Raw genomic sequence first — 57671 nt, forward strand, 5'->3', positions numbered from 1 at the left:
AGTTACGCCGGTATCAACCAGAACTACGCCTGGGGTCAGGATGCCTGGCACGACTTTGAAGGCACATTGCAAGCGCTCAAGCCCGGCGTAGAAGCCAAGACCTCGCAAATGCCCAAACTGGGCGCGGGCCAGTACAATGCCGAGATCTCTTCCTTGATGGCGGCCCGTCCAGAAGTGATTCACTCCAGCTTCTGGGGTGGCGATCTGGAAGGCTTTGTGGTGCAGGCTCTGCCACGTGGTTTGTTCCGCAACACCCTGACCGTGCTGACTGCTGGCGAAACAGCAACGCACCGAGCCAACAACCAGATCCCCACAGGCACCATCATTGGCGCTCGCGGTCCACACGCTGCGTTTGCCCCTGACAATGAATTGAACCGGTGGTTGCGTGCCAGCTACCGCGAGCAGTTCAATGCGGACCCCAGCTACCCTTCCTACAAGATGACACAGACGTTGCTGGGTTTGAAAGCCGCTTATGAAAAAGCCCAGGCTGCCAACGACGGTAAAACACCGTCCACCGAACAAGTGATCAGTGCTTTCGAGCATCTGACCTTCGAGAGCCCATCGGGTGATGTCAGCATGTCCTTGGGCAAAGGCCACCAGGCTGTTCAAGGTACGACCTTGGGCGTGGTGAAAAACGACAAGGGCGTGATCAGCTACACCGATCTGCGTCACTTCAAACCTGAAGAAGTGACACCGCCCGAAGGCGTGAAATCCATCGACTGGATCAAGGGCGGCTTGAAGCACTGATACGGACAGGCGTCCTGACAAGGACGCTGCTCTGAACCTGAGGGCCTGCAAGACCTTGTTTTGTATGTCCGGTCTTTACCACGGGGACGCTCCCAGGGTAAAGGCCCCCTCGGGGGGAAGCAAGCCGAAGGCGTAGCCAGGGCGCATGTTTACCGCCGGGCTGTTCCCCAGGTAAAAGCTCCCCCGTTTGGGGGAGGCACACCCACGCTGCGGCGTGGTGGCATTTTTTATTCCATTTCCACAGAAACCGACTATGTCTCTTCTTTCTGCTGCCTTAATAGATGGCATCATGTACGCCGCCTGGCTGTTTCTGGTCGCGGTCGGACTCACGCTGATCTATGGTGTGATGAAGATCCTGAACATGGCCCACGGCAGCCTCTATACCATTGGCGCTTACACCGCTGTCACCATGGTGACGCAGTGGCTCTCTACCGATCACAGCCCGTACGGCAGCTATCTGATGCTGATCCTGGCCGCGGTCATTGCCGGTCTGGTGCTGGGTCTTGTCATTGAATACGGCCTGCTGCGCTTTTTCTACCAGGAAGAGCCGGTTGTCTCTTTGCTGATTACCTATGCGGTATTCCTGATCCTGGAAGATACCGTCAAACTGGTCTGGGGTGTCGATCCTTACGTGATCGCCGAGCCTTACGGTTTGCTGGGTAACGTCGAATTCGGTGATCTGTTCTACCCCACCTACAGCTTTGTGATTGTCGTGGCGGCCATTCTGGCTGGCTTGTGCCTGACCTTGTTCCTGAAGTATTCGCGTCAGGGCCGCATCTTGCTGGCCGTGATTCATGACCGTGAAGTCAGTCAGGCCATGGGCATCAATGTGCAACGCTACTTCCTGCTGACCTTTATTGCCGGTGCCACACTGGCTGCGCTGGGTGGCGCGCTGACGGCCCCCACAATTTCTGTGGCGCCCGGCATGGGGGTGGAGGTCATTGTGATGGCTTTCGCCGTGGTCGTGATTGGCGGTCTGGGCTCCTTGCCCGGCGCTGCGCTTGGCGCAGTGATTGTTGGCCTGGTGCGCTCTTTTGCTGTTCACTACTGGCCCGAAATCGAACTTTTCTCCATCTACGCGGTAATGGCCTTGGTGCTGGCCGTCCGTCCTAAAGGACTGTTTGCTGCTGCCGAGGCCCGAAAGATATGAACAAGACCAACATTACGCTTAAGCAGGGCATGATTGCCCTGACCATTACGGTGGCTGCCCTTATTGTGGGCTTTGGCCTGCCATCCTGGCAGTTTCTGATTACAGTGGCGCTGGCCAAGGGGTTGGTTGCCCTGGGCGTGGTGCTGTTGCTGCGCTCGGGCCTGGCCTCTTTCGGTCAGGGTCTGTACTACTGCATTGGCGCCTATGGCGTCGGCATGGCCATGAACTATCTGGACTGGCGCGAAACCGTCATCCTGCTGCCTTTTGCCGCCGCTTGTGCCGCGTTGCTTGCCTGGGTGCTGGGTTTTCTGCTGGCTCGCTACCGCGATATTTTCTTTGCCATGCTCAGTCTGGCGCTGTCCATGATTATGTACGGCCTGCTGGTGCGTAACCCCAGCCTGGGCGGCAGTGACGGTTTTAATGTTCATGCTCCCTCTTTTCTGTGGGGAACGTTCGCCGATACGTTGTCGCGTCCGGGTGTGTTTGTCCTGACCGTGGTGCTGGTCGGTGTGGTGCTGTGGGCCATGCAAGGCTTCTTGCGCAGCCGCGCCGGTCGTCTCGGCCCAGCGATCAAGGACAATGAAATCCGCGTTGAATACCTGGGGGCTTCGGCCTACCGCAATATTCACCTGAGCTACGTGCTGGCTGCCGCGCTGGCCGGTCTGGGCGGTGCCCTGTCCTCGCTGAGCATCGGTCACGTAGACCCTGAACTGGCGTTCTGGACCACCTCGGGCGAGTTCATCTTCATTGCTGTGCTGGGCGGTACTCGTAATGCTTACGCGCCTTTCCTGGGTGCCTTGAGCCTGGAACTGATCCGCACACTGGCCTACCAATATGCCCCTAACACCTGGCAGATTGTCATGGGTGTCAGCATGTTGGCCCTGATTGTGTTTTTGCCCGGTGGCCTGATCAGTATTTTGAACCGTCGCAATGCGGCTGCTACCTCCAACGATTCTTCTTCACCGACAGGGGCCCGCTCATGAGTCAGTCACCCTTGATTTCCGCTAAAGGTTTGTGCAAGCAGTTTGGCGCTGTCCACGCTGCACGCGATATGACCGTTGATATCCATGCGCAAACCATTACGGGCCTGATTGGCACCAATGGCGCAGGTAAAACCACCTTCGTGAACATGTTGACCGGCTACATGAAGCCGGACTCGGGCAATATCTTTTTTGCCGGTCGCGAGATTACGGGTTTGCTACCACGGGAAGTGACCCGCATGGGTATCGCCCGTTCTTTCCAGATTCCGCAGCTGTTTACCTCGCTGAACGCCCTGGAAAACGTGGAAATTGCCCTGGGCGTGGCCAAACAGTCCTTGTCCCAAGCCAGTGCAATTCTGGAGCGTTTCGGCCTGAGCGCTTTCGCCCAGTCCCAGGCAGGCACCTTGCCCGAAGGGATTCGCAAGTTGCTGGACATTGCGCTGGCCATGGTGGCCCAGCCTAAAGTGCTCTTGCTGGACGAGCCCACCAGTGGCGTTGCCAGTGACGAGAAATTTGAAGTGATGGACCGCGTCATGAAAGTGGTCCGTGATGCGGGCGTGACGGTTCTGTTTGTGGAGCACGATATGGAAATCGTGCGTCGCTACAGTGATCGCGTGCTGGCTTTCTACGACGGCACCATTTTGGCCAACGGCACTCCAGACGAAGTGCTGGCCCATGAGCAGGTTCGTGAATACATCATCGGCGAGCCGGTGGGACGCAATAAACAGGAGGCCGATCATGCTGCTTGATGTCAAAAATCTGGATGTACGTATTGGCCCGACCAGCATCTTGCGCCAGGTAAACCTGCAAGTGCGCCAAGGCCAGATCGTGGGTCTGGCCGGCCGTAATGGGGCAGGTAAAACCACGCTGATGCGTACGGTAATGGGCTTGCTGGCCGTGGAAAACGGCTCGATTCAGTTCGATGGGCAGGAGCTGGCCAAGATGCCCGCTTACCGTCGCACCAGCCTGGGCATGGGTTTTGCCCCGGAGGATCGCAAATTGATCCCTGAGCTGAGCGTGGAAGAGAACATCCGCCTGCCCGCCTGGGCACTGAAATCTCAGGATATCGAAGCGCGTCTGGACCGTGTCTGGCGCATCATCCCGGAATTGAAGGTATTTGGCCCGCGCCGTGCCTTGCAGTTGTCCGGAGGGCAACAAAAGCTGGTTGCCATTGGGCGCGCCTTGATGACTGCCGACAAGCTGCTGTTGCTGGACGAGCCTTTTGAAGGCGTCGCGCCTGCGCTGTCCAAGCGTATTGCGGAAGTGGTGGGCGAGCTGAGCAAAGAAGGCTTCAGTGCTTTGTTGTCGGGTGCCGACTTGCAGCACGCCGGCAATGTGATTGATTACACCTACCGGATGGACCGCGGCCGTATCGAAGTACCGCAGCCCGCCATACCATAAGGAGAAAGCCCATGTCGGCATTCGAGTTCAGAACCACCCCCGCTATTTACGTTGAAAGCGGAGCCGCTGCCCGGCTCGGCCAGATCCTGCGCAAGCGCTACTCGCAAGAGCGTGTTTGTCTGGTGACTGACCGATTCCTGCACGAAAGCGGTCTGCTGGACCCTGCACTGGCTGATCTGAAAGCCAACGGCTGGACCGTGCAAGTGATTGATGATGTGATTGCCGATCCGCCCGAGCATATTATCCTGCAGGCGACCGAGCGCGCCCGTCAGGCCAAGACGGAAATCGTGGTTGGTTTGGGGGGCGGCTCGTCGATGGACGTGGCCAAGCTGCTGGCTGTGTTGCTGGCGTCGGACCAGCCCCTGCAAGAGATGTATGGCATTGATAAGGTGCGCGGCTCACGCCTGCCCTTGGTGCAGATTCCGACCACAGCGGGAACAGGGTCGGAAGTGACGCCTATTTCCATCGTGACCACCGGCGAGACCACCAAATCCGGTGTGGTCGCTCCCGAGCTGTACGCCGACCTGGCCATTCTGGACTCGGAACTGACATTAGGTCTGCCTCCCCGTATTACGGCGGCGACCGGTATCGACGCCATGGTCCACGCCATCGAGGCCTACACCAGCCGTATCCTGAAAAACCCGCTCTCGGACAACCTGGCCAAACAAGCCCTGCGTCTGATTGGCGGCAAGCTGGTACACGTTTGTCGCAACGGCCAGGATGCCGCTGCACGTCAGGACATTCTGCTGGGCGCCACGCTGGCTGGTCAGGCTTTTGCGAACGCCCCCGTGGGTGCCGTACACGCATTGGCTTACCCGATCGGCGGTATTTTCCACGTGCCACATGGCTTGTCGAACTCGCTGGTTCTGCCGCACGTTCTGCGCTTTAACGCTCCGGCTGCAGCCCCGTTGTATGCCGAGCTGGCTGAAGTGCTGATTCCCGGCATCCAGGGTGATGAGGCCTCCAAGACCGAAGCCTTCATCAACTTCATGGAACAGATCGCCATTGATACCGGCATCGAGCGCCAACTGCGCGACGTGGGTATCAAGGAAAGCGACTTGCGTCGTATGGCCCAGGAAGCCATGAAACAAACCCGTCTGCTGGGCAACAACCCCCGCGACGTGACCGAAGACGACGCTTTCGCTATTTACAGCGCCGCGTTCTGATAGACCGCTTACAGCGGAAACCGTTTTGCCTGAGTCTGGTGCTGTGCCGGCTCAGGTTTTTTTTGTTCTAGGAAAAGCAAGCCTCAACGAGTAGGGCAGGAAGGGGTAGCCAAGCGGGTACTTGCTGTTCTTGCGAGTCTGCAGACTAAGGTAGGGTGTTGCTCACGTCGTCTGCTTTGCCTTTCTTTTTTTCTTTGGCCTCGGTGTCAGCCCGCTGTGCTGCTGCGTCAGCTGCGCGACGAGGACTAGGGCTGTTTTCTACTCAAGGCGGCGTCGTCCAGTGCCGTTGGGAATAGGGGCTGACCGGCTCAGGAGGAGGCTTTGGGTGGGCATTATTATTGTGCGGCCATTCTCAGCGCTGGTTTCAAGGAGGCGGCCAGCATTTGCCCATGATTCAGTTCGCTAAAGTTTTCGTAACTGACATTCAGCCCCGCATCCCGCAGATACGTGGCCAGATCCTGGGTAGACCAGTGTGCTGCGGCATTGCTCATGGAGGTATTTCTGCGCTGCCCGCCAACCAGGATGGCGATGTGCTTGTCCTTCGCCAGCGACGTATCAAAGGCCAGGGCAGTCTTGACCAGAATGCCATCGTGCCACCATAAGGAGGGATCCCCCGCGACGTAGCGATGGTATCGATCGGGACGGTTGAACAGGGTGTACAAGGTGAACAAGCCGCCGTACGAGTGGCCCCATAGCGTCTGGCGCGAGCGGTCAATCAGTTCGCGGTTTTCGACCATCGGCTTGATCTGCGTTTCGATATAGTCCAGAAAAACATCTGCGCCGCCACCCAAACGGCCCCGGACTTCCACCGTTTTGTTCGGGCCGTTGTCTGTGACGGGAGGCGTGTAGTCAAAAGAACGGGCAAGCACATCGTAGCGGGCATCGGTGTCATAGCCAATGGCAACCAGAACCGGGGCAGATAGGGCACTGATGGCTTTCAAGTCGTCCACCTCGATACTGGCCATGGCGGCATTGCCATCCAGCATGTAAATCACGGGATGACCGCGTGCAGGAGCAGGGCGGTTTGGCGTACCGATCTGGATTTTGTAGCGCCGCTGGCCGTCCTGCGAGTTCATGAACAGCGTCTCAAAGCGGTACAGGCTTTGTTGCTGGTCCACGATGGTAGGACCTACTGGCTCGTCCCAGGGGCGGGTGCTTTGCTGGGCGTGAGTATGAGCGGCAAGGGTGAGGGTCAAGCAGAGCGTGACGGCATTGAGCAGAAAGCGGGGCAGGAAAGTCATTATCAAGGTGTGAAACGGAAAAATTAATTGCTAATGATTATTATTACAACTCAGGAATTCAGAAAGAGTAAACCCATTTTGTTTTCCCGTCCCTTTTGATAAGCCCAACGCGGTTGACGGGCACGAGGGAGACATGAAGCCACTATATAATTGAGAATGTGTGTTATTCTCAATTATGCTGTTTCCCCTTGCCGTCGTGGCCTGCTCTGGTAAAGAGAAGGAGCTGCGGGTCTGGCTTGAGCATTTCCCCCTCTCGATTGCTATGATCAGATTTACGGTATCGGACTTTAACCGGCTCGGTAGTCCGATGGGTTTCCGCTATTGCTTGCCGGAGTACACCGGCCCGAAGCAGGACATGGAGCAGCTGTGCATTGCTCAGGGCAAGGTGCAGGACTATGAGCTTCGGCCAGGCATGAAGATGGTGCTGTCGGACATCATCACTCATCATCAATACGCAGCGACCTCACTGGCCGCCCCGCAGTTTTCAGCAATTGTCATTGTGCGGGGGCGGGCACACGCGCAGCTTGCCAAGCAGAGTTCGCTTAGCATGACGGCCCAACGGGGAGCCACAATTGCCCATGCTGATGCCTTGACCGTGACAGGAATTCACCCTGCCGGGCAGCGCCTGCGGGGCCTTAATATCACCATGAGCACCCCAGACAGTCTGGCTGATTCGCCGCTGGGCGAAGCCCTGGCTGGCGTCATGGCTTCAACGCAAATATGGTTGCAACCCTGGGCCGTACCCCCTCACTTGCTGACCGCTATCGATCAATTGATCGACAGCCCCTTGCAAGGAGCATTGCATCACCTGTTGCTGGAGGGGATCAGCCTGCAAGTGTTGGCCCACGCGCTGGATGGACTGGCTCGAAGCACAGAAAAAAATTCCCCTGTCTCGATCCGTGATCGGCAATTGCTCGAACGCGTTAAAGAATGTCTCTATCAGGCCCCCGGCGAGGATCACACTCTGGCTGAGCTGGCGCGGCTGGCCTGCATGAGCCCCAGCACCTTGCGCTTGAAGTTTCAGGCTGTCTATGGATGCTCGGTTTTTAGCTGGCTGCGTGAACGCAGGTTGGAACTGGCGCGTGAATATCTGATGCAAGGGGGGAGCGTGCAGCAGGCGGCGCACTCTGTCGGATACCGCCATGCCACCAACTTTGCGACGGCATTTCGCGAGCGCTACGGCATATCGCCTAGCGAGTTGAGCCAAGCTTGATAGATGTGCTGGCCGATGCGATCCGGCGGCGGTGGCGAGCTGGGCGCCAGTACAGCCAGGAAGGGTGTTTGGCATAGCGTTTTTGCGTTTATGAATACATCACTACCAAATATGTAGATGATAATTATTCGCATCTAAAACCTATGCCGAGATTGACCTTCATGTCTGCTGTTTTTTCCAGCTCTGCCTGCTTGCGTGTCCGTCTACTGACGTCCCTTTCCCGGTCAGCCCTGTGGTTGGCGACGGCCGCCAGCCCCGTCTGGGCGCAAGGCAGTGCGCCTGAACCCTCGCCGGTGGAGTTATCCGTAATTACCATTCAAGGCAGTCGGGACCCGGGTGTGACAGAAACCAGCGGGTCCTACACCGCCAAGGCCATGAGCACGGCCACTGGTTTGTCACTGTCCATTCGGGAAACGCCACAGTCGGTCAGCGTGGTCAGCCGTCAGATGATGGATGACAGGGGTATGCAAACGACGGCAGATGCGCTGCAAAGCGCGCCGGGTGCTTCGGTGACGCGCAGCGACACCAACCGCTATTCGTTCTCGTCCCGTGGCTTTGCCATAGATAACTACCAATTCGACGGCTGGACCCAGCCTGTTCTGTCTCCGTGGGCGTTCGGAGAGAGTAATCTGGATTTGGTGGTATTTGACCGGGTGGAGGTGGTGCGCGGTGCCACCGGTTTGATGACAGGCGCGGGTAACCCTTCTGCAGCGGTCAACTATGTGCGCAAACGGCCTTTACGGGACTTGGCGTTCTCGGCCGGGGTGCAGACCGGTAGTTGGGATTTCGCACGAGGCTACGCAGACGTTTCTGCACCGATTAGCCAGGATGGTCGTGTGCGCGGGCGTCTCGTGGGCGCTTATGGCAAGGGTAATAGCTACACGGATTGGCAGGATACGCAGACGCGTACGCTGTATGGCGTGATGACGGCTGATCTGATCCCGGGGATGGAGCTGAGCGGCGGGGTGGCCTATCAGTCCAGCGCCAATAATGGCTTTGGCAGCGGTTTCCCGCTGTTTTATAGCGACGGCTCGCGTACGGACTTCAAGCGCTCGGTTTCTAACAACAGTGATTGGTCACGTATCGAGAACGACACACTCACTGGCTTTGTGGATGTCAGCCACCAGTTTGCCAATCACTTGAAACTGCGCCTGAGCTATAACCAGTCGCATACGGATGCGTCCATGAAACAGATTTTCCGCGGGGGCTATCCGGACCGGGACACGGGTCTCGGGATGTCCAACTCCTATTCGTTTTATAAGGGGGAAGTGCGTCGCCAGGCTTTCAATGCTGCTTTGTCGGGGCCTGTGGAGCTGTTTGGCAAAGAGCACGAGTTTTCGGTGGGGTGGACGACATCTCGGGATCGAGTCTCCTTTCCCCAGTATCGTGCCATGGCGCCGTTGCCGGATGCGGGCAGCTTTTATCAGCCCGGGCTTGTGTCCGAGCCGGTCTGGTCCGCCAATCCTTCCCAGGCGGATGATACGGATAACCGACAATCGGGAGCTTATGCCGTGGCCCGTCTGAGCCTGCGGGATAGTCTGCGCTTGATGGTGGGCGGGCGGTTGAGCAATTGGGAAACGGACCAGACCTACTTTGGTGCTAAACGTCAGTATCGTCATCGGAATGAATTGATTCCTTATGCTGGCCTGACTTATGACTTTGATGACAGCTATACGGCCTACGCCAGCTATACAGCGATTTTCAAACCGCAAAATGCACGCGATGAGCAAGGTGAGATTCTTGCGCCGATCACGGGTACAAATTACGAACTCGGGCTGAAAGCGGCCTGGCTGGACGGACGGTTAAATGCTGCGGTGTCTGTCTTTCAGACGCGACAGGACAACCTGGCTCAGGCTACTGGCAAGCAGGTGATGGGCGCGCCGCCCAACACCCCTGCTTATCGCCCGGTCTCGGGTGCCAAGGTGGAGGGGATTGAACTGGAACTGGGCGGTGAAGTGATGCCCGGTTGGAACGTGGCCAGCAGCCTGACTACGTTTACCGCCAAGGATGCACAGGGCAAGCCTATTAACACAAACAAGCCGCGTACCTTGTTCAAGCTCTTTACCACGTACCGCATGCAGGGAGATTGGCAAGGACTGACAGTGGGCGGTGGCATCGATTGGCAAAACCGCATGTACCAGGATGCGACCGCGCCGGGGCGCAACGTGGTCAAGGTAGAGCAGGGCAGCTATGCCATCGTCAACGTGATGGCCCGCTATGACTTTAACAAGCGTATGTCTGCCACCTTGAACGTGAACAACCTGTTTGACAAGAAGTACTACTCGCAGATCGGTTTTTATAATCAGGGCTGGTATGGCGCGCCTCAGAACGTAATGCTGTCCCTGAAGGCGCAATATTGAGACTGGGCCAAGGGCGGGCTCGCCCTTCTGTGAAGCCCGCTTGTGCCGATGCTAGGGACCGATAATGGGTTTTCTATCGAGTGGGCAAGGTTTTAGTGGGCCTTTGTGCTGGATGAATTGTGTTGTGAATGTGTCGGCACAAACCGGCTTGCCATACAAATAACCTTGTACTTCGGGGCATTCATTACTTCTCAGGAACTGAAGTTGCTCCTCGGTTTCCACGCCTTCTGCAATGACATCCAGACCAAAGTTTTTAGCCAAGTAGATAATCGCCTTGACCAGGGCGGCGTTTCCGGTATCTTCGTGGACATTGCGGATAAAAGAGCGGTCAATTTTCAGTCGGCTGACTGGGTAGGTTTTGAGCAGGCTCAATGATGCATAGCCCGTCCCGTAGTCGTCGAAGGCCAGGCCAATGCCGAGGTCACGTAAACTGTGGAGCAGGTTCTTGGTCACCATGTCGTTGCGGAACAAGGATGTTTCCACAATCTCCAGTTCCAGACAGTGCGCTGGCAGGCCTGTTTCAGCCAGGATGGTGCTGATCGTGGAGCGCAGACGATTGGTTCGTAGCTGTGCCTCGAACAGGTTCACGCCAATCCGAAAAGTGGGGATGGTCGCGTGCCAGTGCGCGGCCTGACGGCATGCCGTGCGTATTATCCACGCCCCTATGGCAGGGGCAGACTGCTTTTCGTTGAGCACATCAATAAAAGAGACCGGGGATAACGAGCCTCGTGTTGGATGATTCCATCGGAGCAGCGCCTCCGCGCCGGTCAGCAATCCGCTGCGGGTAGAGACCTGGGGTTGGTAGAAAAGCTCAAACTCCCCGTGTTCAAAAGCCAGGCGTAGCTCCCGCTCGAACGATCTGCGTGCGACCGCCACTTCACGCAAGAGTGAAGAGAACATCACGTAGTGTCGTTTCCCGGAGGATTTGGCTTTGTACAGCGCCAGATCGGCAGCGTTCAGAACCTCCTCGGCGCTGGTGCCGTGCATCAGCGTCAGCGCCACTCCCATGCTGGCACTGGTTTCAATAACCTGGCCAGCAAAGTTGCAGGGTGTCGCCAAGGTATTGAGCAGCGTTTGAGCCGCGATGCGGGCGGCCTGCTCCTGATTGCCGGGTAGCAAGGCCACAAACTCGTCGCCGCCCAGTCGAGCAAGCATGATCGCGTCAGGAAAGGCGGACTTCATTTGCTGTGCAATATGTTTGAGCACGGCATCGCCGGCGGAATGTCCGAAGGTGTCGTTAATCTCCTTGAAGTCATCCAGATCGATCAGCAAGATGGTGGCGGGCGCTTCTTCGGCAAGTGTCTGGGCAAGGCGTGCCTGCCACATTCCCCGGTTGGCAAGCCCTGTCAGGGCATCGAGCGAAGCCAGCTGGAACAGTCTTTCTTCATGGTGCCGCCGCGCCGTGGTGTCTCGAACAATGGCGCCGATATGGCGTGAGCCGGCCTCAGTCCAGGTCGATAGGGAGAACTCTGCCGGGAATTCGGTGCCATCCTTGCGCAAAGCGGACAGTTCGATCCTGCGGTCAGGCAGTTTCATCTGTTCGCCCTGCTGGAGTCGGACAAGTTCGTGCTCGTAAACCTTGCGCCAGTTGTCAGGCACAATGATCGAGCCGGGTTGCCCCAGAATTTCTTCCGCTACATAGCCAAAGATCTTTTCGGCAGAATGATTCCATAAGGTAATGCGGCCATGCTCATCCGAGCCGATGATGGCATCGGGAGAGGCGGTCGCGATATTTTCAAATCGGGCTTTGCTGACTGATGGAGTCTGTTCCAGACGACGGGCTTGCATACGTTCCATGATCAGGCTGGCCAGATCGGACAGATTGGCTCGCTCGTCATCGCTAAAGGCTTGTCGTGGCTTGGTATCAATCAGGCACACGGTGCCTAATCGTTCTCCTGTTGGGGCCAGCAGCGGCTTTCCGGCATAAAAGCGAACGAAGGGCGGGCCCGTAACTAAAGGGTTCGAAGCAAAGCGTGGATCTTGCAGGGCATCGGGGATCAGTAGAATGTCATTGGACAGGATGGCATGTGCGCACAAGGAATCAGCGCGACTGATCTCGTTCAGGTCCGTACCCACGCGCGCCTTGAAAAACTGTCGATCTTTATCGATCAGTGTGATCAGAACGATGGGAACCTTGAATAGCCTGGCCGCCAGGTTGGCGAGTCGGTCAAACTCCTCGGTGGGAGGGGCATCGAGTAGTTTGTACTCCGCCAGGGCGCGTAGGCGACGATCTTCTTCGACAGATACCGGGTAGGAGGGGGCGCTCATGGTTGTCCAGTGCTCCATAGGGTCGGCTGTAAAAACCATCAGTAATGGGGCCCATCTCGATAAAGTGACGCTGGCGGACGATGATGATTTCCGTTTGTTCCACGTCATGACAGCTTAGCGGTATTTATACCTCGGGGCGGGGCACGTTGCCTTATTGAGACGCTAGCGGTGATGCGCCTCAGACAGGGACGAGCCGGGTTTGGTACGGATGTTCTTGGGAGGAGAGGGAAATGGCAGGACGAAAAAAAGCCCAAACCGAAGTTTGGGCTTTTTGAATTTGGAGCGGGAGACGAGTCTCGAACTCGCGACCTCAACCTTGGCAAGGTTGCGCTCTACCAACTGAGCTACTCCCGCATTTTTACTGCATTACCGACTTGTGACCAGCATTACTGGAGGCGCAAGCCGGAATCGAACCGACCTAGACGGATTTGCAATCCGCTGCATAACCACTCTGCCATTGCGCCGTGGTCGATTAAAAAGGGAAGCCTAGGCTTCCCTTAGGAATCTGGAGCGGGAGACGAGTCTCGAACTCGCGACCTCAACCTTGGCAAGGTTGCGCTCTACCAACTGAGCTACTCCCGCATTTTGCTGTGCAGATTGAATCTGTTTTCAGCGTTTTACTTATTAGCTGGTGCTGATTAAGTAAAGAAAGCTAGTTTAAAGTGGCTGTTTTTGTTTGTCAAGTTTTTTTGATAATTTGCACACGCTTTCATCAAAACTGCTGAACAAACTTTACTGCCTGCAAACTGCTTTTTGCTGCCAAACGGACGCTGCGTCAAGCAAGAACGTAACTGTAGTCTGCAAGACGTATCCCTGTCAAGAGATTCTGTAATTTTTTCCGGAAAATTGTCTGTCCGAGCTATGCTTATTGCTTTCTTGGATCGTGGGACTGGGTCGTGGACAGGCAGCATAATGTTGATTTGAGCGCTTTTAACACCTTGGGTCTGGATAGCTGTGCACGTGATCTGGTGGTGTACGAACAGCTTGGCCAGCTACCGGGGTTGCAGGCTGCGGTGGAGCAGGGCGAACGTGTTTTCGTCCTCGGCGGGGGCAGCAATGTCGTGCTGGCCGAGCAACTCGATGCCTTGGTGATCAAAGTGCAAAGCAAAGGAATTCGCTTGCTGGCCCAGCATGACGATGGCTTTATAGTGGAAGCGCAGGCAGGCGAATGCTGGCATGACTTTGTGCAGTACTGTTTGCAACAGGGTTGGCCCGGTTTGGAAAATCTGGCGCTGATCCCCGGCACAGTGGGCGCCGCTCCGGTTCAGAATATCGGTGCTTATGGTCTGGAGTTGGAGCAACGAGTTCACAGTGTGCTGGCCTGGAGTTTTAAAGAGGGCCGATTGCTGGAACTGTCAGCACCAGAATGTGGTTTCGCTTATAGAGACAGCCGTTTCAAACGCGATCCTGCCGGTAGTTGGTTGATTGTGGCGGTACGTTTCATGCTGCCTCGTCCCTGGATGCCCGTGCTGGAGTATCCCGACCTGAACAAACAAGCCCACCTGGCAGGTAAGCCGGACCCGGAAACGATTTTTCAGGCCGTCTGCGATATTCGTCGTCAAAAGCTGCCAGACCCCAAGGTTCTGGCTAATGCAGGTAGCTTTTTCAAGAATCCGGTGGTGCAGACCGCGCAGCGCGATGCGCTAAAACAGCAATGGCCTGATCTGGTGTCTTACGACGTGGGACAGGGGCGGTGCAAGCTGGCAGCGGGCTGGTTGATTGAGCAGTGCGGCTGGAAAGGGCGGACGGATGGCGCTGTGGGGGTGCACGACAGGCAGGCTTTGGTGCTGGTCAATCATGGTGGTGGAACCGCTGCGGATATTGGGCGGCTGGCAACAGCGATCCGAGCCTCGGTGCGGGAGCGCTTCGGCGTCGAGCTGGAGCAAGAACCCGTTGTGGTGGCTTAGGCCTGGCGGCTCTCTAGGGTTTGGCGAATCGTGGCTCGTAGCTACGTTGCGTCGGGCAAGCCCGGTCAACTCAGGGATGAGGCAGACCGATAAAGGGAAACCCCGTGTCGGCGCGTTGCACTGACACGGGGTTTTTGCTGGTGACGTTGCTGCTTGTTCAAAAGGCCTGGCAGCCCGTCCGGCTCTTGTTCGTCAGGCTGATACTTCTTCCAGAGAACGACCTTTGGTTTCCACCCCGAGGGCGACGACCACTAAGGCGGCAATCGAAAAAGAGATGGCGCCCAGCGTAAATACGCCGGTATGCCCGGTCCACGGCAAGATAATGCCAACCAGCAGAGGGCCGAGCAGGGAACCGAGGCGACCAATAGACGATGCAAACCCGGCTCCGGTACTGCGTGTCCGCGTGGGATAGAGCTCAGGTGTATAGGCATACAAGACCGACCACATGCCAAACATGAAGAACTGCATGCATAGCCCGGCACCGATCAATTGTGCGACCGGCGCCTGACTGGTGGCGACGTGCCCATAAATAAAGGCGCAGCCTGCGCTACCGAATAACATGAGTACCATGGTGGCCTTGCGCCCCCATTTTTCGAGCAACCAGGCCGAGAAAATGAAGCCCGGAATGCCTGCCAGGGAAATATAGATGGTATAGGTCACGGACTTGGTGACCGCGTATCCTGCCTGTTGCAACAGCGCACCCAGCCAGGTGGTCAAGCCGTAGTAACCGAGCAGGGAGAAAAACCACAGCATCCACAGCATCAAGGTGCGGCGTGCATATTGGCCTTGCCAGAGTTGGGCAAACAAGGCGCCGCGCTTGAGTTTTTCACAAGGGCTGGGAGGCAGGGGCAAGGGCAGTGCCTGACCACCATTGGCCTGAATGACTTTATGCTCAAAAGCGCTGGTCACCTGCTCGGCGCGTTCGTTATGTCCTGCTTCTTCCAGCCAGCGGGGTGACTCCGGTACCCAGCGGCGAATTACGAATACAAACAGGGCAGGGATGGACAAGGCAATGAAGATTCCACGCCAGCCTATATAGTCCAGGCTGAGATAGGTCAGAATCCCGGCACTGATAAAGCCCAGCGGCCAGAAACCTTCCAGAATTGCAATATAGCGACCACGGCTTTTGGCGGGCACAATTTCCGAGACCATCGCCAGGCCGATAGGGAATTCCATCCCCATGCCAAACCCGAGCAGTACCCGAAAGGCCATCAGTTGCTCGACGTTTTGGGCCAGCCCACAGGCCAGACTCCCCACTCCCCAAAAAATCATGCTCCATTGAAAGACGGGCTTGCGGCCGTACTTGTCTGCCAGCATGCCTGCAATGGCCGCACCTAAAAACATGCCTAAAAAGCTGGAGCTGGCCAGCAGACCTGCCTGCGCCGTGCTCAGTCCCATTTCTGCCTTGATGGAACCCAATACAAAAGTCATGATGCCCAGGTCCATGGAGTCAAAGAACCAGGCGGTCGCAATAATACCGAACAGCATGCGTTGATAGCGAGTCATGGGCAATCGCTCCAGACGATTGGCCACATTGGGGGATACGGCTGTCATAGGTGTCTCCTGTAGGTCCGCTCTTGTGGCGGGTTTTATGACTAGGTGACCTGTCGTCAGGCCAGGACAGGTCTTTGTTCTTTTGCTGATATATTACATGGATACTAGTGGTATCTGGCCCAGGGTTAAATACTGGTATGTACTTAGCTGGCTAATTAATTAAGGATGAAATGAGTGGCCAATGAGCCCTCAAAAGCGTGTCGGATAATGCGCTGATAGGCGCTGGTACGATCAGCCACCGGGAAGGCTTTGGCAAGACGGGTGACTTGCAGCGCATCGTGCAGCAGGCCTTCCAGTTGGTGTTCCTGCACGCCGCATTGGCGTAGATCGGTGGGGATGCCCAATTGTTCGATTAATGAACGCACATAGGCGGGCAGCGCCAGCACGGCGTCTTCTGTCGGGTCGGTTGGCATGCCCAGAAGCTGGGCGACTTCCCGCAACTCTGGGGCACGGGTCTCACGCAGTTCGTCCAGAACATAGGGCAGCAAGACGGCATTGGTGGTGCCATGAGACTGATGCGTCAAGCCGGCCAGAGCGTAGGCGATGCCATGCACGGCATTTAAGCCCGCCGTGCCATAGGACAGGGCTGCATAGTAGCTGGCGCTGGCCATGCCGTCCCTGGCTTCGGTGTCGGTGCCGTCGCGATAGGCTCGCAGCATGTAGTGTCCGCACAGCCGTATCGCTTCGCGTGCAAACATCATCGTCAGGCCGGAGCGGCCGCTATAGCCCGGGTCAGGGCTGCCGCCGCGGTCAAACAGGCTGGCGTCTTGTGTGACAAATGATTCAATTGCATGGGTTAGGGCGTCAATACCGGCATCGGCGGTGACGCGGGGCGGGCAGCTATCGCTCAGTTCAGGGTCGATGACGGCAATGGCGGGGCGTAGGGCGTTGCCCATCACGGCGATCTTGGTGGCGTTGTCGGGATCGACCAGAATCGCCCCTGGTGTGGCTTCCGAGCCTGTGCCGGAGGTGGTGGGCAAGGCGATCAGAGGCAGGGGGCGGGTGTGGGCAGGCCAGGTACCGCTGTACGCTCGTATGGTTTGGCCAGTTGGCACGGTCAGGCACAGCGCTTTGGCCAGATCGATATTGCTGCCGCCTCCCATAGCCAATACATAGTCGATGGGCTGCTCGGCCAGATGAGCCCGCACGTGCTGCGTGGCCTGATCGCACAAAGTGGTGGAAGGATCGGGCTGGCCACCATCAAACACCACAATCTCAATGCCCTGTTCCTTACAGGCGTCAATATGGTCCTGAACCCAGCGGGTCTGGGTGGTGAAAAAACGGTCAGTAATCACTAAGCCGCGGCGCCAGCCCAAATGGGCGATCAAGGCAGGAAGCTCATGGCGGCAGCCGCGCCCCATCAAGGTACGGGGGGGCGGGCAAAAGAAAACGTGCGTGTTCATGTGGTAGTCCTTGCAGTGCAAAAAGAGTCGATCAAAGAAGCGATCCGGTCGGGATGCGAGCTTAAAAGGCTGTGGCCCGCACCAGGCAAACTGTGCAAGCTGGCTTGCGGCAGTGCCTGCGCTAACAGGCGGGCATGTTCAATGGGGCAGTCCTGGTCTTGATCGCCATGAATAATCAATGAGGGGATGGAAATGCGAGGCAACTGTGCGTACTGGTCGTGATGTCGGTTGGCCAGCCAGGTCCAGGCCACATCTTGATGGCCGGCCGCCTGGCTCAGGCCCAGGCGTTGCTCGCGTTCTGCAATTTCCTGCAGCAAGGCGGGGGTGTGCTCAGACTTGAACCAGCGGGTTTGATTCAGGCTGGGGGTACCCGATATCAGCACCAGGGCCTGAGGGAGCACAGCCTGTTCTTCCAGTAGCGTCAGGCAGGTTTGCAGCACAATCGATACGCCCAGGCTCCAGCCAGCCAGAACATAGGGTGTCGTGGCCGGCAAGGCGGCAATAGGGATGCGCAGATCGTGGACAAATTGGCTCAGCTCATAATCCTGCTGGCAGGTACCGTAGTGGGCGTCCCCCCGGCCTCGTAAATCCGGAGTCTGCCAATGCGGTGAAAGTGAACTGGCCTGGACGACTGGCAGCCAGCTGCGTTGAGTGCCTTGAATGCCATGAACAGCAAGGATGGCCGGGGCAGTTGAAGGGCAGGCAATGCTCATGTGGCTTCCTGGAGTAAAGAAATACAACTAAGATATGAGATTGTTGTCTGGCTCTGCTCAGTGCGTGCACCGGGGGGGCAGCAGACCTCAGGTATCAGGTTTCAGCAGCGAACGCTGCGTTTTTAAGGCAGGGTTAGCATGGTCACAAGCAAGCGGAAGGTAGCGGGAAAGGAGCGGTCTCAGGACGAGACGCGGGAAATCAAGGCCTTGACAGAACCCAAGCCCAAGCTCACGGACATTGCTTACGAGCGCTTGGAAGAAGCCATCATTACCTTGAAGTTGCCGCCGGGCAGCATTGTGTCGGAGCTGACCTTGAGCCAGATGTTCGAGATTGGCCGCACCCCCATTCGGGAAGCCATTCAGCGCCTGGCACGTGAACACTTGATGTTGGTGTTGCCGCAACGCGGCCTGTTGATTCCCGAGCTGGATATGCCCAAGCAGTTGCGTCTGATCGAGACACGGCGGGAAATCGAACGCTTGATCTGCCGCAGTGCGGCAAAGCGGGCGACACGGGACCAACGCGAGCAGTTCAAGGGCTTGCATGACGCTTTCCTGGAAGCGGCTGCCCAGAATGATGAAGTCAGTTTCATCCGGGCAGATCGACGGTTAAATGAGCTGGAAATCGAGGCCGCACGCAACGAGTTCGCGGAAGGGGCCATGCGCCTGACTCACGGCCTTTCCCGCCGATTCTGGTTTTGCCACTATCAGCAAAACCCGGACTTGACGGAAATGGGCAGACTGCATGCCGATCTGGCCATGACTATCGCGGGCGGTGATGTGGACCAGGCCGGAAAAAGCCTGGACCGGTTGATGGATTACATTGAAGAGCTCGCTCGCACGACGCTGATCTCCAGCTTGTAAACAAGGTCGGGGTCTTAGTTAGCCAGACCGCGCTCCAGCGCGTGTGCCTCTTCCTGTTTCAGGGCGGGGCCATCGGTGGTGTCACCCGTGTCTTCAAAGCGGAAGCGGCGAATAATGGGCTTGAGCTCTTCCTTGACGTGTTTTTCGCTGTAGCCATTGAACAGGTGGCCCAGCAGACCACGGCGCAGATCGGTGGTGCCCATGGCCCAGTCGGCGATGGGGAAGGTCAGGTTCATGTTGTACTTCATCATGATGCCCTGGTTGTGATGAGCGGTATGGTGGCGGCGAATTGTGTTGATAAAGGGCATGTTGCGCACAAAGCTGTTTTCATGGACGTGACAGCAATAGTGAAAAGCCTCGTACACCAGGTATTGCGCCACCATGGTCATGAACACAAAGTAGCCCGCATTGGGGTTGATAAGGGTAGCGGCCAGCCAGCCCAGGATGCCACCCCCGATACCCAGGGTGAGCAGGACTCGCCAAGGGAAAAAGACGATCCGGAACTCCTTGCTCGAATCAATGGTTGCTTCGTTATCGGTGAAGTATTGGTGGTGCTGGCGGGTGTGACGCTCATAAATTTCCCGTAAACCAATAATGTTGATGCGCCGATGCATGACATAGCGGTGCATGGCCCATTCCACAAAATTGCCCGCCAGAAAGACGGGGATGATGATCAGCCATTCCCAGCCTACCGACTGCAACTGACTGATGCTGTAGTAAATCGCTGCCAGCCCCACGACATACGTTACGAGGACATGAACAATACCGTTATAGGCGGGGCTGATATTGGATTTGTATTCCTCGCGGAACTTGCGTTGGCGTTCGCTCATCATCTTGTCTGTCTCCTGCAGAAAAGTTTATTCTTTGAATATCCAACTGACATATTAGTGATATTTTTCTTTACGTCAAGCAGGGAAAATAGGGGGGGTGCACCAGCGCAGTGCGTTTGAAACGCGCACGCCCTTGTGGGCGCCTGCCTGGAAACGTGTTTAGGGTGGGAGAAAGAGACCGTAAGGGGGCGCAGATCAGTGAGAAAAGAAGCGTCTTTCAATACACTGTTTGCCGGGCAGACGCCGCTTGAGGGAAAAAAAAGCCGGCTCGAAAGCCGGCTTGTTATGAGCGCGTTTGCAAGTGAGGCACTTACAGGCCCAGCACGTCCTGCATGTTGTACAGACCGGTGCTTTTATCACCCAGGAAACGGGCCGCACGCAGGCTGCCATTGGCGTATCCGGCACGGCTGCTGGAGCGATGCGAGATCTCGATGCGTTCGCCTTCACCGCAAAAAAATACGGTGTGGTCGCCCACAATATCGCCACCGCGCACCACGGAAAAACCAATGCGGCCGTCCTGACGCACGCCGGTGTGGCCGTGACGGGCCCAGTCAGCTACGTCATTCAGGGATTCTCCCCAAGTCTTGGCGATGGCCTCGCCCATTGCCAGTGCGGTCCCCGAAGGGGCATCGACCTTGTTGCGGTGGTGGGCTTCAAATACCTCGGCGTCGTAGCCCTGGCGGAGCAAAGCAGCGGCCATTTCGATCAATTTCAGGGTGGCATTGACACCAACGCTCATGTTGGGCGCAAAGACAATGGCAATTTCGCGGCCAGCCGCCTGAATCTGCTGTTTCTCGGTTTCGGAAAAACCGGTGGTGCCAATGACCAGACGGGTGCCGTGTTGCAGGCAGGCGTCCAGATGGGCCAGGGTGCCTTCGGGACGGGTGAAGTCGATCAGGCAGTCGGCCTGGGCCAGAACGTTCAGGTCGTCCGTGACCATGATGCCCGTTTCTTTGCCCAGAAAAGCGCCAGCGTCCTGACCGATTGCTTGGGAGCCGCGGTGGTCCAAGGCAGCGGCCAGGGTCAGGTCGGTGCTGTTCAAGACAGCTTCAATCAGCATACGGCCCATACGGCCGTCTGCGCCAGCAATGGCAATGCGCATGAATCCTGTGTCCTTAACGTAAAGCTTAAAGCGTGGGCTGGGAGCCGCTCACGCTGGGGGTGGGGGCGGCACTATCGCTGTCTGCGGGAGGCGGCGTCTGTTTTTTGCCGGTGTCGCTGCGCTCGAAAGGCTGGCGATCCGGCTGCTCATCGCCCTGCCAGCGAACCAGCGTATCGCCTTCAAACCAGACCGTGAACTTGCGTTGTTCGCTCTTGCCATAGCCGGGCTTGTTCAGGTAGGGGTAGTCCCAGCGGTCGGCGTTGAAAATGTCCTGCAAAGTGGGAGAGCCCAGCAGGTAGCGAACCTGTTCGCGCGTCATCCCGGGTTGCAGGCGCGCCACCTGCTCGGCAGTGATCCAGTTCCCCTGCTGAATGTCGGCGCGGTATGGGAAGCCCCATTTGGAAGATCCGCAAGCGCTCAGGGCGGCGGCAGCCAGACTGGCTGCGAGTATGGCGCGGATGACAGGAGTGAATGAATTGGCCTTCTTCTGCACGAAATGCCCCAGTAGGAATAAAATCGTTATCATATAAGGGTTTAGGAAAAAGCGCATGAATTGCGCATTGAACCGCCTCAAGACGAGCTGGTTTTTAACCAGGGCGGACTTGAGATCCATCCCCATCAAGATGCGATAATTTAGCCATGAACGATCAAAATGAACTGAAGAACATGGGGCTTAAGGCGACTTTTCCGCGCCTGAAGATTCTGGATATTTTTCGCCGCTCCGATCAGGACGGACAACGACACCTGAGCGCGGAAGACGTCTACCGCCTGCTCATCGCCGAAGAAGTCGATATTGGTCTTGCCACGGTGTATCGTGTGCTTACCCAGTTCGAGCAAGCAGGCATTTTGGTGCGCAGCCAGTTTGACGGTGGCAAAGCCGTCTTTGAACTCAATGACGGCGATCATCACGATCACCTGATCTGCACCAATTGTGGTGTGGTTGAAGAGTTTACCGACAGCAATATCGAGGCTCGCCAGCACCAGGTCGCCAAGGACCACGGTTTTGTGCTGGAAAGCCATACGATGCTGTTGTATGGCATTTGCCCTAAATGTTCGGAAGCGGGCAAACAGGCCAAGCCTATCTTGCGCGGTTAATCCGTTTTGATAGTGCCCGCAGGCGTGTAATCTGATGATTGGGGGCAGGATAGCCAGGCAGGCATCCTGAAAATTCAAAGAATAATCAGATCGGGGCTGCAGGGCTGATCAGGACGGCACAAAAAAAACCACCAGTGGCTTTTGGCGCTGGTGGTTCAAATTGTCATTGAACGACAAGACGAATTCAACGCTGGCGTGCCAGCATTTCTCGTGCGTGTTCACGCGTGGTCTGGGTAATTTCCAGTCCTCCGAGCATACGGGCAATTTCATCTACCCGCTCCTGTTCAGACAAGGGGCGGATGGAGGAAAAAGTCTGGCCTTGCTCGCTTGTTTTTTCGACCTTTAAATGATGATTGCCGCAAGCAGCGACCTGGGGCAGGTGGGTCACACACAAGACCTGATGGCGTGCCCCCAGTTCTTGCAGCAATCGTCCTACCACTTCGGCCACGGCGCCGCCCACACCGGTATCTACTTCGTCAAAAATCAAGGTGGGCACACGAGCCGCCTGGCTGGCGATGACGGACAGTGCCAGGGATATCCGGGCCAGCTCACCGCCGGAGGCTACTTTGGCCAGCGGTCGAGGGGTGACCCCTTCATGGCCAGCCACCAGAAACTCCACCTGTTCAAGACCGTGAACCTGCGGGGCGCAGGCGGTCAGGGCAACCTCAAAACGGCCGCCTTGCATGGCCATGGACTGCATCGCCTGGCTGACCTGCTTGCTCAGCTGCACACTGGTTTTGCGCCGTGCCGCGCTCAGTTTTCCGCCCAGCTCCTGATAGTGCTGTTCAGCCTGCCGAGCCCTGGCTTGCAAGGCGTGCAAATCAAAAGATTGCTGTAGCTGAGCGAGCTGTTCTTGCCAGGTTTCCAGCAGACTGGGCAGGTCTTGCGGCTCGACTTTCAGTTTGCGAGCGGCACTGAAAATGGCCGATACCCGTTCCTCCGCCTGAGCCAGGCGTTCCGGGTCCAGCTCCATATCGCTTAAATAACTGTTCAAGTCTGATGCCGCCTCGGTCACGGCAATTTGCGCCGACTCCAGGGCATCGACAATGGCCTGCAGACCAGGGTCGTGGCGCAGCAGAGCGCTCATTTCATGACTGGCTTTGCCCAGCAATTGTTGTACCGAGGTCTCTTCGCCGTCCAGCGCGTTCAAGGCCAGGGCACTGCCATCAATCAGGGCTTGGGCATGGGACAGGCGAGTGTGTTCCTGCTGCAGCTGATCCCATTCCCCGGGGCGCAGATTCAGGCTGGAGAGCTCATTGATCTGCCATTCCAGGCGTTCCTGTTCGCGTTTGCCCTGTTCTGCGCTCTGGCTGGCCTGTTCGACGGCCTTGCGGGCCTGGCTCAGTTGTTGCCAGGCCTGGGCGACTTGTCGTGCCAGTGGCAAATGGCCACCCTGGCTGTCGAGCAGGTCGTACTGGCTTTGGGGATTCATCAGGCTTTGGTGCGCGTGCTGGCCATGAATATCGACCAGTAGTTCGCCCAGTTCACGCAACTGGGTCAAGGTGGCTGCGCCACCATTGATGTAACTGCGGTTGCGACCCTGCTGGTCGATCAGGCGGCGCAGTATCAGCTCATCAGAGACATCGAAGTCGCGCTCGCTTAGCCAGCCTTGAATATCGGGCGGGCAATCGAAATGCGCGCTGACCTCGGTACGGGTGCAGCCCTCGCGTATGGCTTTGGCGTCACCGCGAGCTCCCAGTACCAGTGAGAGGGCGTCAATCAGGATGGATTTGCCAGCGCCGGTCTCCCCGGAAAAAACCGTGAAGCCGGAGTCGAAATCAATCGTGGCTTGATCCACGATTACAAAGTCTCGAACGTGCAAGGTACGGAGCATAGGGGTTCAGTCGTTTTCGTCGTTAGGCAAAGGGATGTGATTCCAGCCCAGCTTCTGGCGCAAGGTGGAAAAAAAGCTGTAGCCCTTGGGGTGGATAAAGCGGCTGGTGTCCTGGGAGCGGCGCACATCAATCCGGTCTCCCTGCTGGCAGTCCGACCAGGTTTGCATATCAAAGTGCACGCTGCCGCCGGTTTCCACCCGACCCAGGGCGGTAATGGTCAAATTCAGGGTGCCGGTATCGGGCAGTACAATGGGGCGGTTCGACAGGGTTTGGGGGGCGACCGGCACCAGCAGAAAGGCTTTCAGCGACGGGTGCAGCAAGGGGCCACTGGCCGCCAGGGCATAAGCGGTTGAGCCGGTGGGGGTGGAAATGATCAGGCCGTCCGATCGCTGTCGGTACATGAAAACGCCATCCAGCTCCACACGCAGCTCGATCATGCCGCCACGTCCGGCGCGGTTGATGACCACATCGTTCAGGGCCACGCCCGAGTACAGCACTTCTCCGTCACGCACCACGCGGCCTTCCAGCATGGAGCGTTCTTCAATGTCGTACTCGCCTTTCAGAACACTGAGCAAGGCCTCGTTGGCATCATTCAAGGGAATGTCGGTAATAAAGCCCAGGCGGCCATGGTTAATGCCGATCAGGGGGACCTTGCTGTGGGCTAATTCGCGTGCAGCGCCTATCATGGTGCCATCCCCGCCCATCACGATCGCCAGATCGGCGCGCTGGCCGATCTGGGCATAATCGCCGATGGGAAATTCGGTTATACCGGCATTTTGGGCGGTTGTAGCCTCAATTAGTACTGAGCAGCCCGTGTTGACCAGGGTGTTGGCCAGCGACCGGATGGGCGCATCCAAGCCACAGTCCTGGTATCTACCAACAATGGCAACCGTTTTGAAATGCATGGGGCGAAAACCTTATGATTAATGAAATAATGGCGATCAGTGGATTATAGAGTTGCCACTCTAGGCTTGGCTGTAAGATTCTCCCCTTTATCATGCAGAGCTGGTGTTTTTAAGTGACGTACGCGACATGGATGACAGAGCAAATGCCTTGTTGAAGGTGCTGATCGAGCGTTACATCGCCGATGGTCAGCCGGTGGGGTCTCGCACCTTATCGACCGTTTTTGATTTTTCTCCGGCCACGATTCGTAATGTGATGGCGGAACTGGAGGGTCTGGGCCTGATTCACAGTCCTCACACCTCGGCGGGGCGCATCCCCACGCCTAAAGGCTACCGCTTGTTTGTGGACCGTCTGCTGGCAGCCGAGCGTTTTGAGCGCCCCGATGCCCGCAATCTCAGCCAGTACCTGCCCTTTGATGAACCCAACCGTGCGGTCAGTTCCGCCGCGTCCCTGCTATCGAACCTGTCGCAATTCGCCGGCGTGGTTCTGGCACCCAAAAAAGCACAGACCTTTCGGCAAATTGAATTTATCCGTTTGTCCGACAAGCGGGTGTTGCTGATTATCGTCACCCCGGATGGGGATGTGCAAAACCGTATCCTGTTTGTGCCGCGCGACTATCTGGAACAGGAACTGATCGAGGCCAGCAATTTTTTCAACCAGCATTTTTCGGGCATGTCCTTTGAGGCCGTCAAGCTGGCTTTGTCAAAAGAGCTCAGCTCTTTGCAGCTGGATATCTCGCGCCTCATGCAACAAGCCGTGGATGTTGGCAGTCACCAACCCGACAGCGAGGAAGCGGTGGTGATTGCAGGCGAGAGCAAGTTGCTGAACGTCACTGAAATGGTGGCGGATATGGACAGGCTTCGCCGCCTGTTTTCCCTGTTCGAGAAAAAAACCGATCTGCTGCATCTGCTGGATGTGTCCAGCCAGGCTGAAGGGGTGCAGATTTATATTGGTGGCGACTCCCAGCTCCTGCCGCTGGACGATGTCTCCGTGATTACCGCACCGTATGGGGTGGACGGTAAAGTCGTGGGCACGCTGGGTGTGATCGGGCCGTCACGGATGGCGTATGATCGTGTGATTCCGATCGTAGACATTACAGCCCGGCTATTGTCCAATGCCCTGAGCCATCACTCGGCCAGTTAATGGATAGACCTTTAACCTGTTGGTAGGCGCAAGGTTCGCTGGCTGTCTAAGGTATTAATCAAATCATGCCCAAGTTGTTTGCCTCTCCTTATTTGCCCGAAGCAAAGGATGCCGATATGTTCAATGCCCAGGCTCCGGTCAGACCGGCCGGGCCTGTCGGTATTTTGCTGCTTAACCTGGGTACGCCCGATCAGCCTGATGCTGCGTCCATCCGCCGTTATCTGGGCGAGTTCCTGTCGGACCCCCGGGTGATCGAAATCCCTCAGCCTCTTTGGCAAATTATTCTGCGCCTGTTCATTTTGCCGCTGCGCCCGCGCAAGCTGGTCCCGCGTTATCAGGATATCTGGTTGCCGCAGGGCGCGCCGTTGCTGGTTTACAGCCAGGCGCAGGCCGATGGATTGCAGGCGCTGCTGCAGGCGCAAGGCCATGATGTCAAGGTGGAGCTGGGCATGCGTTATGGCAACCCGTCCATTGCCAGTGGGCTGGATAAGTTGAAAGCGGCCGGTTGCGAACGCATCTTGGGCCTGCCGCTGTATCCCCAATATGCCGCCAGCACCACCGCGACCGCCGTGGATTGCGTGGCCGGGCATCTGGCCAAACAGCGCAATCAGCCTGAATTGCGCTTTATCAAGCGCTACCACACCCATCCGGATTATATCGGCCCGCTGGCGGCCAAGATCCGTCGTTACTGGGATGAGCACGGCAAGCCCGAGCGCTTGTTGTTGAGCTTTCATGGCTTGCCGCGCCGTTGCGTGGAACTGGGTGACCCGTATTACCGGGATTGTCGTGAAACGACCAATGCCTTGCGTGCCGCGCTCGATGAGCCCGGCGTAGAGGTGCATATGGCGTTTCAAAGCCGCTTTGGTGCGGAGCGTTGGCTCGAGCCGTACACCGAGCCGACTTTGCGTGAATGGGGCAAGCAGGGTGTGGGGCGCGTGGATGCGGTTTGCCCCGGCTTTGTGGCCGACTGCCTGGAAACCCTGGAGGAGATCCAGGTGGAGTGTCGAGACGCCTTTCTGCAAGAAGGGGGCGGCCAGTTTCATTACATCCCTTGCCTGAATGACGATCCCCAGTGGATAGAGGGCTTGGGACGGCTGGCCGTACAGCACTTGGGCGGCTGGCTACCCAGTCGTCTGGTGCCCGCCCGGTAGGATGAGGCAGTGTTTCAGGCTCAGCTCAGCAAAATACGAACGCGGGTCTTGAACTGGGGGCAGATGCCCCCATTTTTATGCGATCAACGAATTCTGTAGTGGAGATACATCGAATGGCTACACATGCCGATCCCAATAAGCCTCTGGACGGGGAAGTGACGGAAAACACGCCTGAACAGGCACAACAGGGCGCTGTCGAGCAGGACCAGCCAGAGATTTTGGCCCAGCAGCCCGAGGAAAACCCAGCTGATCTGGCGACCGAGTTGGCCCAGGCTCAGGAAAAAGTGTCGCAGTACTACGACCAGTTGTTGCGTGCCAAGGCCGAAGTGGAAAACATCCGCCGCCGTGCGGACGACGATGTGGCCAAAGCCCGCAAGTTCGGTACCGAGTCTTTCGCTGAAAGCCTGATTCCGGTGCGCGACAGTCTGGAAGCCGCTCTGGCCCAGACCGAGCAAACCCCGGAGGCCTGGAAGGAAGGCGTGGAAACCACGTTGCGCCAGTTGAACAAGGCCTTCGAGCGCAATAGCTTGAAAGAAGTGGCACCGCAAGCCGGGGACAAGTTTGATCCACACCTGCATCAGGCCATTTCGGCTGTGCCCTCGGAGTTTGAAGAAGGCGCGGTGGCCCAGCTGCTGCAAAAAGGCTACACCATTTCGGACCGGGTTTTGCGTCCTGCCTTGGTGATGGTGTCGGCGCCCAAGTAATCGCGCCTGGCAAACTGGGCCGGCAGGCCGTCCAGAATATAGACGCATTTGCGTGCTTGCTTCGGACCTGCCGCTTGCCCAGTGAAAAAAATTAAGGCAGTGGCTCTTGAAATGCACGTACCTTTCCCCATATGCATTTCATCGAATAATTTGCTTTCGCAATCAATCTTTTAGTCAGGTAAAAAATCATGGGCAAAATCATTGGTATTGACCTTGGAACCACCAATAGCTGTGTATCGGTGTTGGATGGCGACCAGGTTCGTATTATCGAAAATGCCGAAGGCGGTCGCACAACGCCTTCCATCGTGGCTTACATGCAGGATGGCGAAATCCTGGTTGGCGCTCCAGCCAAACGCCAGGCGGTTACCAACCCTGCCAACACCATCTTCGCGGTCAAGCGTTTGATCGGTCGTAAGTTCACTGAAAAGGCAGTTCAAACAGATATTGAACACGTGCCTTACACCATTGTCGCTGCCGACAACGGTGACGCCTGGGTGGAAGCTCAAGGCAAGAAGATGGCTCCTCAGCAAGTGTCTGCCGACATCTTGCGCAAAATGAAGAAAACCGCCGAAGACTACCTGGGCGAAGAAGTAACCGAGGCCGTCATTACCGTGCCTGCTTACTTTAACGACAGCCAGCGTCAGGCAACCAAGGACGCCGGCCGTATTGCTGGCCTGGACGTCAAGCGCATCATCAACGAGCCTACTGCTGCTGCCTTGGCTTTCGGTCTGGACAAGGCTGACAAAGGTGACCGCAAGATCGCTGTTTACGACTTGGGTGGCGGCACGTTTGACGTGTCCATCATCGAAATCGCCGACATCGACGGTGAGAAGCAGTTTGAAGTGCTCTCGACCAACGGTGACACCTTCCTGGGTGGCGAGGACTTTGACAAGCGCATCATTGACTACATCATTGCCGAGTTCAAGAAGGAAAGCGGCGTTGATCTGTCCAAAGACGTGCTGGCCTTGCAGCGCCTGAAAGAGTCCGCTGAGAAAGCCAAGATCGAGCTGTCTTCGACGCAGCAGACCGAAATCAACCTGCCTTACATCACGGCTGATGCTTCCGGTCCTAAGCACTTGAACCTGAAGATCACCCGCGCCAAGCTGGAAGCGCTGGTTGAGGACCTGATTGAACGCACGATCGAGCCTTGCCGCGTAGCCATTAAGGATGCTGGTGTGAAGGTTTCGGAAATCGACGACGTGATCCTGGTCGGTGGCATGAGCCGCATGCCCAAGGTACAGGAACGTGTTAAAGAGTTCTTTGGCCGCGATCCTCGCAAAGACATCAACCCAGATGAGGCGGTTGCTGCCGGTGCCGCGATTCAAGGTTCTGTGCTGTCGGGCGACCGCACTGACGTTCTGCTGCTGGACGTGACTCCGCTGTCCCTGGGTATCGAAACCCTGGGTGGTGTCATGACCAAGATGATCCAGAAGAACACCACGATTCCTACGCGGCATTCGCAGGTGTTCTCCACGGCTGATGATAACCAGCCTGCCGTGACCATCAAGGTGTTCCAGGGTGAGCGTGAAATCGCTGCTGGTAACAAGGCATTGGGCGAGTTCAACCTGGAAGGCATTCCACCAGCAGCACGTGGCCTGCCACAGATTGAAGTGACCTTCGACATCGATGCCAACGGTATCTTGCATGTATCCGCCAAAGACAAGGGTACGGGCAAGGAAAACAAGATCACCATCAAGGCGAACTCCGGTTTGTCCGATGAGGAGATCGAGCGCATGGTGAAAGATGCCGAGATCAACGCGGCAGAAGACCACCGCATCGCGGAACTGGCAGTGGCGCGCAACCAGGCTGAAGCCCTGATCCACTCGACCCGCAAGTCCTTGACGGACTACGGCGACAAGTTGGAAGCTGCAGAGAAAGAAGCCATCGAAAAGGCGATCGCCGATCTGGAAGAAACGCTGAAAGACGGTGACAAGGAAGCGATCGACGCCAAGGTGGAAGCGCTGGGCGTGGCCTCGCAGAAACTGGGCGAGAAGATGTACGCCGACATGCAGGCCCAAGCCGCTGCACAACAAGGTGCGGAAGCGACGGCTCAGCAGCCCGCCGACGAGAACGTGGTCGACGCTGACTTTAAAGAAGTCAAACGCGATCAGTAATTGCGAGCCTGAGTAAGGTTCCCTGGCCCGATCTTTGGCGGCTTACGCTGGAGATCGGGCATTATTATTCAAACAGCGGCGTTTGGACGTCGTTAATCAATCATGGCAAAACGCGATTTATACGAAATTCTCGGTGTGGCCAAAAATGCGACGCAGGATGAAATCCGCAAGGCGTATCGCAAGCTGGCCATGAAGTTCCACCCTGACCGTAATCCGGATAGCAAGGACGCCGAGGAAAAGTTCAAGGAAGCCAAGGAAGCGTACGAAATCCTGTCCGATGAACAGAAGCGCGAAGCCTATGACCGCTATGGTCATGCCGGAGTCGATCCCAACGCTGGCATGGGCGGTATGGGTGGCGGCATGGGCGGGGCCGGATTTGCAGACGCCTTTGGTGATATTTTTGGCGAGATCTTCGGTGGTGGCGGTGGGCGCCGTGGCGGTGGCCCTCAGGTTTACCGCGGCGCGGATTTGCGCTATTCGCTCGATATCAGCCTGGAGCAGGCGGCTGCCGGTTTTGATACGGAAATTCGAGTACCAAGCTGGGAAAACTGCGATACCTGCTCGGGTACGGGTGCCAAGCCTGGGACGTCGGCACAGACGTGTCGCACCTGCCAGGGCAGTGGCGCGGTTCGTATGCAGCAGGGTATTTTCAGCATGCAGCAAACCTGCCCAACCTGTCACGGTAGCGGCAAGGAAATTCCTGATCCCTGCGTGGTGTGTCACGGCGAGGGCAAGGTCAAGAAGACCAAAACCTTGCAGGTCAAGATTCCTGCCGGTATTGATGACGGTATGCGCATCCGTTCCAGCGGCAATGGCGAACCGGGCGTGAACGGTGGGCCACCCGGTGACTTGTATGTGGAAATCCGCATCAAGCCGCACGGAATCTTCCAGCGTGACGGCGAGGATCTGCATTGCGAGCTGACCATCCCCTTTACGACCGCCGCCTTGGGCGGCACCGTTGAGGTGCCTACGCTGACTGGACGAGGTGAAATCACCATCCCTGAAGGTACTCAGGTGGGCAAGACCTTCCGCTTGCGTGGCAAGGGGATCAAGGGCCTGCGTTCCAGTTACCCCGGTGACTTGTATTGTCACATTCAGATCGAGACGCCTGTACGCCTGAACGAAGAGCAAAAGAAATTGCTGCGTCAGTTTGAACAGGCTCTCAATGATGGAGGTGTCAAGCACTCGCCCAAAAGTGAGTCCTGGACGGACAAGGTAAAAAGTTTCTTTTCCTGAGTCCTCCAAGGCATAGCGAAATAAAAAGCCCGGTACTGCTGTACCGGGCTTTTTTCTTTCTGTTCAGGACGGCTTCAGGACCCAACCTGCCTCTTAGGGATGGGCCTCCATCAGGGCCGGTTCAGCAGCGTTGTCCGGGACGTCTGTCGCCGTCTTTGTTGCAGGTGCAACATCGTCTTTCTGACGCTCATGGTCGGCGGCAATGGCAACCACCATGTCCTGAGGTTTCAGATATTTGCGCAAGGCTGCGTTGACCTGTTGAGCATCGAGTTTTTGCAGGTCCTGATCCATTTTCTCGGACCATTCAAAGCTGCGGCCCAGATCCAGGTAGTTCAACCAGGCACTGCTAACCACAGCATCCTGACTGCGCGAGAGGCGGCGATAGTTCAACAGGGCAGTGATGCCTTCCTTGACCTCTTGTTCGCTAAAACCGTCCTTCAGTGTCTGGTTCAGCACCTCATTAATGGTGTTGCCCAGTTTTTCGCTGTTGGTGGGAGCGTGGATGGCGTAGACCGTCCATGAGCCATGGGGCTCATAGCTGGACGCATCGAGCTGGCTGCGTACGTTGTAGGACAGGCCATCCTCCACCCGCACACGATTCCACAGACGCGAGGTTTCCGACAGGCCCAGCAAGTAATTCGCCAGATAGACGGCCGGGAAGTCAGCGTCGGTATCTTGCAGCTTCAGGCCCAGTTCAGCCAGATAAAAGGCGTTGGCTTTGTCCGGCGTATTGATATCGAATACCTTGGGCGGGACAGGGTGCAGCGGGTCGTCCGGCCGTTGATACGTCGGCGCTTTACGCCATCCTTTCAAACCGTCCGACAGAGCCTTGCGAACCTGCTCCTCGTCAAAGTCACCCACGGCGCTAAAGGCGACATCGCCTGTTCCATAAAATTTCTGATGGAAATCCCGTACCTGTTTGAGGGTGACGGCCTGCACCCGCTCTATCCCTTCTTCAAAAGTAGGGGTGTAGCGGATATCGTCTTTGGGCCAGGGGTTGGTGTAGCGTTCAATGGTTTGGCTTGCCAGGGCAGCCGGCTCGGTGCTGGCCGATTTCAGGTCCGTAACGACGGCCTGCTGGTATTTCTTCAGTTCGTCCTCCGGGAAGTTTGCCTCGCGCAGCACGTCCAGTGCCAGCGCAATGGCCTTGGGCAGATTTTCGCGGTTGGACGACAGGCTCAGATACAGACGGCCATTGGAGCCGCTAGTGCTGAACTGGGTTTGCATGGCCGTAAACTGGTCGGAAATCTGTTCCCGGTTGAGCTTTTTGGTGCCGGTGCTTAGCAGACTGGCCACTGCCGCGGCTGTGGCGCTCTGGTTTTTCAGTTGCTCAGGCGAGCCAAACTTGAAGGACATTCGGGCCTCGACACGCTCGGCGCGGGTCGCTTTGGGAAGCAGTGCCATTTTGACTTCGCCCAGATCCTTGCCTAAGGACAGGGGCTGCAAATCAGTGCGAGCCATGATGTTTGCTGGGCTGGGATCAAACGCTTCGACGGCTTTGCCGCTGTCCTTGCCGGTGTAATCCTGCACCAGCTTGGCGACATCCACTGGTGTGGCCTCAGGAGCACGTACCGGTTTGTCGGTGGGAATGTACAAGCCATTGCTGCGGTTGCTGGCCACCAGCCAGGTTTCCAAGGCCTTTTGCACTTGTGGTAGCTTGGCGTCTTCTACCCGATCACGCTGTAGAAAGAACAAACGCCAGTCGCCGCTGGCCGCTGCCTCGGACAAGGCGCTGGCCAGGCGTGAGGGATTGGCGTAGGTTTGCGTCCAGCCCGTCAGCCACTGGCTGCGCACGCGTTCCAGGTCCGCCTCTTTCAGTGGGGACTTGGCGACACCTTCCACCGTTTCATTCATGACCTTTAAGGCTTTTTGCGGGTCCATATCGGACTTGAGTTCCGCACCAAACAGGGCGTAGCCTGGATCGTGATTTTCGGAGTCAAAGCTAAATACGCTGGTAGCCAGATTGTTGTTGACCAGGTTCTTGTAAAGCTGGCCACTGGGTGTGTCACCCAAGGCACTGATGCCCAGGCTCAGGTTCATATAGTCCGGGCTGGCGGCGCTGGGCAGATGATAGAGCGACATGATCAGCGGCGTGCCGCCCTGGCGACGCAAGGTCACCGTACGCGTGCCATCTTGCACGGGTTCGACCGTGTATTCCGGGCGCAAGTGGCGGGTGGGTTTGGGGATGGAGCCAAAGGCCTTGGCAATGTTCTCCAGGGTCTGGTCCGTATCGAACTGCCCGGTTACAAAGAGTACGGCGTTATCAGGCTGATAGTAGTCGTGATAGAACTTGCGCAGTTGTTCTACGTCTACGTTCTCTACGTCCGATCGTGCGCCGATGGTGGTCTTGCCATAGCTATGCCATTGATAAGCGGCGGCAGTGAGCTTTTGCATCAGCACCCGGAAAGGACTGTTCTCGCCGCTTTCCATTTCATTGCGCACCACGGGCATTTCTGCTTCCAGATCCTGCTTGTCGATCAGGGCGTTGACCATGACATCGGCCTGCCAGTCCAGATACCATTTCAAGGTTTCAGGATCGGCAGCGAAACTGGCAAAGTAATTGGTACGGTCACTGGAGGTGGTGCCATTGGCCTCCAGACCACGCTTGGAGAACTCCCCTAACGCATTGCGCAAGGTGGGCGTGCCGCGAAACAGCATGTGCTCGAGCAAGTGCGCCATGCCGGTCTGCCCATAATTCTCGTGCCGTGAGCCGACCAGATAGGTCATGTTGACGGTGGTCGTAGGTTTGGAATCGTCAGGGGCCAGAACAAGGCGCAGACCATTGTCCAGCGTATATTGCGTAACGCCTTCGACAGAGGGGCCTTGGGCCAGGCCAGGGGGTAGCGCATAAGCGGCCAGTGAACTTGACAGCAGCGCAGCTCCTGCAAGATGGCGCAGGCGCAGGGCGGCAATCAGTACAGAGAGTTTCATGAACACATCCTTACGGTTTTAGCGAGAAATAAGCCAGCCAGGCCGACCAGTGTCTTTTGTAGCATGGGGCCGTTTAGCTGGGTAGGCGGCAATCCCTGCAAAAAGTTTGTTCTGTCAAAAAAAAAGCCCACCAGTGGTGGCTGGTGGGCAAAACAGCAAGAAAACGGCACCCCTAGGTGGTTTTGTGCTTGAGCCTGTCCAGGGCATCCTGACGCAGATGCTCAAGACTTTTAAGAAGAAATTCGTAAAGAGCGGTGATTTGTTTAGGGTTGTAGTGTGCCGCGGCCTGCATGACCTGCTGCGCGGGTAAATCCATGTCGCCCATCAAGCGCTTGCAGCGTTCCTGGTTGGGATACAGGCTGGTCATGCGTCCGTCGCGCGGATGGGGCTTGCGCAGCAAGTAACCTGCGTTTTCCAGTCGGGTAATCAAGGCTTGAGTGCCGCTGGGGCTCAGATCCAGTAATTGGGCCAGCCTCCCCGGAGACAGGGGTTTGAGTTCCAGCACAAACTCCAGGGCCTTGTACTCATTCAGACTCAAACCAGCGGCTCGTGCCAACTGGTGCTTGTTTGCTTCCAGGTAGACATCAAACTGGCGCAACATCATGCGCACGATATCGTTTTGCATATGCCCTGACAAAACTTCGTCCCTTGCTTCTGGCTCGGTCCACACGGTTGTCAGGGGCTGTTTATTGGGCATACGCATATATCCCTAGCGTGGGGGAGCACCCAGCAAACCGGTAAAGGGTGTCAGACGCTTGTGGTAAAGAGCAGGGTCGCCGTCAGGAGCGCCCGATACGCAGCGGACAGAGTGGGCAAGAGCAGCGGACTGCTGGGGACTGGATGCTGGGGCGACCATGAGCTGGCCCCTGATGGACCAGGTTTGTTTAGTGTGTGCGAAAGAGGGGGAAGCGGCCCCTGTACGGGGCGTTGTGACAGCCGTTGTCATGCTCACCGTGCCGGGTGTGAGTGATGACTTGGCAGCCTGTCTTGCCAAGCTGGCAAATGCTGTCAAGAAGGTAATCCTTGGGCTGAGTAAGCCAAGTCTGCCAGATTCATAATGCCTGTGTCTTCTGCGAGTCATGACTTACTCCATGAGAAATGGATGAGCTTTTGAAGGAAGGGGCGGGATGCGCCCCTTCCTCTGGTTTAGCGAGGCCCGCTACCGAGCAAGCCGCCCAGCAAACCGGTTACCGGTGCCAGCAGGCCGCCATTGTTGTTGCTTGCAGTAGCGGGACCGCCCGCGTCCACGCTGCCCGAAGCTCCCACGTCAACCGAGACGCTTGTCCCACCCAGCAGTCCTCCCGTCAAGCCACCGACCAAGCCTGTCACAGGAGCGAGCAAGCCATCATTGGCGGCATCGCCACCGGCCAAACCGCCGGTCAGCCCGCCGACCAGATTGGTGACAGGGGCGAGCAAGCCACCATTGGCGGCATCACCACCGGCCAAACCGCCGGTCAGGCCGCCGACCAGATTGGTGACAGGGGCGAGCAAGCCACCATTGGCGGCATCACCACCGGCCAAACCGCCCGTCAGGCCGCCGACCAGATTGGTGACAGGGGCGAGCAAGCCACCATTGGCGGCATCACCACCGGCCAAACCGCCCGTCAGGCCACCGACCAGATTGGTGACAGGGGCGAGCAAGCCACCATTGGCGGCATCACCGCCACCCAAACCGCCCGTCAGCCCGCCCAGCAAGCCGGTTACAGGCGAAAGCAAGCCGCCGTCACCATTGCCAGTCAGACCACCGGTTAAAGAGGCAACGGCTTGTGTCGCGTGGTTGAGGGTATTACCCAGGGGGTTCGTGTTGCTATCGGTTTGGTGAACCAGTCCGCCCACCGAGGCGACTGCCTGGCCCAGATGACCCACAACACCGCCCAGCCCCACAGGGGCAGCGCCATCTAGCTGCGTGCCCACATTAGCCAGGGCGCTGCCCACGCCGCCTAGCAGGGCGTTGATGGGTTGGCCCACGCCCAGGCCGTCACCGACTTGTTGCGTCACATGAGTGACCGTTGCGCCGACTGGAGCAACGACGGTATCCAGAGTCTGGCCGACATTGCCCAGAATGGGGTTCAGTCCAAGGGGCAGGATGTTGTCTACCGTCTGGCCTACATTCGCCAGTGATGGCTCAAGAATGGGAGCGGCGTCTGTGCCGTCCAGCAGGCCACCCAAACCCAACTGACCCGTCAATGGATAGAGCAGGCTGCCTTCACCCAACAAGGAGTCGGTCAAAGCGGCAACCCCTCCTGTCGCATGACCTAGCACGGCGGTCAATGGCTTCGGGTTGCTGGCGTCTGCATGCAGCAAACCACCCGCGCTGCCCACCGCATTGCCCAGCCCGGTCAACAGACCGCCCACACCTTGACCCAGGTTTAGTGGCAGGCCGGTATTACCCAGTTGCTCGCCTAGATTGACGACCACGCCGCCCGTCTGCCCCAGCAGATTATTGACGGGCTCGCCCAAACCTGTGGCACCTCCAACTTGTTGGGTCAGGCCTGTGGCAGTATCCACAACCGGGGCGACGACGGTATCCAGTGCTTGGCCCAAGCCTGCTCCTGTATCTTGCAAGCCTACCGGCAGCACGTTATCGACTGCTTCACCGACATTGTTGAGCGTGGTTTCCAGTGGTCCGGGAGTGCGAGGATTACCACCGCCGTTGTCACCGCCGCCGTTGTCACCACCGCCGTTGTCGCCACCGCCGTTGTCACCGCCGCCGTTATCACCACCGCCGTTGTCACCGCCGCCGTTGTCACCACCGCCGTTGTCGCCACCGCCGTTGTCACCGCCGCCGTTATCACCACCGCCGTTGTCACCACCGCCGTTGTCGCCACCGCCGTTGTCGCCACCGCCGTTGTCGCCACCGCCGTTGTCACCACCGCCGTTGTCGCCACCGCCGTTGTCACCACCGCCGTTGTCGCCACCGCCGTTGTCACCGCCGCCGTTGTCGCCACCGCCGTTGTCACCACCGCCGTTGTCACCACCGCCGTTGTCACCACCGCCGCCTGTACCACCTCCGTTGCCTGTGTCTGGATTGGTTGGGATGGAATTGTCAGAGCCTCCCGAAGAACCGCCGCCGCTTAGGCTGCCGCAGGCGGTTAAAGCCAGAGTACTGGCCATCAAGGTGGCTAGGATGGTCAGGCGAAGGCCTGGTTTCTTGCTGTCTGTATTGTTATGCATTGCTTGCTCCAATAAATGATCGGGGTACCTGCTTGCTTCTTGGTTGAGGTTCAAGCAATTCGCATGCCAATTTTCTTGGTTTTATGAAACCCGCATCGATGCTCGGTTTGGTGCAAAGTACGAGAAAAAAAGAGGGCTATTTGTTACGGGTTTCGGCGCTTGGGAGGAACGTGTTACGTAACAAAAAAAGAACCGCTGACAAGCAGCGGTTCTTAAAGGCGTGACAACAGGTTCAGGAGGACCGCGGTATCAGTGCCTTCGCATCCAGCCATGCTTTGGTGTTTTGTCGGAAGGTGCTCATGCTGTCGACCAAAAAGTCATACATGGCGATCAGTTGGGCGGGATTCTGGCTGGCCGCCGTGTTGATCGCTTGATTGATGGCACGCTCTTTCACGGCAAGGACTTCGCGACATTTGTCCATGACCGGGTGCAGGGCAATGACCCGCTTGTCCAAGGGGTGGCGACCGCGGGTGATGTATCCTTTGTGCTCCAGGCGATTAATCAGGGCGCTGACGCCACTGGCGCTTAAGTCCATCAGGTGTGCCAGTTGTCCTGTTGGCAGGGCATCGAACTCCATGATGTATTCCAAGGCCTTGAAATCATTCAGGGGCATATTGGCCTGTTCGGCCAGACTGGCTTTCAGGGCCTCTGCATAAATGGTGAACTGACGGCCCAGCATTTTGCCCAGATCCATCAACATCTTTTCTGACAGCATGTGTTGCTGTTCATCGTGGGAGGACCAGTTGGAACGGCTGCCTGCGCCTGATGTACCTGGGTGAAAGTTGACCGGCAAACTTACCGGATTCATGACTTTATTCATCATTTGCGGCCACCTCCGAGCAAGCCACCGACCAGGCCGGTGACGGGTGAGAGCAATCCTCCATTGGCTTGAGCGCCGCTCTCGCCAGTATTGGCCGGGGCACTGACCGAGCCTGTCAGGCCACCAACCAGCCCACCGACCAAACCGGTCACTGGCGCGAGCAAACCGCCGTTGGCTGCGTCACCGCCAGCCAGTCCGCCCGTCAGCCCGCCGACCAGGTTGGTCACGGGTGCGAGCAAACCGCCGTTGGCTGCGTCACCGCCGGCCAGTCCGCCCGTCAGCCCGCCGACCAGGTTGGTCACGGGTGCGAGCAAACCGCCATTAGCAGCTTCGCCGCCACCCAGCCCGCCCAGCAGGCCAGTTACAGGAGCTAGTAGGCCACCTCCCTCTCCACCCGTAATTCCGCCCAGCCCGCCTGTCAGGGAGGCAACCGCCTGGGTAGCGTGATTCAGGGTGTCACCCAAGGGATTGGTGTTGCTGTCTGTGTGGTGTAGCAAACCACCTGCTGAAGCCACGGCCTGGCCCAGATGACCTACCACACCACCCAGCCCCAACGGCGCAGCATGGTCCAATTGGCTGCCTACATTCCCCAAAGCACTACCCACGCCGCCAAGCAGGGCATTGATAGGCTGCCCGACGCCCAGACCGTCGCCGACTTGCTGAGTCACATTGGTGACGGTAGCGACCACCGGTGCAACGGTATTGTCCAGAGCGCCGCCCACGTCACCTAAAATGGGGTTCAGGCCCAGAGGCAAAATGTTATCTACGGTTTGTCCGACATTGCCCAAGGCCGGTTTGAGCACCGGTTCCCCTTCTTCTGCCAGCAAGAGACCACCCAGTCCCAGTTGAGCGGTCAGGGGATGCAGGAGACTGCCCTCACCCAGCAAAGAACCGGTCAGGGCTTCTACGCCCTTGGTGGCGTGGTGCAGTGTGTCGCCTAGCGGGTTGAGATTTTGCGGGTCATTTACCAGCAACCCGCCAACCGATCCGACGGCTTGACCCAGATGAGAGAGCAGGCCGCCTGCACCTTCACCCAGATTCAGCGGCAGGCCGGTCTTGCCCAATTGGTCGCCCAGATTGGTCACTACTCCGCCGACTTGTTGAGTCAGTCCATTAACAGGCTGACCCAGTCCGGTCACACTACCGACAGTACGGCTTGTGTCGGTCACGATATCCGTAACCGGTTTCAATGCGCCATCGAGTGTTTCGCCCAGTTGATTGCCAGTCTTGCTCAGATTCAGGGGAACCACGTTGTCGACTGCCTGGCCCAGATTACCCAACGCATTTTGGGTCAGGCTGTTGTCTTTGCCGCCGCCGTTGTCACCACCGCCGTTGTCCCCTCCGCCGTTGTTGCCACCACCACCATCGCCGCCGCCTCCTGTGCCCCCGTCGCCGGGTGTGGGCAGGTTGGGATCGATAGCCGGCGGGCGAGCCGACAGGTCCAGACCATCACGCACGCCGCCGCGTGAGGAGCATCCGGCCAGAACGGTAGCGCTGATGATCAATGTCGCGACAAGCGCACGTTGCAAGTTGCGTTGGCTTGAGGCGTTTCTTGCTGAATTCCTTGCTTTCATGACTGACTCCGGTTTGAAGTGTAAGCACGCCCTTCAAGGGCTGTTGTCAGTCTTTAAGCAAAAATAGTGCCAATTTATTGTGTATGGTTTTGTTTTTTGTTTTTTGGTTTTAAATCATTGGCTTGGGCTTGGTTTTTGTGTTTTCAGGCACGCTGGTGTGTGGTTTTTAAGCCTGGATAAGAGGGGGGTAGCCCGGTTTTAACGCTTTGTTCTGTTCCTGTTACGTAACGTTTTTCGTAACACCTGAGCCCAAAAAATGGCTCGATGGAATACAAAAAAAGGCCATCTTGCGATGGCCTGAGAAAAAAACATGTGTCCGGCCAACGGCTCGACTTTAAAAGCCGTCGTAGAAGAACAGGAAATTCGTGTTCAACCGTAGTTTTCGTTGGTCGGAATTGACCGGCAAATCTCCCAGCGGTTTTGCCACGTTGATATCAAACAAGTAATGCTTGTTATTGGACAGCCGTACCCCAATGGCTGCCGATCGCAATTCACGGTTGTTGTAGCTGTTCAGGCGATCCAGGTTATACCAAGCGCGTGCCCAGTCATAAGCGATATAGGGTTGGATGCTATTGAGCCAGCGCGAGGAGTTGGTAAAACGACGATTGATTTCCAAGGTCGCGCCCAGGCCTTTGTCACCGGCCAGTTCACCTTGGGGATACCCGTAGCCGTGTCGCCATGCGCCAAACGAGATCTGTTCGGAATTGGGCAGGACATTGGAGCTGTATTGGCCACTGGCAGAAAAGCTCATGCCAAATTGTCCCGGCAAGGCCAGATTCTGTCTGAAGGAAGCGGTCCAGCGGGTGAAATCCAGGTCCAGATCGGATTCGGCGTCACGCTGCAAGTACGTGTTCAAGGATTTACGAGCGCCCATGGCGTCCAAGCCCTTGTATACCCCCAGGTTCAGTTCCCGCGACTGTCGGGCCGAGGCATCGGTATAGCGCAGCTCGGCCTTCAATGCGCGTACATCGGTGGTGTTTTCGATCCAGACATTGTCCAGCGTTTTGTGGGTGTAATCGTCCAGAGACCGGCTGGCATAAAAGCCGGCCGTACCTTTGAGGCTGCGCTGATTGTTCAGAATGAAGGGGTAGCTGATGGCTGCGCCGATGCGCTCGTTGATAACCTTGCGATTCCAGCCCTGTCTTTCCAGGACTTCGTCGCGTGGCTCGGAGCGATAGTGGTAGCCGTCTATTTCCAGGTTCAGACCGTTGCCGTTAAGAGGGATGGTCAGATTGCCGCTGACGTATTTGACGTCTTCGGGGCCGGTGGGAATGGCGGCGGTTAGCTTGAGCTCTTCTCCCAAGGGGGTCAGGCTGTTGGCGCTCAGTTGCACCAGCGCCTGTTTGCTGGACCCCATCTCCGCGATACTGGCATTTGCGCTAAATGATTTGTGTTGAGCCTCTATCAGCAGCTCGGAGGCGCCATCCGTGCGCACAGGCATGTCCAGCTTGGGGTCGATCTTCAGGCCAGGCACGGTGCGCAGCAAGTTCATGGTGCGCTCCAGCGTGCGTTGGGTCAGCGGCTTTTCGTCCACCATCGCCTGGGCAATGCGTTCGATCCGCGCCCGGCTGCGGCCCGGATCGCCTTCAATGCGGACACTGCCAACATGGCCTTCCACGACCGTAACCTTGATGTGACCTTGCGCGAAGTCTTGTTGCTGCAAGACAGCAAAGGACAGCGGGTAGCCTTTTTGTTGATAAAGCGCAGTGATCTTGTTCACTTCGTTGATCAACTGGGCAATGGTCAGTGTTTTGCCCGCCAGCGGCTCCAGAATGGCCGTGATCTGTTCAAAGGGGATGCTGCGACTGCCACTGACGTCAAAGCTGCGAACGAGCACTTGCTGCTGGAGTTGTTGTTGAAGTTGGTTTTGTGCCGCGGCGGGGGGGATGCTTAAAGACGGCGTAGTCGTCCTGGGGGCTGGTGCGCTGATGGGCGGCAACGCGTCGACGGGGTTACCCCGCAGGGGCGCGTCTGCCCAGCTAGCCGGACTTGTCGCTGCCAGGCCCATCATGCATCCCACGCTCGCAATCAGGCTGGGATTTTTTTTTCTAAGGAAGGCCAGTGATACGGGGTGCTTGTCATTCATTTGCATTAATCATTATTCGCTGAAAATCGGGCGCTTTTTTCTACTGTGCCGTAGTTTAACTTCGCTGTCACTTTTTGCTGTTTGAAAACAATCTATTTCCACATAGTGATTTAAAAGACCGCAAATATTACATTTTGAAACGTAAAAAAAATAGGCCTGATTTAGGGTGTTGGCAAACAGTCCTTTATGGCTGTATTCACGTCTACTTGCGGCGCTGCAAAATGGCTCACTTCCGCCGCAAGCCCAAAAGAAAAAGTTACTTTCTTTCAAGTAATTAAAGTGTCATCAGCGTGTCCTGTCAGGGAACAGGAGCAGCATTTTTTGTTGCATTTTGAAATGATAAAAACGGTAACATTATCAAATTTAGACACATTTCAGGTAAGAAAAGGTTTCAAATTAGCGGTTTTTTAGCCTTTTTTCATGGGATTTTGGCTGTTGTAAATACGCAATCATGCGTTTTTCGTATCTTTAGGCTAGAATTCGTTTGTGTATTTGACGGCTGTTACACGTAAACCCTAGTAAAAACATAGACATACGAAGGTTTAAGATGATTTCAACGGAAAAATACAAAAATTGATAACAGTTCGCAGTGGTTGTTGCCGGATTTGGCAACGTTTTGTGCCTTCAGGGGTATCTGACCCTCGCGCTTGAGGGTGCTTTTTTCTTTTTACATGGGGACAGTCATGAAGACTCAACTTCAGCAATTCTGGAAAGACGAAGACGGTGCGACCGCTATCGAGTATGGCTTGATCGCTGGTCTGATCGCTGTGGCGATCATTGGTGTTTTGAGCACCCTAAGTGGAGATTTGAAGGGTTTGTTTACAAGGATATCTACTGAGCTGACTTCTGCTGCAGAAGCCGAGTAGGGCGATTGTTTGAGCATCAGCCAATTAAATAATGGCTGAGCCTTTAAGTTTGAATGGCTGATGCTTATGTTTGTTTTAATAAAACTTTCTTTTGTTTTTCTTCTGCTTTTCTTTTCCATTCAGATTATTTATTGCGATCTGAAATTCCGGAAAATCCCTAATACCGTACTAGTTTTCTATGGTTTGGCGCTTCTGCTACACAAGATCCTGGTCAGTGTGTTCTATGGCCTTCCCTGGGGATCGGTGGTGGGGTGGGGAGATTCGCTGATCGGTTTTGCCGCTGCCTTGCTCGTGTTTTATCCCATTTGGCTCGCACGCCTGATGGGGGCAGCCGATGTGAAACTGATGGCCGTGTTAGGGTTGGCGCTGGGGTGGAAAGAGGCAGGCATGGTGGTGTTGTTCGGCACAGTGCTGGCGGGTTTGCATGCCTTGGCGTTGGTGCTGATTCCATCATTGGAGCGCAAGTACGGATTCGCCTTGCCGGGTACCCGGGTCAAGGCGCGCAGTGTCCCCTTGGGGGCCTGGTTATCCCTTGCAACAATGGGGTGGGTATGGATGCAAAATCAATAATGCTCCCACGACAGGGTCAATTACCAAAGCGGCGAGGCGTCGATAAAAACTATCAATACGGAGCCTACGCGCTGGAATTTGCATTGGTTTTTCCATTGTTGTTTCTTTTTATGTACGGCTTGCTGACTTTCGGTTTGATTATGACCGCGCAGCAGTCTCTGAATTTTGCCGCCGAATCCGGTGCGCGGGCGGCGTTGATTGAGCCAGCGGCAGGAAACAGCGATCCGATGAGCAGCCCGGCTCGCTTGCAGGCACGGGCGGACCGGGCCCGGCAAGTAGCTGCCGATCACGTTCAATGGTTAAGCCATTGGGTGGGAAGTGAGCATGTGCGCGTCAGCGCCGATTTGTCACGCGAGGAAATCAGCGTCGGGATTGTTTACGACTACGTGCAGGCACCGCTGATTCCGCGTTTTGCACCCGATACCCTGTTTTCACTGGTCGTGCCCGAACAGCTAAAAGGGCATGCCCGCATCAATCTGCTGGTTGCGGGTGAGGTGGGCTCAGAGGGGGGCACGCCATGACTCATGCCCGCGCGTCCATTGCCGTTGCCCAGCGTCAGCATGGCGTGGCCGCCATCGAGTTTGCATTGATGGTGGGGCTGTTGCTGGTGATTTTCAGCGGCATCCTTACCTTCAGCTCATTCTTTCTGGCCCAGCAAAAGATGAACCATTTGCTGGGCGACCTTTCGCGCCAAGTAAGCATGCAGGTCAAGGCGGCTGACGGGATAGAGTCCTTTGTCAATGAGCAACTGGCCGAGAACTATGGCAAGGGCCAAGCAAAGAGCGACGCATTTTTGAACTGGTTCGGTGATCTCAGCGCCGAGGTCCAGTCCCAGGCCTGCACGTCCGAGCCCCTGTACGACTGCGCGCAACTTTCGTTGAAGCTGGATCTCGAGCCCGGCATTCTTTCTCAAACCCTGGACCTGCTCACCCCTGAAAAGGAAGGGGCGGATCCATTGCGCAGCTTAAGCGCCAAGACATTACTTGTACTCAGGAGACCACATTCATGAGCGGCATGATGAAGGGGGCAGCAGTCCTTTTATTGCTGGTCGCAGCCGTATTGGTTGCAGTTGCTTTGTACCTGGGCATGCAGCCCAAACCTGAAGTGGTCCAGCCTGTAGTGAGCACGCACAGCGCCGAGCCAGCGGCGACGCTTTACCCGGTCGTAGTCGCTAAACGGGATGTTAAAGCGGGAGAGGCCTTGCAGGCCGACGCGCTGGAGCTGGCCCAGTGGCCTGCCGCGCCGGCACAGTCTTTCGATACGCTGGAATCCTTGACGGGCAAGACGCTGCGTTTTGATCTGGGGCAGGGGCAGCCGGTATTGAGCAGCTTCATCGCCAAAAGTCTGGCCAGCTATCTGGACGCAGGCGAGCGCGCGGTCACGATTCCGGTTGATGTGATCTCGGGCGCCAGCAACCGGGTCGAACCCGGCGACCTGGTCGATATCTTCATGACCTTCAACAATGGCAACGAGGTCAAGGACACCCAGGCTCGCTTGCTGATGCCACGGGTACGGGTGCTGGCCTATGGTAGTGCCTCCCTGTCCGGGCCGGACCCCGCCGAAAACACCTCGGGCAATCGTGCTGACACGCAGGTTCGCCATGCCATGCTGGCAGTCCCTCTGGAGTCGGTAAACGAGCTTTTGCTGGCCAGTCGCAGTGGCAGTTTGCAAGTTGTCTTGCGTGCACCCAAGGACGAGAGCCTGCCTGATCCCTCCTTGTTTCCCGAGTTTGCGGGGCTGATCCCAGCGCGCACCGGGCTGGATGCGGAGCAGCGGGAGGCCTTGAAGCTACCCGATAACCGTGCCATGGCAGGTCTGGGCTTACGGGAGTTCACGATCAGCCAGAGCGAGAAAGAGCAGGTTCAGGCGCGAGCTCAGGCCAGCGGGCAGCCGAATGCCGCGCCGCCACGGCGCACAGAGGTGATTCGCGGTGGGCGTTTAGAGCTTATTCAGCATTAAGCAGCAAGGAGCTTGTTGTGGGGACGGGTCAGCCTGCCAGAGGCGGTTGACGAGAAGCGACGCAAGGCAGCATGGATTAAACACATGAGACAGAAAATCAGAAAAGCAGGTCTGGGTTTGGGGTGCTGGTATGCGCTCTGCTTGTCGGTTTTGGCACCGGTGCCTGTCATGGCGCAAGCGGCTCAAACCAGCGCCAGCCAGAAGGTGATACGCCTGGTGGCCAACGATCAGGATATTTTACGTTTGTCGCAAGTCCCGCTGCGTGTGGCGATTAGCGATGAAAGCGTGGCGGATGTGCAAATTCTGTCCGCATCGGCCGGGCAACGCGGCGAGGTGCTGCTGATTGGTAAACGCGCGGGCACGGCGGATCTGCGTGTCTGGATGCCGGGCCGCACGAATCCGGATCGGTGGACGATTGAAGTGAGCAGTCAGGTGCAACAGCAACTGGCGCAGGCCGGTCGTCCCATGTCGGCGCAGGTCTCCAGCGCCGGACAACAGGCTTTGATTACCGGCAGCAGCCCCTCTTTGCTGGACCATCAGGATGCCATGGCGGCCGCGCGTTCCGGCGCAAGCCCGGATGCGCCCGTGCTGGACCTGTCCGAGGTCAGTACCAGCGGCATGGTCCAGGTGGAAGTCAAAGTGGTGGAAGTTTCCCGCGAAGTCATGAAAGACATTGGCCTCAGTGCCAATGCCATCGGTGGCAAGCCCTGGACAGGCGGGGTGAACTTGCTGCCCCAGGCGATTTCGGGCGGATTGAGTCTGGCGTATAACTCCCGCAACTTCAGTGCGGCGTTGAATCTGCTTGAGCAAAACGGACTGGCCCGGATTCTGGCCGAGCCAACCTTGGTCGCCATGTCCGGTCATAGCGCCAGCTTCCTGTCCGGTGGTGAGATTCCTATCCCCAGCTCAGGGGGCCTGGGAACCACCACGGTGGAGTACAAACCTTTTGGTATTGGGTTGACGGTCACGCCGACGGTGCTCTCAGCCGAACGTATTGCCTTGAAAGTCGCGCCAGAAGCCAGCGAGCTGGATTACTCGCGCGTTGTGGAAATGCCGGGCGGGGGCGTGATGCCGTCTTTGCGTACCCGACGAGCCGACACCACGATCGAGCTGGGTGATGGCCAGAGCTACATCATCAGTGGCCTGGTGTCCCGTCAGACTGCCGCAGCGGTCAAAAAGATTCCTTTCTTGGGTGACTTGCCGATTCTGGGCAGTTTTTTCCGCAATGTGCAGTACAGCCAGAGCGAGCTGGAGCTGGTCATTGTCGTCACCCCTCGTCTGATTAAACCGATCCAGAAGGGGGCAACGATAGCCCTGCCGGGAGGGCGTCAGGAAAAGCTGGATGACGCGCCGAATGCCTGGGGCTATTTCTTGCTGGGCCGACACGGCTATGAGCAGATGCCAGGGTTTTCGCGCTAAGCGCGTGGAGTGGTGACGTGCAACGATACCGGGAATATCTCTTGTGTACAGAGCACCCCGAGCTGGCCGTGATGATTAACGCGGCCGCCGCGGGGCTGCTGACGGTGCGGGCCATTGAACCCACGACCGAGAGTTTGCGCCGGGAGCTGGCCCAGCAGGCAGAGCCTTTGGTGTTTTTTGATTTCGTTCATGGGCAGCATGGGGACGAGAACGGGCAGGTGGTGGCGCTGGTGCGCAGCCTGGCCCGACTCGATGCCAGCGTGCAGCGTGTGGCAGTGGGCCGGGCGTCGGTTCCGCAAGGTCCGGTCAATGCCCTGCGAGCCGGAGCGAATGAATTTCTGGATCTGGATGCCAGGGAGGACCTGCATCATCAATTGCAGGTGTTGATAGAAAAGCTGGGCCAGACCCAGCATAGCCCTTTGTTGGACAAACCTTTTCGCAGCATTTTGCTGATGAGTGCCCGTATCGGCGTTGGCTGCAGTACGGCAGCCAGCAGTCTGGCCTGGTTGTTGCAGCAGGAAATGAACCGTTTGGGCAAAGAGAAGCGGGGAGTGTCATCGGCCAAGCCCTTGCCTGTCGAGCTGGTGCCCTTGAGTGAACGTGTGGGTCTGCTGGATCTGGGGGCTCCGACGGGAGACTGTGCGCTCTACATGGGCTTGCGGTCGGATTTTGACTTTATTCAGGCTGCCGCGCAGCGTCATCGCATGGACGACACCATGCTGCACTCGGCGCTGGCCCAGCACAGCAGCGGATTGAACCTGCTGTCCTTGCCGGCTGATGTCAATACGCTCAATCAGATCAGCCTGGAGGACTCCCTGAGTCTGTGCAGTTACCTGCGCGAACGCATGGGATGTCTGGTCATTGATGCCGGTGGCTTTCCCAACCCGCGTTTTCTGGTGGAGCTGGAGTCATTGGTCGATGAGGTGTTGATTGTCACGGATCAGAGCATGGGTGCGCTGGTCTCGCTGGCCGAGTTCCTGGCGCTAAGGACCCAGTTTGATGCGCTGGCCAATGTGCGCCTGGTGGTCAATCAGTTCGATCCCGCCTATGGCTTTTCCGGTCAGGCGATTGCCGAGCGTTTTGATCTGGAGCTGGCTGCCGTGCTGCCGGACCGGCGTCTGGGGCATATGCGCAGCGCGGGCCTGGGCAAGATTTTAGTGCAGGTCGATGAGAGGGACCCGTATACCCGCGCGTTGCAGAATCTGGCATCGGGGTTGACGGGACGCAGGCAGGGGCTGTCGCAAAACAAGGTCAGTACGGTTTTGGGACGGTTGAAATTCAGGTTCGGGGGCTGAACAGGCCCAAGCATGGAAAAGTAAGGCATGAACAATACTTCATTGCTCGGTGGGCGTCCCGACCTGATTCAGGTCCGGGAACAGGCCCATGAACATTTGCTGGCTCGTATCGAGGAGTTGGGAGCCGAGTTTGGTCGCTGGACACGGCAGGCCATTCAGGATTTTGTTGGCATTGAGCTGGCCAGCTTTGTTCGTTTGAAACGGGTGCCGGTCAACGAACAGGAGGTTCGGGAGATCGTCCAGGCCTTGACCCGCGAACTGGCAGGGCTGGGGCCGCTGGAGGACTTGCTGGAAGATCCTAGCGTTGAAGACATTCTGATCAACGGTCATGACAAGTTGTTCGTCTCGCGCGGTGGCGTTCTGCAGCGTGAACCCAGTGGCTTTACCGATGATCAGCATGTGCTGCGCATTGTGCGCCGTATTCTGGCCCCTTTGGGGCGCAGGCTGGATGAATCCGTGCCCATGGTCGATGCCCGTTTGCCCGATGGTGGTCGCCTTAATGTGGTGATTCATCCTTTGGCGGTCGATGGCCCCATGGTGTCTATCCGCAAGTTTCGCAAGGACCCGCTCAAACCAGAAGACTTGCTGCGACTGGGGGCGTTTGATGAGCCGGTGGACCGTCTGTTGCAGGCCGCCGTAGCCTCGCGCTGCAACATCCTGATTTCGGGTGGCACCAGCTCGGGCAAAACCTCCTTGTTAAATGCACTGGCGTTTTACATCCCCAAAACAGAACGGGTGGTGACGGTGGAAGATACCGCCGAGCTGGCTTTGAACCATCCCCATGTGGTGCGGCTGGAGGCGCGTCAGGCCGGGTATGACGGCAGTGGTGAAATCTCGATTCGTGAACTGTTGCGCAACAGCTTGCGTATGCGCCCGGATCGGGTCGTCGTGGGCGAGGTGCGAGGGGCCGAGGTAATCGATATGTTGCAGGCCATGAACACCGGCCACGAAGGCTCCATGGCAACAATCCATGCCAACTCGCCGCGCGAATGTGTCTACCGAGTCGAAATGCTGGCCGGTTTTGCCGGCTTTCAGGGCAGTGAGGACAGTTTGCGTCGGCAGATTGCCAGTGCGCTGGACTTCATCATTCAAATCGGTCGTTTGCCCAACGGTAAACGCCGGGTCTTGTCCATCACGGAAATCACCGGCATGGGCGATGGTGTCATCGCCATGCAAGAGCTGTATCGCCACGAGTCCTATGTGCTCGATGACGGCACCGAACAGGATCGCTGGGTCAGCCTGGGCATTCACCCACATACGCGCAAGCTGATGCAGTATCGCGATCAACTGGCCAATGAGCAGGTTCAGGCTCAGGAAAATGCGCCCAAGGAGGGTGGCGGATTCTGGGATTGGAGACGCTAAATGATGGCTTTGTATAGCGCCTTGGCGGCGGTCATCTTGATGCTGGTCGCTTTGTTGCTCTGGGCCAAAGGCGCTCAGCGCCAGCAGGCCCGGCGCTCGGCACAAGTGCTTGAACAGCAGTTGGCATTGCGTCCTGCCGTTCAAAGCAGCGTACGGGCCCAGCCTGCCGCTCAGGATGCCTGGCTGGCTGCGCCCAAAGGCTGGCGCGAGTTCATGTTGCGCACAGGGATTCAGCCGTCGCGTCGTTTCTATCTGATCCTTCTGCTCGGGACACTGGTCCCGCCCGCGCTTCTTTTGGCTCTGGTCGGCCCGGTGGCTGGCCTGGCCATGCTGATTGCGACCGTTTTGGGCGCCTACACCTACCTCTGGTTTCGAAGTGACAAGCGTCACCGCAAGATCGTCTCCCAGATCCCGGATTTTCTGGACTTGATGGTGCGCCTGATCACCATCGGTAATAGCATGGGAGCGGCATTTCTGAATGCAGCCGACAACACGCCACAGCCTTTGGGTCAGGTGCTGCAAGATGCCAACTCCTTACATCGCTCCGGTCAGGATCTGGATGTGGCCTTGCGTACGGTCTCGCGTCAGCACGGCTTGCATGAGCTTTTTCTGGTGGCTGCAGTCATTAGTGTGGCGATGCGTTTTGGGGGGCGCAGTGATCAGACCATGGAACGGATGGCCGGCTTCATGCGTGACCGGGAGAACGCCCGCAGCGAGCTGGTGGCCCTGTCGGCGGAAGTGCGGTTGTCGGCCTGGATACTGGCTTTATTGCCGATCCTGATCGGCGTCTACATCCTGATGTTCAATAACGAGCTTTTTCTGACCATGTGGAATGACCCGGTGGGGTTTCGCATGTTGTTGTTTGCAGCGGTCCTGCAGTGTGTGGGCTGTTATTGGCTGTATTGGATGGCGCGTAATGTCTAGGAGCAAGACATGATGGCCTTGGAAGCACAAACTGTTTTGGTCTGGGCCGCGGTGGCGTGTGCGTTGGCCGGCCTGATCCTGTTGGCTTTGTGGTTGCATCACTATTGGCAGCAGCGCCAGCAGGCTCTGCGCTTGAGCCAGGTGGTCGATGAGCGACTGAAAGGGGCACCACAGGGGGGGCATACGCCCAGTCAGTCTCGCCAGACGGTGGAACAAATCAAGATGCAGGCGGGCAGTCTGGGGGAGCGCTGGCTCAAAGGCCGCTTCGGCTCCAGTTTGCTGAGCGAGGAAGACCGCTTGTTGATCGCCAATGCGGGTTTCAGGCAGCTGGATGTGGCGCGTCAATATTTTGTCTTGAGTCGAGTGGGCTTGAGCGTCGTGTTGATCCTTGTATTCAGCTTGCTGCCGATGACCCGCCAACTCAATGACTTCGTGCCCTTTGTGTCGGTGTTCATCGGTTTTGCACTGGGTTGGATGCTGCCCAAATGGTGGTTGTTGCGCCGTGTGTCACAACGCCGCCAGCGTATCGCGACCGAGCTGCCCTTGTTTGTAGACCTGCTGCGTTTGCTGCAGGGAGTGGGCCTGTCGATGGACCAGACCTTGCATACTATTGAGCGCGAATTTCACGATGTGATCCCGGTTATGGGTTCAGAGCTGACCATCGCTGTCGAACAATATGCCCGCGGCCGTACCCGCGAGCAGTCATTGGAGCGGATTGCCAACGGCTTTACCAACGAGGATCTGGCCGTGATCTGCCGCTTGATTGTGCAGGTGGATCAGCATGGTGGCGCCATGCAGGAACCTTTGCACCGTTTTGGTGTGCGTTTGCGCGAGCAACGACGTCTGGAGCTGAAAGCCAAGGTAGGCAAATTAACCGTGAAGATGACAGGTGTCATGGTCCTGACCTTGCTGCCTGCTTTATTGATTATTACGGCAGGGTCAGGCTTTCTGGCTTTGTTCCGTGGCTTGAGCCAAGTGGCCGGAGGATGATTGTGATGAAGATATCGACTTGGATTCGTCCCGTGCTGCGCTGGGCTGCACTGGGCTTGAGCAGCACCTGGCTGGTGGCGTGCTCTACCACGGACTCTGCCTACGAACTGGTGCGTCAGCAACAGGAACAGGAGGCCTTTTTGCAGAGCAAGGAAATTGAGCACTGGGAAAAGCGCAAGCCTACCGACAGACAGATGGCCGTGCGCATGCTGCAAGAGACGCAGACGCAAGGGCGGTATTTTGCCTCGTTGGCTTATGCCGAGGCCATGGAAAAAGAGTATGGGGCCGACCCTGAGATCATGGTGTTGCGAGCGGAGGCCCAGCGTCAAACCGGCCAGCTTGAGCAAGCCGCGCACACCTTTAACGCGCTGCTCAACACACCGGTTGCCGCCAGGGCATATCAAGGTTTGGGGCTGATTGCCGGCTCACAACAGCACTTTGAACAGGCCGCCCATTTTCTCAAACAGGCTGCCGGGCGAGATCCGACCAATGCGATTTTGCAAAGTGACCTGGCTTACGCCTATCTGCGTTCCGGCCGACCTCAGGAAGCGCGCCTGGCCTTGGGCAAGGCGGCCGAGCTGGCTCCGGAGAACCCGAAGATTCTGAGCAATATGGCTTTGTATCTACTGGTCAGTCAGGAGACGCAACGCGCTGGTTTTGTCATGCAGCAAGCCGGTATGGATGCCGCGACCCAACAGGCGGTGGTTCAAATGGCCGAGCAAATCGGGCAGGAGCTCGAACAACTGCACGCGCGTCAGCAACAGCAAAAACAGCAGGAGCAGTATCTGGCCGAGGCGACCCGGGATGAACAGGCTCGTGTCCAGGCGGTGGCATTGCGTCCGTCCGCCTCGATCAGGCCGGTTCAGGGGGGTAATCGCGCTGTGCCGTCACCGCCGCAGGCGGCATCGCGTGTAGTCCCGGCCGTGGTTTCTTCGTCCCAAGCGGGCCTGAACCGGCCCTTGCTCGAGAGCCTGGGCTCTGTGCCTTCTTCAATGAATTGATTGCCGTTTTTTCAAGGATATCGCAATGAATCGATCCCGAATTTTGGCCTGCTGCACTTTGTTGATGGCCACGGGCGCGTGGGCGCAGACACAAGCGCCGCTCACCGGCACCATGGGCTCTGGCACAAGGACTTATCCGCTCAATGCCCCTGCGGTCGCCGCCGGCAATCAGGGCGTTCACACGCCGGCAGTGCCTGCCGATGAGCCGCCCGCGGCCACGTCAGCGCCACGACAGCCTTACGAAACGTACCGTTTGACTGACAAGGAGGTGCATCCTTGGCCAGAAGTAGAAGGGTTGCCCGTGCATGTACAGAACGAACGTCGTCATATTCCACCGCGTCTGGAAGTGGGGCCGGATACTCGCAGCCTGCTCAGTATGCAGGCGGACCCTGAGCGTGAAGGTCAGGTGCTGCCTGTGCATGGAGCCGCCGCCAATCTGGCCTGGGAGCGCTATTTGAACAGCTTTAAGCATCCCATCCCTGAGTACATGACAGAGCGCATCAAAACCAACAGTGGCGATTAAGGCCTGCGAGGCCAGGGCGGGTCAGGAGAGCGAGATGAAATGGGGAAGAACGCGAACCCAGGGTGAACCGGCGCACAAGCAGCAAGGCTCAATTATTGTGCCCGCGGCCGCTGCACTGCTGGTCGGGGTGGTGCTGCTGGGGGCGGCCCATGTGGGACACAGTTTCTACGTGAAGCGCAGTCTGCAAAATGCCGCGGATCTGGCAGCCCTCGCGGGAGCACAGGCCCTGGGCTCCGGGGATCAGGTTGGTTGCCAGCAGGGTGAGGGCATGGCCCGATTCAGCCTGCGTAGCCAGCCAGATTCACCGGCTGCCGCCTTGAAAGGGGACGGGGTCATCGTTCTGTGTGGGAAATGGAATAGCAGCTATAGCGAGCCGGCACAACGCTTTGTTCCCACCTTGCCGGCGGACGCGGTGCGAGTGAAGTTGAGCTATCAGCCGCCTTCCTTATTCCCTTTTTATACTTCTCCGGTGATTGAGGCTGTGGCCACGGCCAGGAACAGTGAGCCGGTGGCCACGTTTTCGGTGGGCAGTCGTCTGTTGTCCTTAAAACGCAACGGCTTGGTCTATAACCTGCTACGTGGCGTGGGCCTGCGTCCCGATCAGTTGACGGTGCTGGATTCGGCCGGACTGGTCAATGCCAAGATCACCCCGTCGGGACTGTTGAAGGCACTGGGCCTGCCGGCAACGGTGATTGCCGGTGTGGGTACGCCTGAGGAGCTGGCCCGTCTGGAGCGGCTGACTCTGGCTGATTTGCTCAGTGCCAGTCTGGATTTGCTGGATCAGCAAAAGACATTGGGCCTGGATGTGGGCGCTTTGCAGGATTACATCAGGCTGCTGCTTGGGGTGGGGCCGTTGGATTTGCCAGTCAAATTGCTGGGCGAGGGCGGCATCTTGGCCCTGATCAACGGGGTGGACCCCTTGTCAGCGTTGAATGTGAATCTGGATGTGCTGCAACTGGTCAATACCGGGCTGGTGGTGGCCAATGGACAGAATCTGATTGATTTGAACCTGACGGCCTTGCCCTCGAGCCTGACCAATATGTTCAATAACGCCCTGGACTTGCGGGTGCGGGTGGTGGAGCCGCCCAGCATTGCCATGGGTGGCGTAGGCACCAAGGCAAACTCGGCGGGAGTGCGGGTGTATGTGAATCTGGACAGCTCCAAGATTCCACTGGCGGGCCCGATCCTGAAAGTGCTGGGCACCGAAGTGAGTCTGCCTATTATTATCGAACTGTCCCAAGCAACCGGGGAACTGGTGAATGTCTGCCGCGCCCCGATTGCTGAAAATCAAGCCACGATCGCGGTCAGTTCCTCGCTGGTGAACGTGTGTCTGGGCAAGTTCCCGCATTCGGACTTTTTCTCTACCAGCAACAGTTGCAAGGATGACTCTTTCGGGCAGATTCAGCGTCATCGCGTCATTAATGTGCTCGGTATTTTGCCCTTGACCGCCAAAGTGACCCTGCCCTTGATTGATACCAAGAATCCCGTTCAGGTAACACTGACCGCGCCGCCGGGCGAACCCTCCGAAAAGACCGTGAACGCCACTCAACTGGATCTGTCCCGCAGCGTGCGTTTGCTCTCGGACGCGGTCTTGTCGGGCATTTTGGGCGATTTGCTCAACACGCCCTGGAGTGGCGCCTCTGGCAAGCGCCAGATGGCCGAGAGTCTGGTCGGGGATGGGGCGGGGCGCTCCGTGTCTGAGGTCGTCAACGAGATGAACTGGTCCAAGGAACGCATGGACCAACTGGCCCGGACCATGAGTCAGAACGGCTTGATTGGTGTACTGGGCGGGACCCTGGGTTTTGTCGATAATTTGCTCACCACGTTATTAGGGGCCCCCTTAAGTGATCTGGCCTGTGTGATTGGTGGAATCGGGGGCCAGACAGCCATGCGTGAGTGCCGTACCGGCGCCGTGGAACTGTTGGTTTTCAAGGATTCCAACTTGGTCGGCGCGGTATTGAGCCTGGTCGTTGCCTTGCTGGACCCAGTCTTGCAGGGCTTGAGCCTGTTGCTGGAGGAGTTGCTTAAACTGCTGGGCCTCAGTCTGGTCGAGGCCGATGTGAAACTTCATGATGTGCAGTGTGGTACTGCCTATCTGGTGCAATAAGGCGGGAGGCGAGCACGGCAATGAGTGTCAGCTTTATGGGTAATGAGCCTGTTTTGTATGTCTGGGAGGGGAGTTCTGACCTGGTGACCCGCGCTGAGCGCGCCATGGAGCCCAGCTCGGTCGCGGTCATGCGCGTGGAGCCGTCCCTGGTACTGGACGCCGAGCGCCATCCCACGCGCCATGCGGTCGCGCTGGTGTCGGTCAGTGTGATGGCGCAGGGCCGGTTCGAGCAGCATCAGTGGCTGGTGGAGCATGCGATTCCGGTTATCTGGGTGGCGTCGGAGGAGCGGGGCTACGACCCTCGCTTTTATCCCTCGGCGTATTCCTACACATTACCCTTGTCCTTCAGTCCAGCCGAGTTGCGTACGCTAGTGGCCAAACTGGCCGGACTGACTGCACAGCTCGAGCGGGAAGGGCGGGGTGGGCCACAGCCTTTGGTGGCCGTCTCGCCTGTGATGCGGGCCCTGATTGCCGAGGCGGATATGTATGCTGACAGCGGGGCCAGCGTGCTGATCCATGGGGAAACCGGGGTGGGAAAGGAGCGCATTGCCCAATTGCTGCATGAGCGCTCCTCGCGTGCCCAAGGCCCTTTTGTTCCCGTGAACTGCGGAGCGGTGCCAGAAGGCTTGTTCGAAGCGCATTTCTTCGGTCACGCAAAAGGGGCTTTCACCGGCGCAATCGGAGCTCACAAGGGCTATTTTGAACAAGCCGACCAGGGAACCTTGTTTCTGGATGAGATCGGAGATTTGCCCTTGCATCAGCAGGTCAAGCTGCTGCGTGTACTGGAGCAGCGTTCTGTGACGCGCCTCGGATCAACGCAAGTGATTCCGGTGGATTTCCGGATGGTGGCCGCCACTAACAAGAACCTGTTGGGACTGGTACAGCAGGGTCAGTTCCGTGCGGACCTGTATTACCGTCTGGCGGTGGTGGAACTATTGGTCCCGAACCTGGAGCAGCGGGGCCCGCAAGAAAAAATTGCTATTTTCTGTGCCCTGCTGGAGCAGGCTCTGGAGTGTGATGTCGAGGACATTCCCCAGTGGGTCCTGGATGCCGTAGGCAGCATGCGCTTTAACGGGAATGTGCGTGAGCTGGCCAATCTGGTGGAGCGCGTGGCGGTCATGAGCAAGCAGTTCGGAGCCTGGGAGTCCGTGCAGTTGCGGCAGGTGCTCGAACGCTTTAATGCGCCGGTCAGGACCCCGGCGACGGCCCTGCCCGAAGGCGCGACCATTCTGGAACGGCCCGAGCCGGCCATCAGCCTCAGTGCTCAGGAGCAGGAAGAACGCGCCCGCATTATCGCTGTGCTGGACACGCAGAACTGGCGGCGCCAGGACACGGCGGCTGTTTTAGGCATTTCCCGTAAAGTGTTGTGGGAAAAGATGCGCAAATTCAACATAAAGGCACAAGACGCGACATCGCGCGTTTAGAATACGGGGCTGATTCTGTGTATCAAGCTAAACACAAAAAATTGATTAACAAGGGATGGGTATGGTGAACCTTAGTCAGAAGACGGCTATGTTGCTGTCCGTGGGCGGACTTCTTTTATTGTCGGCGTGCAGCTCGGTGTCTTTGGTCCAGGAGCCGGAGCGTCCCGTGGTGGCGCAAACCCAAGAGCAGGAAGTCCAGGAAGTGGCCCCGGTCGCGGCAGCCGAGCCTGCCTCTGCGCCAGCAGCAGCACCAGCTTATCAGAACACCACCGTGGCCCAGTTGCAGCAGTTGATCCAGGCGCGTGGGGTACAGGAGCTGCGCACGGCCTACAACGGTCGCTTTGGAGCCAGTCTCTTGTTCTCGGCCGAAACCATGACCTACTACGTGGCTCTGTTCCAGCAGCGTGAGTTCTGGCGTGTCTTCAAGACCACGGACGAATCCCTGGCTGAACGCATGTACACCCAGTACCGTCAGGATACGGTTGATTTTGCTGCCGCCGATCTGGAACGCATCAAGCTGCAGGCAGAAGTGGCCAATGCAGAAAAGAAACTCAATGAAAGCGCAGACCAATTGACGGTTTTGCAAAACGATCTGGCTTTGCAGCGCCAGCAGGAAGCCTTGGCCATTGCCCAGCGTGAGGAGTCGCGCCGTGAGGCACAGGCCCTGGCCGAGCAGGAACGGGAGGCGCGTGAGCAGCTGCGTGAATTGCAGCGGCAGATCAAGGAACTGGAGCAGCAACGGGCAGGGATGTTGCAGCGGCAGAAAGGGCGCTGATGGCTCCATTTTAAAAATGTGAAGAAAAACCCGCATGGTTTCATGGCTCTGCGGGTTTTTTACAGCTGATTGAAAAGACCCGAAACCCGGGTCTTTTTGTTTCCTGCTTGATAGAAGGCTGACGCTAGCGTGACAAGTACCGCATCGCCTCTTCCAGCCCTGCGCTGGTAACGGGGTACATGTGATCGGACATCAGGTTCTGGATGATGGCGATGGACTGGCGGTAAGGCCAGTAAGCCTTCGGCTCGGGGTTGAGCCAGACGATGCGGGGCCAGTGGTCGTTGAGCCTTTGCAGCCAGGCCGCGCCGGTCTCCTTGTTGTAGTGCTCGACCGAGCCGCCAGGCGCCATGATTTCATACGGGCTCATGGTGGCATCGCCCACAATGATGATGCGCCAGTCCTCGTTGTACTTGCGCAGCAAATCCCAGGTATCCAGTCGTTCACTTTGCCGTCGTGAATTGTGTCGCCATACCGACTCATACACGCAGTTATGGAAGTAATACGCTTCCAGGTGCTTGAACTCCGAGCGGGCCGCCGAGAAGAGAGATTCCACCTGAGCGATGTGGTCATCCATGCTGCCGCCCACATCCAGCAACATCAGCACATTGACGCGGTTTTGCCGCTCCGCCTGCATGTGTAGATCCAGCATGCCCGCATTACGGGCGGTCTCGCGTATGGTGCTCTCCAGATCCAGTTCGGTGGCGGCACCTTGCCGTGCGAAGCGTCGCAGTCGACGCAAGGCCATCTTGAAGTTGCGAGTGCCCAGCTCCTGCTGGTCATCGTAATCCACGAAT

Annotated in this window: 49 protein-coding genes and 3 tRNA genes (2 of these 52 running past the window's edge); 31 read left to right on the forward strand and 21 right to left on the reverse strand. The window is 57.4% G+C overall.

Features of this window, described 5'->3' with window-relative positions:
- The 6 genes from V6936_RS00515 to V6936_RS00540 all read left to right on the forward strand — a co-directional run.
- Positions 1-747 carry the 3' portion of an ABC transporter substrate-binding protein gene (locus V6936_RS00515; RefSeq protein WP_131070808.1) on the forward strand. It extends 552 nt beyond the left edge of the window, so only the last 747 of its 1299 coding nucleotides appear in the window; its start codon lies beyond the left edge, outside the window; its stop codon occupies positions 745-747.
- A gap of 253 nt (positions 748-1000) precedes the next feature.
- Positions 1001-1897, forward strand: coding sequence for a branched-chain amino acid ABC transporter permease (locus V6936_RS00520; protein ID WP_039943692.1), 897 nt, complete (start codon positions 1001-1003; stop codon positions 1895-1897).
- The gene (locus V6936_RS00525; protein ID WP_003803280.1) at positions 1894-2880 is read left to right on the forward strand and encodes a branched-chain amino acid ABC transporter permease; all 987 of its coding nucleotides are present in this window, start codon (positions 1894-1896) and stop codon (positions 2878-2880) included. The genes V6936_RS00520 and V6936_RS00525 overlap by 4 nt, the downstream gene beginning before the upstream one ends.
- Positions 2877-3626, forward strand: coding sequence for an ABC transporter ATP-binding protein (locus V6936_RS00530; protein ID WP_336579240.1), 750 nt, complete (start codon positions 2877-2879; stop codon positions 3624-3626). The genes V6936_RS00525 and V6936_RS00530 overlap by 4 nt, the downstream gene beginning before the upstream one ends.
- On the forward strand, positions 3616-4278 hold the full coding sequence (locus V6936_RS00535; protein WP_003803284.1) for an ABC transporter ATP-binding protein: 663 nt from the start codon (positions 3616-3618) through the stop codon (positions 4276-4278). Before V6936_RS00530 ends, V6936_RS00535 begins: the two co-directional genes overlap by 11 nt.
- 11 nt (positions 4279-4289) lie before the next feature.
- Positions 4290-5444 (forward strand): iron-containing alcohol dehydrogenase, encoded by a 1155-nt coding sequence (locus V6936_RS00540; RefSeq protein WP_336579241.1) that lies wholly within the window; start codon positions 4290-4292, stop codon positions 5442-5444.
- Between the two features lie 335 nt (positions 5445-5779).
- Here the strand turns inward: V6936_RS00540 and V6936_RS00545 are convergent, their stop codons facing one another.
- The gene (locus V6936_RS00545; protein ID WP_336579242.1) at positions 5780-6685 is read right to left on the reverse strand and encodes an alpha/beta hydrolase; all 906 of its coding nucleotides are present in this window, start codon (positions 6683-6685) and stop codon (positions 5780-5782) included.
- Positions 6686-6947: 262 nt separating this feature from the next.
- Here V6936_RS00545 and V6936_RS00550 point away from each other — a divergent pair, with 262 nt between their 5' ends.
- Positions 6948-7898 (forward strand): helix-turn-helix transcriptional regulator, encoded by a 951-nt coding sequence (locus tag V6936_RS00550; RefSeq protein WP_336579243.1) that lies wholly within the window; start codon positions 6948-6950, stop codon positions 7896-7898.
- Positions 7899-8059: 161 nt separating this feature from the next.
- Positions 8060-10258 (forward strand): TonB-dependent alcaligin siderophore receptor FauA, encoded by a 2199-nt coding sequence (gene fauA, locus V6936_RS00555; RefSeq protein WP_336579244.1) that lies wholly within the window; start codon positions 8060-8062, stop codon positions 10256-10258.
- Between the two features lie 51 nt (positions 10259-10309).
- On the opposite strand, the gene V6936_RS00560 is transcribed toward fauA, so the two are convergent.
- The 4 genes from V6936_RS00560 to V6936_RS00575 all read right to left on the reverse strand — a co-directional run bounded on the left by V6936_RS00560 (position 10310) and on the right by V6936_RS00575 (position 13108).
- On the reverse strand, positions 10310-12526 hold the full coding sequence (locus V6936_RS00560; protein WP_336579245.1) for a putative bifunctional diguanylate cyclase/phosphodiesterase: 2217 nt from the start codon (positions 12524-12526) through the stop codon (positions 10310-10312).
- A 278-nt stretch (positions 12527-12804) separates the two neighbouring features.
- A tRNA-Gly gene (locus V6936_RS00565) sits at positions 12805-12880 on the reverse strand.
- 36 nt (positions 12881-12916) lie between these two features.
- Positions 12917-12990, reverse strand: a tRNA-Cys gene (locus tag V6936_RS00570).
- A gap of 42 nt (positions 12991-13032) precedes the next feature.
- Positions 13033-13108, reverse strand: a tRNA-Gly gene (locus tag V6936_RS00575).
- 314 nt (positions 13109-13422) lie between these two features.
- Between V6936_RS00575 and murB the strand changes: the two genes are divergently transcribed.
- Positions 13423-14433, forward strand: coding sequence for a UDP-N-acetylmuramate dehydrogenase (murB, locus tag V6936_RS00580; RefSeq protein ID WP_336579246.1), 1011 nt, complete (start codon positions 13423-13425; stop codon positions 14431-14433).
- Between the two features lie 192 nt (positions 14434-14625).
- Here the strand turns inward: murB and V6936_RS00585 are convergent, their stop codons facing one another.
- The 3 genes from V6936_RS00585 to V6936_RS00595 all read right to left on the reverse strand — a co-directional run bounded on the left by V6936_RS00585 (position 14626) and on the right by V6936_RS00595 (position 18103).
- A complete protein-coding gene (locus V6936_RS00585) occupies positions 14626-15987 on the reverse strand; it encodes an MFS transporter (RefSeq protein ID WP_003803299.1) in 1362 nt (453 codons plus the stop codon).
- Positions 15988-16142: 155 nt separating this feature from the next.
- Positions 16143-17390: an iron-containing alcohol dehydrogenase gene (locus V6936_RS00590; protein WP_059318038.1), complete on the reverse strand. Its 1248-nt coding sequence runs from the start codon at positions 17388-17390 to the stop codon at positions 16143-16145.
- A complete protein-coding gene (locus V6936_RS00595; RefSeq protein WP_059318037.1) occupies positions 17387-18103 on the reverse strand; it encodes an alpha/beta fold hydrolase in 717 nt (238 codons plus the stop codon). Before V6936_RS00595 ends, V6936_RS00590 begins: the two co-directional genes overlap by 4 nt.
- A gap of 138 nt (positions 18104-18241) precedes the next feature.
- On the opposite strand from V6936_RS00595, the gene V6936_RS00600 reads away from it, so the two are divergent.
- Positions 18242-18964, forward strand: a complete 723-nt coding sequence (locus V6936_RS00600) for a GntR family transcriptional regulator (protein ID WP_003803305.1) — start codon at positions 18242-18244, stop codon at positions 18962-18964.
- A 14-nt stretch (positions 18965-18978) separates the two neighbouring features.
- Here V6936_RS00600 and V6936_RS00605 read toward each other — a convergent pair whose 3' ends face one another.
- The 3 genes from V6936_RS00605 to V6936_RS00615 all read right to left on the reverse strand — a co-directional run bounded on the left by V6936_RS00605 (position 18979) and on the right by V6936_RS00615 (position 21389).
- On the reverse strand, positions 18979-19797 hold the full coding sequence (locus V6936_RS00605; RefSeq protein ID WP_003803307.1) for a sterol desaturase family protein: 819 nt from the start codon (positions 19795-19797) through the stop codon (positions 18979-18981).
- A gap of 307 nt (positions 19798-20104) precedes the next feature.
- Entirely contained in the window at positions 20105-20896 is a 792-nt protein-coding gene (dapB, locus tag V6936_RS00610; RefSeq protein ID WP_003803308.1) for a 4-hydroxy-tetrahydrodipicolinate reductase, read from the reverse strand.
- Positions 20897-20921: 25 nt separating this feature from the next.
- Positions 20922-21389, reverse strand: a complete 468-nt coding sequence (locus V6936_RS00615; RefSeq protein WP_230406187.1) for an outer membrane protein assembly factor BamE — start codon at positions 21387-21389, stop codon at positions 20922-20924.
- A gap of 146 nt (positions 21390-21535) precedes the next feature.
- Between V6936_RS00615 and fur the strand changes: the two genes are divergently transcribed.
- Positions 21536-21991 carry a ferric iron uptake transcriptional regulator gene (fur, locus tag V6936_RS00620; RefSeq protein WP_003803312.1) on the forward strand — a complete coding sequence of 152 codons (456 nt, stop codon included), beginning with the start codon at positions 21536-21538 and terminating at the stop codon, positions 21989-21991.
- Between the two features lie 184 nt (positions 21992-22175).
- On the opposite strand, the gene recN is transcribed toward fur, so the two are convergent.
- Together recN and V6936_RS00630 are read right to left on the reverse strand one after the other, a co-directional pair.
- Positions 22176-23825 carry a DNA repair protein RecN gene (recN, locus tag V6936_RS00625; RefSeq protein ID WP_003803314.1) on the reverse strand — a complete coding sequence of 550 codons (1650 nt, stop codon included), beginning with the start codon at positions 23823-23825 and terminating at the stop codon, positions 22176-22178.
- Between the two features lie 6 nt (positions 23826-23831).
- On the reverse strand, positions 23832-24731 hold the full coding sequence (locus V6936_RS00630; protein ID WP_003803315.1) for an NAD kinase: 900 nt from the start codon (positions 24729-24731) through the stop codon (positions 23832-23834).
- A gap of 127 nt (positions 24732-24858) precedes the next feature.
- Here V6936_RS00630 and hrcA point away from each other — a divergent pair, with 127 nt between their 5' ends.
- The 5 genes from hrcA (at position 24859) to dnaJ (ending at position 31077) form a co-directional block, all read left to right on the forward strand.
- On the forward strand, positions 24859-25872 hold the full coding sequence (gene hrcA, locus V6936_RS00635) for a heat-inducible transcriptional repressor HrcA (RefSeq protein WP_003803319.1): 1014 nt from the start codon (positions 24859-24861) through the stop codon (positions 25870-25872).
- 65 nt (positions 25873-25937) lie between these two features.
- Entirely contained in the window at positions 25938-27023 is a 1086-nt protein-coding gene (hemH, locus tag V6936_RS00640) for a ferrochelatase (RefSeq protein ID WP_240209382.1), read from the forward strand.
- Between the two features lie 113 nt (positions 27024-27136).
- A complete protein-coding gene (gene grpE, locus V6936_RS00645; protein ID WP_003803322.1) occupies positions 27137-27727 on the forward strand; it encodes a nucleotide exchange factor GrpE in 591 nt (196 codons plus the stop codon).
- Between the two features lie 188 nt (positions 27728-27915).
- Positions 27916-29841, forward strand: a complete 1926-nt coding sequence (gene dnaK, locus V6936_RS00650) for a molecular chaperone DnaK (protein ID WP_003803323.1) — start codon at positions 27916-27918, stop codon at positions 29839-29841.
- 102 nt (positions 29842-29943) lie between these two features.
- Positions 29944-31077: a molecular chaperone DnaJ gene (dnaJ, locus tag V6936_RS00655; protein ID WP_003803324.1), complete on the forward strand. Its 1134-nt coding sequence runs from the start codon at positions 29944-29946 to the stop codon at positions 31075-31077.
- Between the two features lie 93 nt (positions 31078-31170).
- Here dnaJ and V6936_RS00660 read toward each other — a convergent pair whose 3' ends face one another.
- The 7 genes from V6936_RS00660 to V6936_RS00690 all read right to left on the reverse strand — a co-directional run bounded on the left by V6936_RS00660 (position 31171) and on the right by V6936_RS00690 (position 41662).
- Complete coding sequence (locus tag V6936_RS00660; protein WP_336579247.1) at positions 31171-34008, reverse strand: M16 family metallopeptidase; 2838 nt, start codon at positions 34006-34008, stop codon at positions 31171-31173.
- A gap of 172 nt (positions 34009-34180) precedes the next feature.
- Positions 34181-34705 (reverse strand): MarR family winged helix-turn-helix transcriptional regulator, encoded by a 525-nt coding sequence (locus V6936_RS00665; protein WP_003803326.1) that lies wholly within the window; start codon positions 34703-34705, stop codon positions 34181-34183.
- 12 nt (positions 34706-34717) lie between these two features.
- Positions 34718-34864 (reverse strand): hypothetical protein, encoded by a 147-nt coding sequence (locus tag V6936_RS00670; RefSeq protein WP_157784354.1) that lies wholly within the window; start codon positions 34862-34864, stop codon positions 34718-34720.
- Between the two features lie 290 nt (positions 34865-35154).
- Complete coding sequence (locus V6936_RS00675; RefSeq protein ID WP_336579248.1) at positions 35155-37182, reverse strand: collagen-like triple helix repeat-containing protein; 2028 nt, start codon at positions 37180-37182, stop codon at positions 35155-35157.
- Between the two features lie 232 nt (positions 37183-37414).
- Entirely contained in the window at positions 37415-38005 is a 591-nt protein-coding gene (locus tag V6936_RS00680) for a MarR family winged helix-turn-helix transcriptional regulator (protein ID WP_336579249.1), read from the reverse strand.
- Positions 38002-39576 carry a collagen-like triple helix repeat-containing protein gene (locus V6936_RS00685; protein WP_336579250.1) on the reverse strand — a complete coding sequence of 525 codons (1575 nt, stop codon included), beginning with the start codon at positions 39574-39576 and terminating at the stop codon, positions 38002-38004. Before V6936_RS00685 ends, V6936_RS00680 begins: the two co-directional genes overlap by 4 nt.
- 334 nt (positions 39577-39910) lie before the next feature.
- Positions 39911-41662: a ShlB/FhaC/HecB family hemolysin secretion/activation protein gene (locus V6936_RS00690; RefSeq protein WP_230406185.1), complete on the reverse strand. Its 1752-nt coding sequence runs from the start codon at positions 41660-41662 to the stop codon at positions 39911-39913.
- A gap of 683 nt (positions 41663-42345) precedes the next feature.
- Between V6936_RS00690 and V6936_RS00695 the strand changes: the two genes are divergently transcribed.
- The 15 genes from V6936_RS00695 to V6936_RS00765 all read left to right on the forward strand — a co-directional run bounded on the left by V6936_RS00695 (position 42346) and on the right by V6936_RS00765 (position 56877).
- A complete protein-coding gene (locus tag V6936_RS00695) occupies positions 42346-42528 on the forward strand; it encodes a Flp family type IVb pilin (RefSeq protein WP_059318064.1) in 183 nt (60 codons plus the stop codon).
- Positions 42529-42588: 60 nt separating this feature from the next.
- A complete protein-coding gene (locus V6936_RS00700) occupies positions 42589-43098 on the forward strand; it encodes an A24 family peptidase (RefSeq protein ID WP_230406184.1) in 510 nt (169 codons plus the stop codon).
- Positions 43098-43619 carry a TadE family protein gene (locus V6936_RS00705; protein WP_003801142.1) on the forward strand — a complete coding sequence of 174 codons (522 nt, stop codon included), beginning with the start codon at positions 43098-43100 and terminating at the stop codon, positions 43617-43619. The genes V6936_RS00700 and V6936_RS00705 overlap by 1 nt, the downstream gene beginning before the upstream one ends.
- Positions 43616-44107, forward strand: a complete 492-nt coding sequence (locus V6936_RS00710) for a TadE family protein (RefSeq protein WP_003801141.1) — start codon at positions 43616-43618, stop codon at positions 44105-44107. Before V6936_RS00705 ends, V6936_RS00710 begins: the two co-directional genes overlap by 4 nt.
- Positions 44104-45057, forward strand: a complete 954-nt coding sequence (gene cpaB, locus V6936_RS00715) for a Flp pilus assembly protein CpaB (RefSeq protein ID WP_003801140.1) — start codon at positions 44104-44106, stop codon at positions 45055-45057. The genes V6936_RS00710 and cpaB overlap by 4 nt, the downstream gene beginning before the upstream one ends.
- 84 nt (positions 45058-45141) lie before the next feature.
- Positions 45142-46476, forward strand: coding sequence for a type II and III secretion system protein family protein (locus V6936_RS00720; RefSeq protein ID WP_219234990.1), 1335 nt, complete (start codon positions 45142-45144; stop codon positions 46474-46476).
- Between the two features lie 41 nt (positions 46477-46517).
- Complete coding sequence (locus V6936_RS00725; protein WP_230406182.1) at positions 46518-47771, forward strand: AAA family ATPase; 1254 nt, start codon at positions 46518-46520, stop codon at positions 47769-47771.
- Between the two features lie 27 nt (positions 47772-47798).
- Positions 47799-49133, forward strand: a complete 1335-nt coding sequence (locus V6936_RS00730; protein WP_059318031.1) for a CpaF family protein — start codon at positions 47799-47801, stop codon at positions 49131-49133.
- Positions 49134-50057: a type II secretion system F family protein gene (locus V6936_RS00735; RefSeq protein ID WP_003801132.1), complete on the forward strand. Its 924-nt coding sequence runs from the start codon at positions 49134-49136 to the stop codon at positions 50055-50057. It abuts the gene before it with no gap.
- A 9-nt stretch (positions 50058-50066) separates the two neighbouring features.
- Entirely contained in the window at positions 50067-51047 is a 981-nt protein-coding gene (locus V6936_RS00740; RefSeq protein WP_003801131.1) for a type II secretion system F family protein, read from the forward strand.
- A 5-nt stretch (positions 51048-51052) separates the two neighbouring features.
- On the forward strand, positions 51053-52048 hold the full coding sequence (locus V6936_RS00745) for a tetratricopeptide repeat protein (RefSeq protein WP_059318062.1): 996 nt from the start codon (positions 51053-51055) through the stop codon (positions 52046-52048).
- Positions 52049-52073: 25 nt separating this feature from the next.
- Complete coding sequence (locus tag V6936_RS00750; RefSeq protein ID WP_219234988.1) at positions 52074-52571, forward strand: DUF3613 domain-containing protein; 498 nt, start codon at positions 52074-52076, stop codon at positions 52569-52571.
- Between the two features lie 34 nt (positions 52572-52605).
- Complete coding sequence (locus V6936_RS00755; protein ID WP_336579252.1) at positions 52606-54678, forward strand: pilus assembly protein TadG-related protein; 2073 nt, start codon at positions 52606-52608, stop codon at positions 54676-54678.
- Between the two features lie 20 nt (positions 54679-54698).
- Positions 54699-56102, forward strand: coding sequence for a sigma 54-interacting transcriptional regulator (locus V6936_RS00760; RefSeq protein ID WP_003801127.1), 1404 nt, complete (start codon positions 54699-54701; stop codon positions 56100-56102).
- Between the two features lie 88 nt (positions 56103-56190).
- Positions 56191-56877, forward strand: coding sequence for a DUF2968 domain-containing protein (locus V6936_RS00765; protein ID WP_003801125.1), 687 nt, complete (start codon positions 56191-56193; stop codon positions 56875-56877).
- Positions 56878-57001: 124 nt separating this feature from the next.
- Here V6936_RS00765 and V6936_RS00770 read toward each other — a convergent pair whose 3' ends face one another.
- Positions 57002-57671: the 3' portion of a vWA domain-containing protein gene (locus V6936_RS00770; RefSeq protein ID WP_059318026.1), read on the reverse strand. Its footprint extends 503 nt past the window's final position; the window shows 670 of its 1173 coding nt (coding positions 504-1173); its start codon lies beyond the right edge, outside the window; the stop codon is at positions 57002-57004.

Origin of the sequence: Alcaligenes sp. CHO6, assembly GCF_037120595.1 — a bacterium.
GTDB classification, from domain to species: Bacteria; Pseudomonadota; Gammaproteobacteria; order Burkholderiales; family Burkholderiaceae_B; genus Alcaligenes; species Alcaligenes ammonioxydans.

Coding starts and splice junctions, on each gene's coding strand:
- V6936_RS00520 (WP_039943692.1), top strand. CDS start 1,001: ATGTCTCTTCTTTCTGCTGCCTTAATAGATGGCATCATGTACGCCGCC.
- V6936_RS00525 (WP_003803280.1), top strand. CDS start 1,894: ATGAACAAGACCAACATTACGCTTAAGCAGGGCATGATTGCCCTGACC.
- V6936_RS00530 (WP_336579240.1), top strand. CDS start 2,877: ATGAGTCAGTCACCCTTGATTTCCGCTAAAGGTTTGTGCAAGCAGTTT.
- V6936_RS00535 (WP_003803284.1), top strand. CDS start 3,616: ATGCTGCTTGATGTCAAAAATCTGGATGTACGTATTGGCCCGACCAGC.
- V6936_RS00540 (WP_336579241.1), top strand. CDS start 4,290: ATGTCGGCATTCGAGTTCAGAACCACCCCCGCTATTTACGTTGAAAGC.
- V6936_RS00545 (WP_336579242.1), bottom strand. CDS start 6,685: ATGACTTTCCTGCCCCGCTTTCTGCTCAATGCCGTCACGCTCTGCTTG.
- V6936_RS00550 (WP_336579243.1), top strand. CDS start 6,948: ATGATCAGATTTACGGTATCGGACTTTAACCGGCTCGGTAGTCCGATG.
- fauA (WP_336579244.1), top strand. CDS start 8,060: ATGTCTGCTGTTTTTTCCAGCTCTGCCTGCTTGCGTGTCCGTCTACTG.
- V6936_RS00560 (WP_336579245.1), bottom strand. CDS start 12,526: ATGAGCGCCCCCTCCTACCCGGTATCTGTCGAAGAAGATCGTCGCCTA.
- V6936_RS00585 (WP_003803299.1), bottom strand. CDS start 15,987: ATGACAGCCGTATCCCCCAATGTGGCCAATCGTCTGGAGCGATTGCCC.
- V6936_RS00590 (WP_059318038.1), bottom strand. CDS start 17,390: ATGAACACGCACGTTTTCTTTTGCCCGCCCCCCCGTACCTTGATGGGG.
- V6936_RS00595 (WP_059318037.1), bottom strand. CDS start 18,103: ATGAGCATTGCCTGCCCTTCAACTGCCCCGGCCATCCTTGCTGTTCAT.
- V6936_RS00600 (WP_003803305.1), top strand. CDS start 18,242: ATGGTCACAAGCAAGCGGAAGGTAGCGGGAAAGGAGCGGTCTCAGGAC.
- V6936_RS00605 (WP_003803307.1), bottom strand. CDS start 19,797: ATGATGAGCGAACGCCAACGCAAGTTCCGCGAGGAATACAAATCCAAT.
- dapB (WP_003803308.1), bottom strand. CDS start 20,896: ATGCGCATTGCCATTGCTGGCGCAGACGGCCGTATGGGCCGTATGCTG.
- fur (WP_003803312.1), top strand. CDS start 21,536: ATGAACGATCAAAATGAACTGAAGAACATGGGGCTTAAGGCGACTTTT.
- recN (WP_003803314.1), bottom strand. CDS start 23,825: ATGCTCCGTACCTTGCACGTTCGAGACTTTGTAATCGTGGATCAAGCC.
- V6936_RS00630 (WP_003803315.1), bottom strand. CDS start 24,731: ATGCATTTCAAAACGGTTGCCATTGTTGGTAGATACCAGGACTGTGGC.
- hrcA (WP_003803319.1), top strand. CDS start 24,859: ATGGATGACAGAGCAAATGCCTTGTTGAAGGTGCTGATCGAGCGTTAC.
- hemH (WP_240209382.1), top strand. CDS start 25,938: ATGCCCAAGTTGTTTGCCTCTCCTTATTTGCCCGAAGCAAAGGATGCC.
- grpE (WP_003803322.1), top strand. CDS start 27,137: ATGGCTACACATGCCGATCCCAATAAGCCTCTGGACGGGGAAGTGACG.
- dnaK (WP_003803323.1), top strand. CDS start 27,916: ATGGGCAAAATCATTGGTATTGACCTTGGAACCACCAATAGCTGTGTA.
- dnaJ (WP_003803324.1), top strand. CDS start 29,944: ATGGCAAAACGCGATTTATACGAAATTCTCGGTGTGGCCAAAAATGCG.
- V6936_RS00660 (WP_336579247.1), bottom strand. CDS start 34,008: ATGAAACTCTCTGTACTGATTGCCGCCCTGCGCCTGCGCCATCTTGCA.
- V6936_RS00665 (WP_003803326.1), bottom strand. CDS start 34,705: ATGCCCAATAAACAGCCCCTGACAACCGTGTGGACCGAGCCAGAAGCA.
- V6936_RS00670 (WP_157784354.1), bottom strand. CDS start 34,864: ATGGTCGCCCCAGCATCCAGTCCCCAGCAGTCCGCTGCTCTTGCCCAC.
- V6936_RS00675 (WP_336579248.1), bottom strand. CDS start 37,182: ATGCATAACAATACAGACAGCAAGAAACCAGGCCTTCGCCTGACCATC.
- V6936_RS00680 (WP_336579249.1), bottom strand. CDS start 38,005: ATGATGAATAAAGTCATGAATCCGGTAAGTTTGCCGGTCAACTTTCAC.
- V6936_RS00685 (WP_336579250.1), bottom strand. CDS start 39,576: ATGAAAGCAAGGAATTCAGCAAGAAACGCCTCAAGCCAACGCAACTTG.
- V6936_RS00690 (WP_230406185.1), bottom strand. CDS start 41,662: ATGAATGACAAGCACCCCGTATCACTGGCCTTCCTTAGAAAAAAAAAT.
- V6936_RS00695 (WP_059318064.1), top strand. CDS start 42,346: ATGAAGACTCAACTTCAGCAATTCTGGAAAGACGAAGACGGTGCGACC.
- V6936_RS00700 (WP_230406184.1), top strand. CDS start 42,589: ATGCTTATGTTTGTTTTAATAAAACTTTCTTTTGTTTTTCTTCTGCTT.
- V6936_RS00705 (WP_003801142.1), top strand. CDS start 43,098: ATGCTCCCACGACAGGGTCAATTACCAAAGCGGCGAGGCGTCGATAAA.
- V6936_RS00710 (WP_003801141.1), top strand. CDS start 43,616: ATGACTCATGCCCGCGCGTCCATTGCCGTTGCCCAGCGTCAGCATGGC.
- cpaB (WP_003801140.1), top strand. CDS start 44,104: ATGAGCGGCATGATGAAGGGGGCAGCAGTCCTTTTATTGCTGGTCGCA.
- V6936_RS00720 (WP_219234990.1), top strand. CDS start 45,142: ATGAGACAGAAAATCAGAAAAGCAGGTCTGGGTTTGGGGTGCTGGTAT.
- V6936_RS00730 (WP_059318031.1), top strand. CDS start 47,799: ATGAACAATACTTCATTGCTCGGTGGGCGTCCCGACCTGATTCAGGTC.
- V6936_RS00735 (WP_003801132.1), top strand. CDS start 49,134: ATGATGGCTTTGTATAGCGCCTTGGCGGCGGTCATCTTGATGCTGGTC.
- V6936_RS00740 (WP_003801131.1), top strand. CDS start 50,067: ATGATGGCCTTGGAAGCACAAACTGTTTTGGTCTGGGCCGCGGTGGCG.
- V6936_RS00745 (WP_059318062.1), top strand. CDS start 51,053: ATGAAGATATCGACTTGGATTCGTCCCGTGCTGCGCTGGGCTGCACTG.
- V6936_RS00750 (WP_219234988.1), top strand. CDS start 52,074: ATGAATCGATCCCGAATTTTGGCCTGCTGCACTTTGTTGATGGCCACG.
- V6936_RS00755 (WP_336579252.1), top strand. CDS start 52,606: ATGAAATGGGGAAGAACGCGAACCCAGGGTGAACCGGCGCACAAGCAG.
- V6936_RS00760 (WP_003801127.1), top strand. CDS start 54,699: ATGAGTGTCAGCTTTATGGGTAATGAGCCTGTTTTGTATGTCTGGGAG.
- V6936_RS00765 (WP_003801125.1), top strand. CDS start 56,191: ATGTTGCTGTCCGTGGGCGGACTTCTTTTATTGTCGGCGTGCAGCTCG.